General features: G+C 40.7%; 40 protein-coding genes. 28 read left to right on the top strand and 12 right to left on the bottom strand.

The features are described from left to right. Positions 1 to 399: 399 nt before the first annotated feature. Positions 400 to 1,185, bottom strand: a complete 786-nt coding sequence (locus ACFINL_RS06410; RefSeq protein WP_375611659.1) for a tetratricopeptide repeat protein — start codon at positions 1,183 to 1,185, stop codon at positions 400 to 402. A gap of 157 nt (positions 1,186 to 1,342) precedes the next feature. Next, positions 1,343 to 1,468 (bottom strand): type B 50S ribosomal protein L36, encoded by a 126-nt coding sequence (gene ykgO, locus ACFINL_RS06405; protein WP_004863016.1) that lies wholly within the window; start codon positions 1,466 to 1,468, stop codon positions 1,343 to 1,345. A gap of 447 nt (positions 1,469 to 1,915) precedes the next feature. Here ykgO and ACFINL_RS06400 point away from each other — a divergent pair, with 447 nt between their 5' ends. Continuing rightward, positions 1,916 to 2,161, top strand: a complete 246-nt coding sequence (locus tag ACFINL_RS06400) for a hypothetical protein (RefSeq protein WP_375651107.1) — start codon at positions 1,916 to 1,918, stop codon at positions 2,159 to 2,161. A 243-nt stretch (positions 2,162 to 2,404) separates the two neighbouring features. Here ACFINL_RS06400 and ACFINL_RS06395 read toward each other — a convergent pair whose 3' ends face one another. After that, positions 2,405 to 2,578 carry a hypothetical protein gene (locus tag ACFINL_RS06395; protein WP_375651104.1) on the bottom strand — a complete coding sequence of 58 codons (174 nt, stop codon included), beginning with the start codon at positions 2,576 to 2,578 and terminating at the stop codon, positions 2,405 to 2,407. Beyond that, a complete protein-coding gene (locus ACFINL_RS06390) occupies positions 2,571 to 2,945 on the bottom strand; it encodes a hypothetical protein (RefSeq protein ID WP_375651100.1) in 375 nt (124 codons plus the stop codon). Before ACFINL_RS06390 ends, ACFINL_RS06395 begins: the two co-directional genes overlap by 8 nt. A gap of 837 nt (positions 2,946 to 3,782) precedes the next feature. Here ACFINL_RS06390 and ACFINL_RS06385 point away from each other — a divergent pair. Then, on the top strand, positions 3,783 to 3,986 hold the full coding sequence (locus tag ACFINL_RS06385; protein ID WP_375611662.1) for a hypothetical protein: 204 nt from the start codon (positions 3,783 to 3,785) through the stop codon (positions 3,984 to 3,986). Positions 3,987 to 4,206: 220 nt separating this feature from the next. On the opposite strand, the gene ACFINL_RS06380 is transcribed toward ACFINL_RS06385, so the two are convergent. Continuing rightward, positions 4,207 to 5,427, bottom strand: a complete 1,221-nt coding sequence (locus ACFINL_RS06380; RefSeq protein ID WP_375651096.1) for a 5-(carboxyamino)imidazole ribonucleotide synthase — start codon at positions 5,425 to 5,427, stop codon at positions 4,207 to 4,209. Between the two features lies 1 nt (position 5,428). Further along, positions 5,429 to 5,926, bottom strand: a complete 498-nt coding sequence (gene purE, locus ACFINL_RS06375; protein WP_375610656.1) for a 5-(carboxyamino)imidazole ribonucleotide mutase — start codon at positions 5,924 to 5,926, stop codon at positions 5,429 to 5,431. A gap of 819 nt (positions 5,927 to 6,745) precedes the next feature. On the opposite strand from purE, the gene ACFINL_RS06370 reads away from it, so the two are divergent. Both ACFINL_RS06370 and ACFINL_RS06365 read left to right on the top strand, forming a co-directional pair. Then, entirely contained in the window at positions 6,746 to 6,898 is a 153-nt protein-coding gene (locus ACFINL_RS06370; RefSeq protein ID WP_273790835.1) for a DUF5993 family protein, read from the top strand. Between the two features lie 10 nt (positions 6,899 to 6,908). Then, complete coding sequence (locus tag ACFINL_RS06365) at positions 6,909 to 7,490, top strand: disulfide bond formation protein B (protein WP_375610657.1); 582 nt, start codon at positions 6,909 to 6,911, stop codon at positions 7,488 to 7,490. A 1,911-nt stretch (positions 7,491 to 9,401) separates the two neighbouring features. On the opposite strand, the gene ACFINL_RS06360 is transcribed toward ACFINL_RS06365, so the two are convergent. Continuing rightward, complete coding sequence (locus tag ACFINL_RS06360; protein WP_375651165.1) at positions 9,402 to 9,767, bottom strand: helix-turn-helix domain-containing protein; 366 nt, start codon at positions 9,765 to 9,767, stop codon at positions 9,402 to 9,404. Positions 9,768 to 10,618: 851 nt separating this feature from the next. On the opposite strand from ACFINL_RS06360, the gene ACFINL_RS06355 reads away from it, so the two are divergent. From ACFINL_RS06355 to ACFINL_RS06335, 5 genes are all read left to right on the top strand, one after another. Then, positions 10,619 to 10,816, top strand: coding sequence for a hypothetical protein (locus ACFINL_RS06355; protein WP_375611668.1), 198 nt, complete (start codon positions 10,619 to 10,621; stop codon positions 10,814 to 10,816). Between the two features lie 768 nt (positions 10,817 to 11,584). After that, the gene (gene infA, locus ACFINL_RS06350; protein WP_004857577.1) at positions 11,585 to 11,803 is read left to right on the top strand and encodes a translation initiation factor IF-1; all 219 of its coding nucleotides are present in this window, start codon (positions 11,585 to 11,587) and stop codon (positions 11,801 to 11,803) included. Between the two features lie 242 nt (positions 11,804 to 12,045). Beyond that, the gene (locus tag ACFINL_RS06345; RefSeq protein ID WP_375611669.1) at positions 12,046 to 12,759 is read left to right on the top strand and encodes a Maf family nucleotide pyrophosphatase; all 714 of its coding nucleotides are present in this window, start codon (positions 12,046 to 12,048) and stop codon (positions 12,757 to 12,759) included. Between the two features lie 21 nt (positions 12,760 to 12,780). Next, a complete protein-coding gene (gene yacG, locus ACFINL_RS06340; RefSeq protein WP_375611670.1) occupies positions 12,781 to 13,065 on the top strand; it encodes a DNA gyrase inhibitor YacG in 285 nt (94 codons plus the stop codon). A gap of 476 nt (positions 13,066 to 13,541) precedes the next feature. Next, entirely contained in the window at positions 13,542 to 14,750 is a 1,209-nt protein-coding gene (locus tag ACFINL_RS06335; protein WP_375651163.1) for an MFS transporter, read from the top strand. A gap of 427 nt (positions 14,751 to 15,177) precedes the next feature. On the opposite strand, the gene ACFINL_RS06330 is transcribed toward ACFINL_RS06335, so the two are convergent. After that, entirely contained in the window at positions 15,178 to 15,549 is a 372-nt protein-coding gene (locus ACFINL_RS06330; protein WP_375611671.1) for a helix-turn-helix domain-containing protein, read from the bottom strand. Positions 15,550 to 16,518: 969 nt separating this feature from the next. Between ACFINL_RS06330 and ACFINL_RS06325 the strand changes: the two genes are divergently transcribed. After that, positions 16,519 to 16,656, top strand: a complete 138-nt coding sequence (locus tag ACFINL_RS06325; protein WP_375638510.1) for a hypothetical protein — start codon at positions 16,519 to 16,521, stop codon at positions 16,654 to 16,656. A gap of 273 nt (positions 16,657 to 16,929) precedes the next feature. Here the strand turns inward: ACFINL_RS06325 and ACFINL_RS06320 are convergent, their stop codons facing one another. Beyond that, a complete protein-coding gene (locus tag ACFINL_RS06320; protein ID WP_375611672.1) occupies positions 16,930 to 17,961 on the bottom strand; it encodes a DUF3472 domain-containing protein in 1,032 nt (343 codons plus the stop codon). A gap of 456 nt (positions 17,962 to 18,417) precedes the next feature. Here ACFINL_RS06320 and clpB point away from each other — a divergent pair, with 456 nt between their 5' ends. Continuing rightward, the gene (gene clpB / locus ACFINL_RS06315; protein ID WP_375651093.1) at positions 18,418 to 20,997 is read left to right on the top strand and encodes an ATP-dependent chaperone ClpB; all 2,580 of its coding nucleotides are present in this window, start codon (positions 18,418 to 18,420) and stop codon (positions 20,995 to 20,997) included. 404 nt (positions 20,998 to 21,401) lie between these two features. Here clpB and ACFINL_RS06310 read toward each other — a convergent pair whose 3' ends face one another. Together ACFINL_RS06310 and ACFINL_RS06305 are read right to left on the bottom strand one after the other, a co-directional pair. Then, positions 21,402 to 21,773 carry a helix-turn-helix domain-containing protein gene (locus ACFINL_RS06310; RefSeq protein ID WP_375630209.1) on the bottom strand — a complete coding sequence of 124 codons (372 nt, stop codon included), beginning with the start codon at positions 21,771 to 21,773 and terminating at the stop codon, positions 21,402 to 21,404. 368 nt (positions 21,774 to 22,141) lie between these two features. Further along, on the bottom strand, positions 22,142 to 22,513 hold the full coding sequence (locus tag ACFINL_RS06305) for a helix-turn-helix domain-containing protein (protein ID WP_375651091.1): 372 nt from the start codon (positions 22,511 to 22,513) through the stop codon (positions 22,142 to 22,144). A 1,202-nt stretch (positions 22,514 to 23,715) separates the two neighbouring features. Between ACFINL_RS06305 and ACFINL_RS06300 the strand changes: the two genes are divergently transcribed. Continuing rightward, positions 23,716 to 24,951, top strand: a complete 1,236-nt coding sequence (locus tag ACFINL_RS06300) for an MFS transporter (protein ID WP_375611697.1) — start codon at positions 23,716 to 23,718, stop codon at positions 24,949 to 24,951. Between the two features lie 643 nt (positions 24,952 to 25,594). After that, complete coding sequence (locus ACFINL_RS06295; RefSeq protein WP_375610669.1) at positions 25,595 to 25,990, top strand: hypothetical protein; 396 nt, start codon at positions 25,595 to 25,597, stop codon at positions 25,988 to 25,990. A 1,804-nt stretch (positions 25,991 to 27,794) separates the two neighbouring features. On the opposite strand, the gene ACFINL_RS06290 is transcribed toward ACFINL_RS06295, so the two are convergent. Next, on the bottom strand, positions 27,795 to 28,163 hold the full coding sequence (locus ACFINL_RS06290) for a helix-turn-helix domain-containing protein (RefSeq protein WP_375651088.1): 369 nt from the start codon (positions 28,161 to 28,163) through the stop codon (positions 27,795 to 27,797). Between the two features lie 792 nt (positions 28,164 to 28,955). On the opposite strand from ACFINL_RS06290, the gene ACFINL_RS06285 reads away from it, so the two are divergent. The 15 genes from ACFINL_RS06285 (at position 28,956) to ACFINL_RS06215 (ending at position 42,645) form a co-directional block, all read left to right on the top strand. Then, positions 28,956 to 29,285 (top strand): hypothetical protein, encoded by a 330-nt coding sequence (locus tag ACFINL_RS06285; protein ID WP_375611698.1) that lies wholly within the window; start codon positions 28,956 to 28,958, stop codon positions 29,283 to 29,285. Between the two features lie 631 nt (positions 29,286 to 29,916). Further along, positions 29,917 to 30,048 carry a hypothetical protein gene (locus ACFINL_RS06280; protein ID WP_375611677.1) on the top strand — a complete coding sequence of 44 codons (132 nt, stop codon included), beginning with the start codon at positions 29,917 to 29,919 and terminating at the stop codon, positions 30,046 to 30,048. Next, positions 30,029 to 30,244: a hypothetical protein gene (locus ACFINL_RS06275; RefSeq protein ID WP_375651084.1), complete on the top strand. Its 216-nt coding sequence runs from the start codon at positions 30,029 to 30,031 to the stop codon at positions 30,242 to 30,244. The genes ACFINL_RS06280 and ACFINL_RS06275 overlap by 20 nt, the downstream gene beginning before the upstream one ends. 658 nt (positions 30,245 to 30,902) lie before the next feature. Then, positions 30,903 to 32,264: a PBSX family phage terminase large subunit gene (locus tag ACFINL_RS06270; protein ID WP_375638503.1), complete on the top strand. Its 1,362-nt coding sequence runs from the start codon at positions 30,903 to 30,905 to the stop codon at positions 32,262 to 32,264. Continuing rightward, entirely contained in the window at positions 32,249 to 34,099 is a 1,851-nt protein-coding gene (locus ACFINL_RS06265) for a portal protein (RefSeq protein ID WP_375651080.1), read from the top strand. The genes ACFINL_RS06270 and ACFINL_RS06265 overlap by 16 nt, the downstream gene beginning before the upstream one ends. Before the next feature lie 223 nt (positions 34,100 to 34,322). Next, positions 34,323 to 34,499 carry a hypothetical protein gene (locus ACFINL_RS06260; protein ID WP_375651076.1) on the top strand — a complete coding sequence of 59 codons (177 nt, stop codon included), beginning with the start codon at positions 34,323 to 34,325 and terminating at the stop codon, positions 34,497 to 34,499. A gap of 178 nt (positions 34,500 to 34,677) precedes the next feature. Continuing rightward, positions 34,678 to 35,451 carry a hypothetical protein gene (locus tag ACFINL_RS06255; protein ID WP_375651073.1) on the top strand — a complete coding sequence of 258 codons (774 nt, stop codon included), beginning with the start codon at positions 34,678 to 34,680 and terminating at the stop codon, positions 35,449 to 35,451. Positions 35,452 to 35,797: 346 nt separating this feature from the next. Next, positions 35,798 to 36,916 (top strand): N4-gp56 family major capsid protein, encoded by a 1,119-nt coding sequence (locus ACFINL_RS06250; protein ID WP_273791303.1) that lies wholly within the window; start codon positions 35,798 to 35,800, stop codon positions 36,914 to 36,916. An 83-nt stretch (positions 36,917 to 36,999) separates the two neighbouring features. Continuing rightward, entirely contained in the window at positions 37,000 to 37,695 is a 696-nt protein-coding gene (locus ACFINL_RS06245) for a hypothetical protein (RefSeq protein WP_375647476.1), read from the top strand. A gap of 22 nt (positions 37,696 to 37,717) precedes the next feature. Beyond that, positions 37,718 to 37,861, top strand: a complete 144-nt coding sequence (locus ACFINL_RS06240; protein WP_375647471.1) for a hypothetical protein — start codon at positions 37,718 to 37,720, stop codon at positions 37,859 to 37,861. A gap of 168 nt (positions 37,862 to 38,029) precedes the next feature. After that, on the top strand, positions 38,030 to 38,164 hold the full coding sequence (locus tag ACFINL_RS06235) for a hypothetical protein (RefSeq protein ID WP_375637711.1): 135 nt from the start codon (positions 38,030 to 38,032) through the stop codon (positions 38,162 to 38,164). Between the two features lie 79 nt (positions 38,165 to 38,243). Further along, complete coding sequence (locus ACFINL_RS06230; RefSeq protein WP_375647466.1) at positions 38,244 to 39,707, top strand: hypothetical protein; 1,464 nt, start codon at positions 38,244 to 38,246, stop codon at positions 39,705 to 39,707. A 348-nt stretch (positions 39,708 to 40,055) separates the two neighbouring features. After that, complete coding sequence (locus ACFINL_RS06225; RefSeq protein ID WP_375651070.1) at positions 40,056 to 40,508, top strand: hypothetical protein; 453 nt, start codon at positions 40,056 to 40,058, stop codon at positions 40,506 to 40,508. Continuing rightward, positions 40,505 to 41,644 (top strand): tail fiber domain-containing protein, encoded by a 1,140-nt coding sequence (locus tag ACFINL_RS06220; protein ID WP_375651066.1) that lies wholly within the window; start codon positions 40,505 to 40,507, stop codon positions 41,642 to 41,644. Before ACFINL_RS06225 ends, ACFINL_RS06220 begins: the two co-directional genes overlap by 4 nt. Continuing rightward, the gene (locus ACFINL_RS06215; RefSeq protein ID WP_375651062.1) at positions 41,641 to 42,645 is read left to right on the top strand and encodes a phage tail protein; all 1,005 of its coding nucleotides are present in this window, start codon (positions 41,641 to 41,643) and stop codon (positions 42,643 to 42,645) included. Before ACFINL_RS06220 ends, ACFINL_RS06215 begins: the two co-directional genes overlap by 4 nt. The last annotated feature ends 1,366 nt before the right edge of the window (positions 42,646 to 44,011 follow it).

Raw genomic sequence — 44,011 nt, 5'->3', positions numbered from 1 at the left:
GTGATGGTGTGGTTATAAGCAGGGGCAGTTTATTGAGTGGAATGTGAAGCCGGCTTGCGTCTTATCTAGGTTTGAAAAGATGCCGTAAAGTGTCTTGTTCTTGAATGGTTTCAAAGAGCTTGGGGTGATTGTTCGTCTAACAGAGCTTGCACGCGCTTTTGAATCCTGCGCATTTGTGGAGTGTAATCCAAAGCTGTTTCATCAATCTTAAGAGCCAAGTTTTGAACGCTCTGTTGCTTCCATGGTAATGGCTAAGTTTCAAAAAAAGGCACTGTGAATTGTGTGGGGGGTGATGGTGTGGTTATAAGCAGGGGCAGTTTATTGAGTGGAATGTGAAGCCGGCTTGCGTCTTATCTAGGTTTGAAAGCATGCTGTAAAGTGTCTTGTTCTTGAATGGTTTTAAAGAGCTTGGGGTGATTGTTCGTCTAACAGAGCTTGCACGCGCTTTTGAATCCTGCGCATTTGTGGATAGTAATCCAATGCTGTTTCATAAGCTTTAAGAGCAAGTTTTGGACGCTCCGTTGCTTCCATGACAACGCCAAGTTCAAAAAAAGCACTATAATTGCGCGGCTCAAGTTCAAGAGCATGGTTGAGATCAAGCAGGGCAAGTTTGAAATCGTTCAGTTGAATGTGAATCCAAGCGCGTCTTATCCAAGCTTCAGAATGAGTAGGTAAAAGTGCAAGAGCATTGTCAATATAATCAAGCGCAAGTCCATAATCGTCGCTGTTGAGTGCATTTTCGGCCCATGACATTAAAAGATCAATCGTCTCACTCCCCGATTGGGACCATAAATGTTGAAGTTGTTGACTGATCTTTTTCGCTTTAGCAACATCAGCACAATATTTCAACTCTTTGAGTAAACGTGAAATTTCTGCTTCTTTGCGCTGCTTAACTCTGTCAACATGGGAAAGCTGCTCTTTGTCAAGATCTTCAAGAATAACCGCCGAGGAATCAGAATCGGAGGGCGTTGAGGAAGGGGGAGGAGAATTGGGAATAAGATCATCTAACGGTAAAAGCGATTGTGGAGAAGGCCGATCTTCAGGAAGAGAAGGAGGATTTTGCCCATAGCTCGAGGGAACAAAACAAAAAACGCCAACAAAAAAAAGAAAAAACGCGCGCTGAAAAATACAGAAAAAACGCAGCTGAAAAAATCGAAAGGCTTTTAAAAAAATAGAAGAATCCATAAAAACAAGCCCCCAAAAGATAAATCACCAAATATTATCAAATACTAGACTTGTAATCAACGGACTTATAACCAAAAAAACGCAATAAAATTTTTTTAAGCCTACAATTAAAGTAGGCATAAAAACATTGATCCTAAAGAAATTAGTCCTAAAAGAATTAGCCCTGACGTGCTCTAAAACGTGGGTTCGTTTTATTAAGAATATAAACACGACCCTTACGACGCACCAAACGATTGTTACGGTGGCGCTCTTTTAGTGCTTTAAGCGAATTTTTAATTTTCATCATATTCACCGTTTAAATAGTTTACGTAACACAATACTATAATACAATATTAAAACACGAAAATACAATATTACAACCCCAATAGACTGCTTACTCTATGAGCATTGCATTGCGATATCGTACTTGCATGATAACATCACACGATACACCTTTTCACTGTGATCACAAAAAGAAAAGCGCACTCTTAAGGTACGCATTAACCACTTCATTAGCACAACGATAAGTGAAAATTGCAAAAAAGTAGGAGAGATTTAACAAGAAGTCTTATTCTTGTCAAGGGTATATCCCTTACAAATTCCTTAGGGTGTGTTAATGGTTGCCTTGAAGGTAAAAATTTTCTCGTAAAAAAAGGACACAAAAAAGCACAAAGAGTGGAAAAAAGTAAAAGCCTTTTCAGCTTTAAACAAATAAGCTCTGTTAGGGAGTGTTGAAAGATCAGGAGCGCTGTTGAGCCGTTGGATTGTTGAAGTGGTGTGGGTTTTTGTCGTTAAGGGCAAGGTGTGGCTTCTTAAAACGCAAGGGGCTTGTTTGTGGGGGCTCGTGAAGCCCTATCAGGTGCATGCGCCGGCTGAAATGCTTGAAGTGGGGGGAAGAGGGGACGCCGTTGGATTGTTGAAGTGGTGTGGGTTTTTGTCGTTAAGGGCAAGGTGTGGCTTCTTAAAACGCAAGATGCTTGTTTGTGGGGGCTCGTGAAGCCCTATCAGGTGCATGCGCCGGCTGAAATGCTTGAAGTGGGGGAAGAGGGGGAGCCGTTGGAATTGTTTCTTGTATTGGCTGTACGCACATAATATCATGCCTATAGTTTCAAACGTCCCCTTATGAAAAATCTCATACCCTCAATATGGGTCATCAATAACTGGTAATCACATTAAATACGTCTAGAAATATGAAAATAAGGATTATGGTATTTTAATACCACGTTTTTCACGACTTTTTTTATTTATTAATTTCTTTATTACATTTTTGAATTGCTAAGTTTAGTCCTGTAAGCGCTTTACGGTACAGTTTTCGATATTTAATGGTAGAATAAACAAGCCAAACGGATAATGTTATTATTGCACAACCGCCAAGGATCCCTAGAATGCGCCCTAATATTATAGCTTCAGTCATTTTCTCTCCTTATTGTATTTTGATTAGCAACCGCTTCGTCTAGTTGTTTCATTACTTTTTTCAGTTTCTTCTTTACTATGATCCGTAGCACCAAAGAGATTGGTATCGAACCGTACAGAATTAATGCGCATATCAGCCCGATTGCAGTTGCTACATTCATCTGAGGTTTATCCGCACTGCCTAATATTGAGAGGAAAATGTATAAACAGACGCTTATAAAGATTATGAATATAAATTCTCCCAGTGAAACAACACCAGCCTTTAATGTTTCCTTAACTTCTTTTTGGATATCGAGGACTAAGTCCCATTGAGAAGATGTATCATTTTGTTCTTTTGGTGATGCATTTGATAGGTTTGGTTTTGTCATGTTGATATTCGTTTGTTTCTTGAAGGTTTTGTCTTTTGATAAAGCGAATAACTCAGTTTCTCAGACTATTTTTATGAAATGAAAAAAGATTTCTGTACTTGTTATAATTATAATACGAATGACTTGCTACGTCTGTAGCGCATCTTCCCTTTATTATTATGAGGCATGTACAATTTTTCGTGCCGCTGTATAAAAGATTCGTTTTGTGAGTACAATTATATTTTATCACTAAACTATAGGCGAAGAGGCATTTAATATGAAGTGTTCATATTGGCTAGAATTTACTTAAGAGAAGCTTGATTATTGACAGATCGGCACAGGAATCTTCGTCCTTGAGCGCGGTTAGGCGCGCAAATTTGAATAATGTAACTTTATAGGGGAAAGAACGAAGGCGATAGACATAACGGAGGTGACAAATATTACAAATGTTAAAGTGAGTGATATTTTAAGCGGCTGGTGTTTTAGCGTGTAAGCTAAATTTACGGTTTTCTTTCAGTGTGGAGTGTATGTACATCTGCTCTTTTAAGCCTTATCGCGAAATGAAATAAGGAGAGACGCTTCAAGCCCTAGAAAATACAACACAGGTAATATCGCCTTATGAGGGGAGAGAGGATATTGCTATGATGGATAAGCTTAGTACTGTAATTATATCTTTGACATGAAACTCAAGGGGTGGTGCGGAGCGGCGCTTGGCACTTTTGTGAAAGAATGAACACAAGAAGGGAGACTAGAGGCAATGAGAACGCATTGTTAGAATGCTCTCTATAGGCCGCAAGAGGTAAGTTTATCCTCTAAAGGTTGGAATTAAAAGGCTTAAAGATTGGCATTAAAAGAAAAATGAAGGGGCTGCGTATGTTATGGGGGAATATTTATGCTGTGGGAGGTGGAGGGGTAGTGAAGTTGGGGGCTGGTGGATTATTTTTAGCCGGGGGGATATTTTTGAGAAAAGGAAGGGGAGAAGAGCTAGGGGGTGGAGTTGAAGGGTTGGGAGCGCTTGTTGTACTGCTTGGATATTGGTGTGGAGTGAAGCTTTGTTTTTGAGGGCGGATGAGATGTTCGTGTAGGATGAAGCGGTTTGGAGGGGGAAGAGGTGATGTTTTTAAGAGAGAAGGAGCTTGTAGGAGGGCTTCACGCCCTTTCAGGGGAGAATTAAAAGGTTAGGGGCGCTTTTGAAGCCGATGGATATCGGTGTGGGGGGAGAGGTTGTTTTTTCAGTTCATTTGGGGGAAAAGTGTGAAAAAGTATTTGTATATATGTGGGCTTAAGATTTGTTGGCTGGTCCCAGTAATTGGATGATATGCCCCATTTTTCGGTTGGGGTGAACAGTGCTTTTGCCATATAAATGGATCGAGGTGCGCTCTTGTGTGAGGAAATATTTTAACGTGCTAAAATTGTTACCAATAAGATTGGTCATTTGGCAATCGCTATGGCGATAGGGACTGCCTAAGGGAAGTCCGCAAATAGCACGGATATGCTGTTCAAATTGTGAAGTTATGCATGCCTTTTGTGTCCAATGACCAGAATTATGGACACGCGGTGCTAATTCATTCACTAAAAGATGACCATTCGTTAAGACAAAAAGTTCAATACAAAGAACACCAACATAATCGAGGGCATCCATGACTGTTACACTGATTTCTTGAGCTGCTTTTTGCACGTCAAGTGGAATATGTGATGGAACAAAGGATTTATGAAGAATTCCATTTTTGTGTTGATTTTCAGGGCAGTCATAAAAAATATGTTCTCCTTGTTTTGTACGTGCCGAAAGAACCGAAATTTCCGATAAAAAAGGGACTATTTCTTCTAAAATACAAGGCTGTTCCTGAAAAGTCCTTAAGGCTTCGTCAAGGGTTTGTTCATCTGGGTGATCAAGCTTGATCTGGTTTTTTCCGTCATAACCAAAACGACGCGTCTTTAAAAGACCACGTCCGCCTAAGGTATCAAGAGCGGAAAGAAGAGAAGAAGAATTGTCAACAGCGTGCCATAACGCGGTGCCAATCCCTTGATCACGCAAAAATTGCTTCTCAAAAAGTCGATCTTGCGTGATCTCTAATGCTTTGGAAGAAGGATAAACAGGCTTACTCTTTTCTACATATTGAACCGTTTGAAGCGAAAGATTTTCAAATTCATAGCTGACAACATCACACTGAGAAATAAAATGATCTAAAGCTGATATATCGTCATAGGAGGAAACAATATGGTTGTTTGCTGTTTGAGCGGCTGGGCAATCGGCTTCAGGGCAAAAAATAACGGTTCGAAATCCTAATTCTGCGGCCGCTATGGCGAGCATCCGCGCTAATTGTCCCCCCCCGATTAAACCAATGACGCTGCCTGGAGGTAACATGGTGAAGGGAGTGGTGTTGGACGAGGTGGTGTTGGAGGGAGTGGTGTTGGAGGGAGTGGTGTTGGAGGGAGTGGTGTTGGAGGGAGTGGTGTTGGAGGGGGTGGCGTTGGATGAGGGGGGGGTGGAAAACGGTGCCATTTTAAACCTCCGTTACAGGCGTTTGGGCGACATTGGCTGTTTGTTGTTGACGCCAATCTTCTAATCGTTGGGCGAGATCATGGTCATAAACGGCCATAACGGCTGCGGCTAAAAGGGCTGCATTAATTGCGCCTGCTTTGCCAATTGCTAATGTGCCGACGGGTATCCCTGCTGGCATTTGTACGATTGAAAGCAAAGAATCTTGACCAGAAAGAGAGTGAGAATGCACTGGAACGCCAAAAACAGGAAGAGGAGTAAGGGCTGCTAACATACCTGGAAGATGCGCTGCCCCCCCCGCACCGGCAATTAAAACTTTAAACCCTGCTTCTTTTGCTTCTTTGGCAAATTGATAAAGGCGTTCAGGAGTTCGGTGTGCTGAGACAATATGCGAACTATGAGAAATACCAAGATTCGTCAAAATATCTGCACTATGGCACATCGTTTGCCAATCCGATTGGCTCCCCATTAAAATCGCCACATCACATGATTTTTTCATCATTCTCTATCCTTTTCAAAGGTTCAATGCGATTCTTTATCATTATTTTTTTAAAGTTTTATATTCTTTTTGCAAAGCCAATTGATGACAGAGAAACAGTTATTTTTCAAATAAGGCGGAAAGCTAAAAATTTAAAGGGGATCTCGAGAGATGAAAAACTAAAGTATTGAAGGCATGAAGCACTTCTTGTGAGGGGGAGGGCAATGTCACGGGGTGGCATGGGACCCATGAGGCTGTTGAGCTTGCGGCATTGTCTTTTATTTAAGATAAGAGGGAAAACTGTATTGGGGAAAAGCCATTGATTATAAGTTTTTTTTAAAAAATGTCTTATTTTTTATTTGCTAAAATAAACAAGATCACCATATGATATAAAATCTGTTGCAATTTGAAACATTGCTTATGAGAAAAAGAGATTTTTATGTCAAAAATGTGTTGCAAAATGAGGATATTCTTTTGAGAAAAAAAGAGATGTATATCTCTCGATTTCAAAGCCTATTTATTTTGTTGTTCAAGTGATTCTTTTGTGAGTGGGGGATATAATCTTTATAGGGGATATAATCTTTATAATTGTCGATATATCTTTAACAATGGCAGATATAAGGGGAAGCGAATAATCAACGCTTTTGTGCTTTTAACGCTTTTGTTGAGATGTGCTTCTGAGCGATTATATCGTTTTTTCACTTAAATATAATGGCAATATCAATCGCGAGTGACGAATTGTGAATAATAAATCCATGGTCTCTTTTTTGCCCAATTTTGTAATATGGTGAACGCTGAAATAAATAAGAGTTAAACAACGGATGTAAAGGAGATTTAAAAGCTATGTTTCTTCCATTTTTAATCGCTTTAGGTACTGCAGTAACGACTATGTGTGGTAAAAAAAATATAAGTTATGCTTTGTGGGCAATTTTATTCGTTGTCATTCTTCTCACTTTCAATCATCACGCAACTTCTACTTTAAATTTATCTTTTTGAGAGAATAGCCATGGAACATGTTGAACAAAAAAATCCTCACTTCGTCATCTTTATGAATACGCTAGGACTCTTTGGGTTATCTATTGTCTTGGTGGTGGCTTTTTATTATCAATTGGTAAAGTTTGAGTTACCTTGTCCCCTTTGTTTGCTGCAGCGCGTTGGATTGATGCTGGCAGGTTGTGGGTTCTTACTCAATATTCACCATAAGGTGAAAAATACCCATTATGGTATGGTTATTCTTGGTTGTATGGTAACCAGTGCTGTGGCAGCACGGCAAGTGTTTTTGCATATCACACCCGATGATTTAGGATATGGTTCAACGTTCTTTGGATTGCATTTTTATACTTGGGCTTTCATTATTTCTGTCCTTTGTATCTTTGCTGTCTCATTTGTCATGATTTTAGGCGAATTGGCACACAAGTTCAAAGAATTTTCTCCTTTTCCAGCCTTGAGTAAAACGGCAAGTTTCTTATTTGTGTTTTTGATTGCGGCAAATTTGATTTCTACCATACTGGAATGTGGTGGTGGGCAATGTGCCGATGATCCTGTAAGGTATGAATTGTTATCAAATTGGTTCCCTTCACAGTCTTGAAATTTTTTAATAATCCCTCATCATAATTTTTATTGTTAAAGAGGCGGAAATATTTAAGAATCCGCTTCTTTTTTATTTATTGGGAAGACATTTCAGCAAGATTGTTCGATAATCTGATCTTTTATACCAACGCTGGCTTTTATGAGCGCTGGCGATTGATATTTTTTTAGCGAAGGCTTGTACTGTGAACCTTTTATGCTGTCTTTTGAGAGAGATGAAGGGATTGATTGGCTTGGAGGCGTTTGTAGAAGAAGCCCCGGACTTTTGAGCCGCGTAGGTTAAGAAGCCTCGTTTTTTAAAGGTGTATTAACGATAAAAATTTTTTGTTCTTGATTTTTCTTAACATTGTGTTAAATAGAGTTTTGTATTCATTTTGGTGCTTCTAAAGCGTTTTTATTGCTTCTAGAGGGATTAATTTAAAATTTTGAAAGTTATGTGAATAATTTTCTGGAGAGGTTTGTTTATTAGAGGCAAACCTTTTTTTTTATCTAAGTTTTAGATGTTTTCTTTCAGTGTGAAGCTTTTTTTAGAAAAAGGTAAGCGGCTTGATGATGACTCTCTTATTTATTAATATATTGATTTATAATAATAAATAACCATTTTTTTACCGTGAAGCGCGTTGCTGAATATAATAAAATTCCTCATCACCAGTTCTCTCATATTAAATCAATTAAAATTACTTGGCTTATACATCATAAGTGAGTGGGCCATGTGGGTCAAAACTGTACAAGAAAGGCATGCCTTTAATGAAGTGTCTCTTGAACCGAAGGCTGTCTGCAACATTGGGAGCTGGCAGAGTTTTTGTGATGATGCCGGCTTGTTCTTCTATAAGCGTAAACTTGTTTTTCCATAAGCGTAAAGATAGGGGAGGGCTGAAAGGATTTTATACACTTCATGGGAGCTTTACCATTCCTTTACGGGTAGCGTTTTGCAAAATGGGTGTGATGAGCGTTGAGAGATCTTTCTTTAAAACAAGCGTGTGAATATGCAACACAAGCCTATTCCTTTTGGTGCGTTTTGTATTACGAAAAAAATTGATTTATAAGAAGGAGTTATCGTTGTGGATGTTGAACGAGAAAAACGAAAAGCTTCTCTCATTTCAAACTTTCTTATAGTCAATTAATTAAATGTGCTCTTCTACGTTACAAAAAAGCACTGGGTGTAAATAAAAATTCTTTTAAAAGTCGTAAAATGCTTCTTATGCACTCTTTTGATCGCTAGAATTTGTCGAAAAATTTTATGCTGCTCAATACGATAATAGGGCGGTTTATATCTATGATTTAAGTGAAAATAGGGGGAGTTAGATGAAAAGGGAGGTGAGATTTTAATGACAGTTGTTGAAAACGTTATTGTGTAATGCATTTTTTACAGATTTTCTGCTTTCTGTAAATATGTAAAAGCGTAAAAACGGAAATGTGCAAAAAAGGAAGCTGGGACTTTATGCGTGGTGTATGATTTTATCATGGCATGGAATGTGGAGAGAAGATTGGGGTGTGGGGATGAAGAGTTTTATGAAGGGGGGAAGCTTGGATGAAGAGGCGGGTGTGTTGACGAGAGAGGAGAGAGGGTGTGGGGAAAGTTGTTTTTGAAGTGGGATTGACCGGTGCTTTGCGTGATCTTACTTTAGGGTGGTGAAGGGGCAAGAATATTTTAAAATAGGACGTATCTGTCGCGTTTGATGCAACATTATCCTTTGTGGTGTCGTGATCTGAAATCAGCAGGGGAATTGGCTAGAGTAAGAAGCTGTATTGTTGACAAACCTATGTTTACAAAGTGGTGCGGGGGGGAATTTGAAAGTTTCATTTGGCTGCTTTCTGTAAATGTGGAGAAGCATCAAAACGTTGATCCGTAAAATAAAAACGTATATCCGTAAAATGATGCGGAGGATTTATGCTTTGTGTGCTCTTTTGCTTAATCAGAAATCAACCATAAGATTGCTTTTTGTTTTTTCGGCTGGAGCTCTCTAAAATTTTTCAAAAGGGAATGTTCTTTTTCGCTGTATGTTTCTTGATCATAGTGTGCGGTATGTGTTGAAAGATTTTCTTTTGTGGCAATGTCTGCATAAAAAAAGCTTATGGGAACTTCCAGTTTTTGGGCGATTTTGAGTAAACACCCTGCGCTTACACGATTGAAGCCTTTTTCATATTTTTGGATTTGTTGGAAACTGACACCTAAATAGTTTCCTAATTCTTTTTGGGAAAGTCCCATGGCAATTCTTCTTTGACGAATTCTTTTGCCTATCAGAATGTCGATAAAATTTGGATTTTTGGTTTGCACTTCAAGCCCCCCTCCGGTTGCGAGCGCCCTCGCATTGGTATTCCGGGAGTCAAAATACTGAGCTCTAGTCAGTTTTTTTGCTTTTAGTGCGGAAACGCACCTGGACATGGCAAAAACTCCCGGAATTCCGGGACACCCACAAGAGTGGGCTCATTTTACGCTAGAGCTTAGGGTTTTTGAATCCCTCTTGATCGCTGCGTAGACGATCAAAATATCTTTTAAGTGATAAAGTAATTTCAGAAGATTGGCAAATGAAAATAGTTTTTATTTATAAACTTTATTTTTTAATGAGAGGCTTTCCGCCTCTCAAACTCTCCGGAACGCTCACCAAAATCATGAGATCAGACCCGCGTTTAATGAGGGGACTAACAATCCTAGGTTCTTAAGGTCAAGGAGACCATTACATGGCGCCTAACGGCGTCCTTGACCCCCAGAACTTAACGGCTTGTTTTGTCCCTCTCACGCGGCTCCGAAATCATGATTAGAAGGGGAGCTTATAGGGGGAGTGATATCAGGCATATCAATTTATCAAGGTGTTTTTAGAGTGTATGATGAGTATTTTAGGCTGGATTTTTTTGTCGCGTTTGATGAAATAATCTCGTTTGAGGGGTGATCTGAAGTGCTTGGGGGAGATTGGCTAGGCAAGAAGCTGGGGTAATACTATTGTTTATAGAGTGGTGCGGTGTGGAAGTTTCATTTGGCTATATTCTGTAAATATGTAAAAGCGTAAAAACGGAAATATGTAAAAAAGGAAGCTGGGACTTTATGTGGGGTGTATGCTTTTGGCATGGCATGGAATGTGGTGAGATAAATGGGGGAAAGAGTTTTTGTGAATGGAGTGGTAAGCTGGGATGAAGCGGAGGGAGATTGAAGGGAGAAGAGAGTGTGGGGGCGGAATAGGAATGAACAGACTAGAGGGGGGTAAGAGGCGGTGGTGCGAAGGGATGCGTAAAGGATGGTGTGAAGGAGATAGCGCTTTGTTTTTATGGTACTTGATGAAGTGGTGTCATTTGAGGGGGGCTGAAGTCCGTGAATGTGGGGTGATCTGAAGTGCTTGGGGAGATTGGCTAGGCAAGAAGCTGGGGTAATACTATTGTTTATAGAGTGGTGCGGTGTGGAAGTTTCATTTGGCTTTATTCGGTAAATACGTAAAAGCGTGAAAACGGAAATGTGTAAAAAAGGAAAAGGCTTTATGTCGTTAGAGGCGTTGTGGTTAATGATACGCAATGTATAGGGATCGTGTTTTCGAAGGTAGGAAGAACAACATAAATGGAAAGAGTGGCTTAGAGGAAGCGTGTGAAGAGAGAGAAAATGGGGAAGGCTGTATGGGAAATGCGTAGAGTATGAAGTGTGGGGCAGTGAAGCATGTTGTGAATGGTGTGTGAAGAATGGAGAAGGTTTTTGAGAAAAGGAAGGGCTTCTGGCGTGGGGGGAGTGGTGTTTATCTGAAGGGCACATGTTTAAGGTGTGGAAGGTGAGGAAAAGTTGGAGAGAGGATGATTGTGAGTAAGTTGTGGAGGGATTAGTCAGAGGTGTTGGGAAAATGCTTTAGGGGAAAAAATTAGCGTAATTTCTTGTCACACTGAAACCAAAATCATCATAAAAATTGAAGGAAATTAGCGGGTAAAATTGGTGGAAAAAAAGTTTTGATTCTTAAGGTGTGGGATGACGTTTTTTGAGAACATGAGAGAGTAAACTTGAAAAACCTTTCCCTTTTTGTGGAATTTTTATTCACAAACTTAAGAAAATAGGATATGAACGCTGGAAATAACGCGCAGCTTAACAAAATATGTGCACTGTAAAGGAAATGTTTGTTTATGTCAAAAGAAGAAGTTTTAGAATTTTCTGGTATCGTTACTGAACTCTTACCTAACGCGATGTTTCGTGTGAAACTGGAAAATGATCATGAAATTATTGCTCATACCGCTGGTAGAATGCGGAAAAATCGTATACGGGTGTTGGCCGGTGATAAAATCATGGTGGAAATGACACCTTATGATTTGACAAAAGGGCGTATTACATATCGCTATAAGTAGCCTCGTGGGTGGCTTGCACTTTTTTCTAAAAGCTATCATATTATTTCTATTATTTTTTAACAGTTTTTTAGTTTGCTTTTCATGAGTGAAAAAAGGGGAGTGTTTGAAGAGCCTTGAAAAACTGTAAAATCGATGCGGAAAAAGGATAAGGAGATCAATAGCGCTTAAAAGGGAGGCTAAAGGGGCGCTTAAAAGGGGGTGCTTAAGGGGGTGAGAGGGAAGTCAATTGTGAAGGGGTGGAAATGAGAAATATAAGAGAGTGGGGGGAAAAACGTTTGGCAGATACTCTTACAGAAGAAATTCATTTGGTGCTTGCCTCCGCTTCGCCAAGGCGTTTAGCGCTCTTGGCACAAATAGGGATTGATCCCCAGCAGGTTTATGCAAGCGATATTGATGAAACGCCAAAATTAAAAGAACATCCTGCAAACCTTGCCAAACGTTTGGCAAAAGAAAAAGCACTGAAAGCCCAAAAAATTTTGCGCTGGTACAGTCAGAATGGTCAAGACGAGTTGCAGAATGGTCAAGAAAAATTACCTGGACAGAAAATGATTATCTTGGCGGCTGATACGGTGGTGGCTGTTGGGCGGACCATTTTCCCCAAACCAGAAAGCGAGGATGAGGCTTATGAATGTTTACGATACCTTTCTGGGCGTTCGCATAAGGTCTATGGTGCCATTTGTGCGCTCAATGAACGTGGAAAAATAACCGTAAAATTGGTTGAAAGTCGTGTTCGCTTTAGACGCTTAACCTCTGCCATGATGAAGGCTTACCTTGCTTCAGGAGAATGGCAAGGGAAAGCAGGTGGCTACGCTATCCAAGGAAAAGCAGGGGCTTTTGTTGTCCATATCACGGGTTCTTATTCTAATGTTGTGGGATTGCCTTTGGCTGAAACAGCCGATCTCTTGACCGCTTATCACTATCCACTTTTCACTCACTGGGCTGAACAAACGCATTAGAAAAACTCTAAGGTAAGATCAATGCAAGGTGAAAAGCAACAAAAAGAGAAAAGCAAAAATGAAAAAAAAGCAACAGAAGAAAAGTTAATGAAGAAGCCAATGACAAAGGTGTGCCAAGAACAAAAAGAGCTAAATTTGCAAAAAGAGACCCGTCCTCCGCATCCTTGTCCTATTTGTGGTCAGATGTCACAAAAATCTTCTTATCCTTTTTGTTCCACACGGTGCCGAGCTATTGATCTTAATCGTTGGCTTTCAGGCTCTTATATTTTACCACCCCCACCACAAGTAAGTGATGAAGAAGAATAAAGAGTTCTCTTGAGAAAGAACGCTAAAGCGTTTTTTTGTGTGGAAACTGAAGGGGAGGCGCGCGGGATTATCGTAAATGTATTTAAGAGCTGGATTAACGGCTTGCTTATTATCGTCATTCGCAAAGACGCAGATTAAGTTCAATCAACGATGGAAGTTTTAATACATATCTAAGACTTATCTCCAGAGGTTTTGTTTACCATGGATAATTATAAATTGCTTTGTTGCATGAAGGTCGATGGAGCTTTGTTGCGTGAAAGTTGTTGGTGCCTTTAGGGTGTGAGAGAAAAATTGGTCATCTAATCAGTATTGCTAACGAAAAAAGAGGGGCGCGTGTTTTGGTGCAAAGAGACGGGGCAGTAAAAAATCGCTTGTTAGTGCTTTGTTGCGTGAAAGTTGTTGGTGCCTTTAGGGTGTGAGGAAAAATTGATCATCTAATCAGTATTGCTAACGAAAAAGAAGGGGTGCGTGTTTTGGTGCAAAGAGACGGGGCAGTAAAAAATCGCTTGTTGGTGCTTTTGCTGGGTAATGGCGTGGTGTCATTTGGCGGTTGGATTGATTATATCGTGATTTTGACCGTATCTGTGTTCACGTGGAAAGCTGATCAATATGACGTCGCTTTTATTGGAGCGGCAACATTATTACCTGGTATCGTTCTGTCTAAGCCAATTGGAATGTTGGTAAGTCACCGTTCTATGATCCATTGGTTGCGGGCGTCACTGCTGTTACGGGCACTCTGTACTGTCGGTTTATTGATGGCGACGAGTCTGCAAGGATTTATTATACTGGCAGTTATTCGAGCGACATTCAACAGTCTCGCCATGCCTGCAATTTCCGTTCTCAGTGCAAATTCGGTGCCTGAAAACGGACGGACTCGTTACTATTCTGTGCTTAACATGATCAATAGCGCGGCAAAGATGATAGGACCTGCTTTGGGGAGTGCTCTGTCTGTACTTTTATCAGATACCTATACTTTATTGTTTTCTGGATTTTTGACATTGCTAGGCTTTATGGTGTTTTGTTGTCTTGGTGCACAACCTGTCTCGTCACTCATGATAAAAACAGCGAATACCATAAAATCAAAGCAGAGGCTTTATGGGACAACTTGGTATGCCTATGTGGCGGTGATGTTTGTGTATTTTGCCATGATCTTTATGGTGAATAATCAGTTGCCGGTTATTCTTAGTGCAATGAAAATGAATAAACAGGCTCTTGGGATGCTGGTATCGGCTTCGGCAATCGGTAATTTTCTCTATGGATTTTGGCGTGTGAAACAATCAAAGCATAAACCCCTTACAGGCAAAATATCAGAGTTGTTAATGCCGGCAATGTCAACAATGATTGGTTTTGTCATGATCTCAGTGTGCTTTTTTTACTTTGATTTACTCCGTATTGAGACTTTGTTGCTCTGTTTTTTCCTTATTGGAATGGTTAGCGCTTACTTTTCCATATCTTCTAATGTTTATCTGGTAAGCAATTTCAATGAACAGATTGGATTGGCTTCCGGATGGGTGCAGTCTATACAAAATTTAGCTATGTTGGTGGCGCCGTTTGTTGGAGCGTTTGTTTTAGGTCACACTTCGGCTGGAAAATTGTTCCTTCTTTCTGGATTGAGTGGATTATTCTGTTTATTGGCTATCAGGATATTGCTGAACCGTTCTTTGTTAATTGTTCGATCTCAATGATTGGCTCATCAATAAAACAAATGTTTTAAATCATTTTTCTGAGATTTAGAGGACGTGGAGATAATCCAACATAGAGCAGCTTTTTTGACGTTATAGGTTTAATCTTTGATTTTTACTTAAACGCTCATATGTTTTTTTCGGGGCTTTGCCTTCTTGATACGGTTCCACTGTCTCGTAAACGCAATAGGGGGCATGGTTTTGAGCGACAATGTCATTTTTGTTTAACTCCGCTTTGCTACAAATAGTCAAACTTAAAAACTCAGCTGCCAATCCTTAATCATCTTGACTTGAAGCAATAATGGAAACAGAAAACGAGGAGCTATAGTGTGAATTATCTTATATGCCGTAAAATATCATTCTTGGAGGTATGGTGATATCAGGTATGGGAAACTTTAGGCAGGGGGTATGGTAATTGTTGTGCTTTTGCTTAATCAGAAATCAACCACAAGATTGCTTTTTGTTTTTTTGGTTGGAGGTCTCTAAAATTTTTCAAAAGAGTGTGTTCTTTTTCGCTGTATGTTTCTTGATCACGGTGTGGGGTATTTTCTTTTGTTGAGAGATCTTCTTTTGTGGCAATGTCTGCATAAAAAAAGCTTATAGGAACTTCCAGTTTTTGAGCGATTTCCAGTAAACATTTGGCACTTACACGATTTAAGCCTTTTTCGTATTTTTGGATTTGTTGGAAACTGACACCTAAATGGCTTCCTAATTCTTTTTGGGAAAGCCCTATTGAAATGCGTCTGTGACGGATTCTTTTGCCTATCAGAATGTCGATAAAATGTGGATTTTTAGTTGGCACTTCAAGCCCCCCTCCGGTTGCGAGCGCCCTCGCATTGGTATTCCGGGAGTCTGAAAACACTGACTTGACTCAGCTTTTTGCTTTTAGTGCGGAAACGCACCTGGACATAACAAAAACTCCCGGAATTCTAAGGATATTCGCAAAAGTGGGCTCAATTGTACGTTAGGGTTTAGGGCTTTTAGTTCCCTGTTGATCGCTGCGTAGACGATCAAACTTACGATATTTATTCATAAGGCAGTTTCAGAAGGTTGGCAAGAAAAATGAAAAATTTTCTATTCTGTTATACCGTAAAACGGCGCTATTTGAAGGAGGAGTGAAGAGCTTGAATATTCAGGGTAGGGCTTGATTTGTTGAGCCTGATGAAGTGCTGTCGTTTGAGGAGGGTAGTCTGAAGACTGTAAGGGGACTAGGCAAAAAGCTGGGTTCGTTTTCAGAACAGTGTTTACAGAGCGGTGCGGGGTGGTGATGTGGAAATTTTATTTGGCTGACTTCTGTAATAACGTAAAAGCGTGAAAACGTATATTCGTAAAATAATGCGGAGGATTTGTACTGTGTGTATGCTTTTACCATGGCGTGGAATGTGGTCAGAAAACTAGGGGACGCATTTGTGAATGGAGCGGGGAAAGCTGGGATGAAAAGGGGTCTTAAATGCATTTTCTGGAGAAGAGTATGTGGAGAATATTTGGAGGAAGGGCTTATTTGTCTTGTCTGATGAAACAGCATTTTTTGATATGTGGGATAGCCATATGAAATAATCAGCAGGGGAATCTAATAGACAAGAAAATCAGATTTTTGCAGAGCAGTGTTTACAGAGCAGTGCGTGGGGTGAATCTTTCGTTGGCTGTTTTCTGTAATGATGTAAAAGCGTAAAAATGTGAATCTGTAAAAGTGAAGAGGAGGATTTATGGATTTATGCATTGTGCGTGTTTTGGGGGCACGTTGGGTTTTTGCATGGATGGGGTGAGATAAATGGGGAGAGAACGAGCTTGTGAATCGAGGAGGGAAGCTGGAATGAAGAGTGCTGTAAGTCGTAAATGTTTGATGGGAGAGAAAAAGGAGTGCGTGGAATGGGAGAGTGCCTATGGACAAGGGGGAGGGTGTGGATAAGAGGCGGGGGTAGTTCAGAGGGATGCGTGAAGGGATGGTGTGAGGGTGATAGAAGAGGGAGGTGAGGATTTTATTAAAGGGTGTTGTGGTTTTGAAAGGGGGTGAGAATGGAGAAAATGCGCTGGAAAGTATGATGATGAGGTGAGCTAAAGGGATGAGAGCAGGGCTCGAAAAAATAACTGGGAAAGGGAGCCGTGGTGGGGAAATGAAAAAAACTTCCTCACCCCCATTTATTTTTAAAGGGGAGTGAGGGGCTTATCAAGAAGAAAAAAGTTAGTTTCTTTTCATAATTTTCCAAGTTTTTCCATCAGACATATACATAATCTTTTGACCCGTGGTTATCTTTTGTGTGCCGTGAGTGGTGTGAAGCGTAGAACTGAAAGCCGCTAGATGATCTATAAAGATTGATTTCCACTTAAATGAAGCAGGAGATGGAAAAAAGATATTGGGTGCCCAAGAACGATCTTTTGAACGAATAACGACAAGCTCTTTTTGTTTCAAAACGTTAGAAATTGTTTCTGCAGACAGATCTTTCCCATTGGAAATGGGGACTTCTGGTTTAGCTGTAGGCGAGGCTAAACCTCCAAAGTTGCTTATACTTGTCATACAAAAAGTGAACGTACATGATGTTTGGATGAGGTCAGAATCTCGACACTTTCCTTGATTAGAAACTTTCAGACTCCCTTCGTGTAGCTTGTTTTGTTTTAAGCCATTAGGATCAAAAAAAATCGAACTTTGCGGACTTAAATCATAACAGGAGGAAAGATGTCTCTTCCAACGAGAATGGTCTTCAACAAAACTTGAAGATTTACGGAGTTTGCCAAATGTATTTGGTACTTCTATGGTCCCAATATTCACTTTTTTACCCGTTGTAAAATCGACTACTTTCGCTGTAACTAGATTCTCATTTTTTTCAACATATAATCGATATCTGCGTCCCATCTCCCATGGAAAGTTAATTTCACATCGTACTCCTGAACCTTCCTGAGTAAAATGCTTACATTTATCACCCTTCCATCCCGTTGCATTCCAGATAGAAAAATGAATGGTACGGCTGCTCCTGTTGAAAAAACCAATTTGTCCACTTTTTCCGTTTTGGAATTCAAATTTATTTCCCCAGAAATAGATGGAGTTAGGCCCACCATCGTAATTTACTTGCTGGGTGAACACAAATAGATCAAATAATGCATTTTCAGGCCATTCATGCTCTATTGTAATAACTTTGCCGGCAAAAACGGCATAGCTTGGTTTACTTATTAGAAGGAATAAAAGTATTAAAATAACCTTTTTTACAGTATGGTACATACTCAAATCCTCTATCTTAATAAAAATAGTGTAACTTTATAAGTATTAAAGCACATATTCAATGTTTTGTTAAGTAAAATTAGAGAAAATACTTTAATGTTTACTCTAAACTATATGCTGTAAAGACTACTTTGTTTAAAGTGTTTTTGCATGCTCCTTTTCTGCTGTTCAAATTTAAGTTTTAATGGTGGAATTTAGGGGTGATGGTTTAAAAGGGGGAGTGATGATGGGGGTATAAGAAAAGTTGCGGTTTTTATTTAAATGATAGCGTATTTTTTTTCTCCCTCTTGCTATGAGGCTTGTAGAAACCCATATTCTTTTTAGCACTATGGTTCTTCTTCTTGCTGCTTTTTTCGCGGTGTTTTTTAGAGGCTGGAAAATCCTTTCTGGATGTTTCTTTTGTGGAATATTGGAGAGGTTAAAGTGTGGTGATGGCTTGAGATTTAAGGAAAAAAAATGAACTTGGAAAAATATAGCGAACGCGTGCAGGGTTTTTTACAATCAGCACAAAATAGCGCTCTTGCTTCTGATCATCAGCAGTTTTTGCCGGAGCATTTCCTGAAAGTGTTGTTAGACGATTCTCAAGGATTGGCTGCATCGCTTATCCAAAACGCTGGTGGTGATCTTACTCTTATTCAAAAGGCGCTAAAAGAAGCACTTGATGCTTTGCCTAAAGTGCAGGGGGGAAATGGACAGCTCTATCTTTCGCAGCCATTGGCAAAAGTTTTCGCACTGGCTGAGGATATTGCGAAAAAAGCCGGTGATCAGTTTGTGACCGTGGAGCGCATGTTGCAAGCGCTGATCATGGAAAAGACCGCAAAAACAGCCGATATTTTAACAAGTGGAGGATTGACCCCGCAAGCGCTTAATCGGGCAATTAATGCGCTGCGGAAAGGAAAAACAGCAACAAGCCCCCATGCTGAAGGACAATATGATGCCTTGCAAAAATATGCCCGGGATCTCACAAAAGATGCCCGTGAAGGAAAACTCGACCCTGTGATTGGGCGGGAAGAGGAAATCCGCCGCACTATTCAGGTGCTTTCACGGCGGACCAAAAATAATCCCGTGTTGATTGGTGAGCCTGGGGTGGGGAAAACAGCTATTGTGGAAGGGTTGGCATTGCGCATTGTTAATGGCGATGTACCTGAAACTTTGCGGGATAAACAGCTTCATGCGTTGGATATGGGAGCGCTTATCGCTGGTGCAAAATATCGTGGAGAATTCGAAGAGCGCCTTAAAGCGGTGCTGGCAGAGGTGCAAGCCGAAAATGGACAGATCATTTTGTTTATTGATGAATTGCACAATCTTGTTGGCGCTGGAAAATCTGATGGTCCTATGGATGCTTCTAACTTGTTAAAGCCTGCTCTTGCACGCGGAGAACTCCATTGTGTGGGCGCTACTACGCTCGATGAATATCGAAAATATGTCGAAAAAGATGCTGCTCTTGCACGCCGCTTCCAACCTGTCTTTGTACCTGAACCCTCTTTGGAAGATACTATTTCTATCTTGCGCGGTATTAAAGAAAAATATGAACAACATCACAAAGTGCGCTTGGCTGATAGTGCTTTGATTGCGGCGGCGCGTTTGTCTAACCGCTATATTACAGATCGTTTCTTGCCGGATAAAGCTATTGACCTTATCGATGAAGCGGCGGCGCGTTTGCGCATGCAGGTCGATTCAAAGCCGGAAGAACTCGATGCTGTTGATCGGCGTATTTTACAGTTGAAGATCGAACGGGAAGCTTTGAAAACAGATGTCGAGCCAACAGCAAAAGAACGGTTGGAAAATGTGCAGGAGGAACTCAAAACATTGGAACAACAGTCCGCTGAGATGACAAGTGCTTGGCAGGCTGAGAAACAAAAATTAGGGCATGCTGCTGATTTGAAAAAACAACTCGAAGAAGCCCGTAATGCTTTGGCTATTGCACAACGTGATGGACAATTCCAACGCGCTGGAGAGCTTGCTTATAGTGTCATTCCTGAACTCGAAAAACAATTGAGTATCGCGGAAAATGATGACCAACAAAATCATCTCGTTGAAGAGACGGTTACTGCTGAACATGTGGCGCGGATTGTTTCACGCTGGACCGGTATTCCTGTTGATCGAATGCTGGAGGCAGAACGTGAGGCGCTGTTGCGGATGGAAGATGAAATTAGCAAACGGGTGATTGGGCAGGGAGAGGCTGTTCAAGCTGTTTCTCGTGCTGTACGCCGCGCGCGTGCAGGGCTGCAAGATCCCAATCGTCCGCTGGGGTCTTTCATGTTTTTGGGTCCTACTGGTGTGGGGAAAACCGAATTAACCAAAGCTCTTGCCGCTTTTCTCTTTCAAGACCCAAATGCCATGTTGCGCATCGATATGTCGGAATATATGGAAAAGCATGCCGGGGCGCGGCTGATTGGGGCACCTCCTGGATATGTTGGATATGAAGAGGGTGGGGTGCTGACTGAAGCTGTACGTAGAAGACCTTACCAGGTCATTCTGTTTGACGAAATTGAAAAAGCACATCCGGATATCTTTAATCTCTTGCTACAAGTGCTCGATGAAGGGCGCTTGACTGATAGTCAAGGACGTACCGTTGATTTTCGCAATACCTTGCTGATTATGACTTCTAATCTTGGTGCTGAATTTTTAACCGCTTTGCCTGAAGGGCAAACCGTTGAGCAGGCAAAAAATGATGTTATGAATGTCGTTAAAGCGGCTTTCCGTCCTGAATTTTTAAACCGTATTGATGAGATTATTCTCTTTCAAAGGCTGCAACGTCACGATATGGAAGCGATCGTCGATATTCAGATAGAACATTTGCAAAATTTGCTCAATGAACGCAAAATAACTTTGCAAATCGAGCCAGAGGTGAGAAAGTTTCTTGCCGATAAGGGCTATGATCCCCTTTATGGTGCGCGTCCCCTTAAACGGATTATTCAAAAAGAAATTCAAGATCCATTGGCGGAAAACATCTTATTTGGAAAAATTCACGATGAGACGACGGTGAAAATTACAAAACAAGGAGATCGGTTGGAATTTTTGCCTGAAGATTAAGTTTGGAAAAATTCATGGTATAAAGGGCGGTGATAATCCTATTATGTGATAAACACCGCTCTTTGAAGGGTGCTGATTTAGAAAAATTCACGATGAGACAGCGGTATTTTATTGCAAAGCAAAGGGAGTGGCTGGTGTTTTTGCATGTTAAATCAGCGTTTTCGAATATCGTAGGATTCTTTTACTTCTGTTTGTCGTGAAAACTATTTTCTTGCAATTTTATAAGTGAAGTCACAAGCGGGATTGCTTTATTGCTTTGTGCGTAAAAACGTTAGAGAGAAATGCCGTTTATCCGCCGTAAAACATTGCTCTTTGAAGGGGGATGGGGAGCTGATCTGAATTTGACTTAAGGATGTTTCGTTGTTTGATATATTAACAAATAATGTTGATCGTTGTGCTGTTGCTTAATCAGAAATTAGCCACAAGATTGCTTTTTGTTTTTTCGGCTGGAGTTCTCTAAAGTTTTTTAAAAGGGTGTGTTCTTTTTCGCTATAGGTTTCTTGATTGTGGTGTAAGAGGGTTTCTTTTGTTGAAAGATCTTCTTTTGTGGCAATGTCTGCATAAAAAAAGTTCATAGGAACTTCTAGTTTTTGAGCGATTTCCAGTAAACATTTTGCGCTTACACGATTGAAGCCTTTTTCGTATTTTTGGATTTGTTGGAAACTTACGCCTAAATGGCTTCCTAATTCTTTTTGGGAAAGCCCTATTGAAATGCGTCTATGACGGATTCTTTTGCCTATCAAAATGTCGATAAAATGTGGATTTCTAGTTGGCACTTCAAGCCCCCCTCCGGTTGCGAGCGCCCTCGCATTGGTATTCCGGGAGTTAAAGGTACTGAATCCGAGTCAGCTTTTTGCTTTTAGTGCCAAAGCACCTGGACATAGCAAAATCTCCCGGAATCCCGGGACACCCGCAAAGCGGGTTCATTTTTACGCTCGGATTTAGGACCTTTAATCCCTCTTGATCGGTGCGTAGACGATCAAAATTACACTTTAAGTGATAAAGTAATTTCAGAAAATTGGCAAGAAAAATCAAGAATTTTCTATTCTATTATGCCCTAAAACATTGCTCTTTGAAGGGGAGCTGGTTTGAATTTGACTTAAGGGGGATATGAATGGAATAATGTTGATCGTTGTGCTGTTGCTTAATCAGAGATTAGCCACAAGATTGCTTTTTGTTTTTTCGCTTCGAGTTCTCTAAAGTTTTTTAAAAGGGTGTGTTCTTTTTCGCTATAGGTTTCTTGATTGTGGTGTAAGAGGGTTTCTTTTGTTGAAAGATCTTCTTTTGTGGCAATGTCTGCATAAAAAAAGTTCATAGGAACTTCTAGTTTTTGAGCGATTTCCAGTAAACATTTTGCGCTTACACGATTGAAGCCTTTTTCGTATTTTTGGATTTGTTGGAAACTTACGCCTAAATGGCTTCCTAATTCTTTTTGGGAAAGCCCTATTGAAATGCGTCTATGACGGATTCTTTTGCCTATCAAAATGTCGATAAAATGTGGATTTCTAGTTGGCACTTCAAGCCCCCCTCCGGTTGCGAGCGCCCTCGCATTAGTATTCCGGGAGCCTGAAAGCACTGACCTCGAATCAGCATTTTGCTTTTAGTGCTCATCGCACCTGGACATAGCAAAATCTCCCGGAATCCCGGGACACCCACAAAAGTGGGTTCATTCTTATGTATCGAGGTTTCGGGCTTTCAGTTCCCTATTGATCGTCGCGTATACGACCAAACTCACCCTTTAAGTAATAAAGTAGTTTCAGAAAATTGGCAAGAGAAATCAATATGCTATAAAACGGCGTTATTTGGAGGGGGGATGATATCAAGTATATCAATTTCCACATTTAGGTGTTTTTTAGAGTGTGTGGTGAATATTTTTGGCTGGGCTTATCTTGTCTGGTCTGATGAAACATTTTCTTTTGAGGGGCGGGTCTGAAGACTGTAAGGGTACTAGGCAAAAAGCTGGATTCGTTTATAGACTATTGTTTATAGAGCTGTGCGGGGTGGTGAACTTTTCGTTGGCTTTGTTCTGTAAAGATGTAAAAGCGTAAAAATGTGAATCTGTAAAAGTGAAGTGGGGGGATTTGTGGATTATATATTGTGCGTGTTTTTGGTCACTTTGGGCTTTTGGGGGCGTGGAATGTGGTAGCGAGGATTGGGGGGAAGTGTTTTCGTGAATGGAGGGGGAAGCTGGGAGGAAGAGGGGTGTTCAGTTGTTAAGTGTGTGACGGGAGAGAAAAAGGGGGAATGGAGGATGAAGAGAGTGCGCATGGATAAGAGGAGAGTGTGGGTAAGGCGGGTGTTGCAAAGAGATGCGTGAAGGATGGCGAGGAGATAGGGCTTGATTTATTGAACCTGATGAAGTGTTGTCGTTTGAGGCGTGGGTGGGTGTAAGCTTTATTTTGTGGGGAAAGCTGCTTTTTGACGTGGGATTGTAGATTAGTGCTGGTTGGGAATTTTCATTCTTTGAAACGTGGGGCGGAGGTCAATGTACTAATATAGCAGATTGTGATCTCATAATTTTTACATTCTTTCTTTTTTAAAGATATTACTTGATATTAGAGTAAATGCTTATATCAAGAGGAGTATTTCTTTAAAAATTTTCACTTAACTTATTAAGCGATTTATTAGAATAAAAGACTCTTCTGAAGTTCATATCACCAATTGTATCGAAGGAAGTGTAACTTTAAGTGTAGAAAAGTTTAATATCGGATGGTTGATATGAATTTGTTTTTAAAAAAGAGTCCATTAGCTCTTTTTTGCTCTCTCTTTATTTCCAAAGTTGGTGATTATGCTTATGAAGTTGTTTTTATTTTACTGGTCTTAGAATTAACAGATAACACCTTTTTTACAGGTCTTGTGTATTTTTTTCGATTTATCCCTTTTCTCTTTTTTGGCCCTATAGGAGGTTGGTTAGCGGATAATTTTTCTTTGAAGAAAAATATGATCTTAAGTGAAGTTGTGAGATTATTAGCTTCATTGTTTGTTTTTATAACTTATATAACAGGTACGGCACATATCATTGTTCTTATTTTTGCAGCAATATGTACAACGATAGGAAGAAGTATTTTCCAACCAAGTTTTCAAGCTGCTATTCCCAGAATGTTTTCAATAAAAGATCTTACAAAGGCCAATAGCATTGCTCAAATTATCATGGAAACGGCAGCCGTCATTGGCCCTTTGGTTTGTTCCATACTGCTTTTTTTAGCAAATAAATCGGCAGTACTCATTTTTGATTTTTTTACCTATTTTATATCTATTATCATGTTATTTAATCTCATGAATTTAAATTCAAGCGAGAATAAATCATTCAATTTTATAAAAATTTATCGAGAAACAGCTTCATATCTTAAATATATTTCTACAGAACATAATAATTTATTTATTACGCTCGTTGGCTCGTCGTTTGCTATTCTCTTTACGGGTGCAATTTTAAGATTTTTAATTCCAGCTTTTGTTCTCTCTATAGGGGGAGAGGAAAGCTTTGTGAGTTATATTTTTTCTCTCATGGCTGTTGGAACTATTGTTGGTGGTTTGTTATATAGTAAAATTATATTAAATATTACTTCGTTGAAGCTCATGATATTTTGGCTTCTTTATGGGGTTATTCTGTTTGTTATGCCCTTAGCTGCAGAAATTTATTTAAAATTCCTTCTCGTGTTAGCATTTGTTCTAGGATTTATTGGTGCCTTTGTGGATATTGGTTTAGTCTCAGCTATTCAATTATATTCTCGTCGTGAAGATTTTGGTAAGAGTTTTGGAACCTTTTCAACTTTAGCAAACTCTGCGGAAGCAATGTCTGGCTTTATTGCTGGACTTTTGGCACTCGTGGGATTGTTAAGCTCTTTTTTAGCTATGTCCGCATTAATTATTTCCACCGGAATTATTGGCGTTGTAAAAATTAAGAAAAATAAAGAGTTAACACCTCTTAACACGACAGTCGATGACGACCATTGATATATTTGATATCTCCATGCCGTTTCTTTTTTCTAAAGACGGTTCGCTCATTATCTTATTCATGAGGTAAAAACACCGCTCTTTGAAGGGGGTGATCTGAAACGAATGAGTGGTCAGTGGTGGAAATTTGCTAGGCAAGCATTTGAATTCTTTACAGACCGTTGTTTATAGAGTGGTACGGGGTGGATGAAGCTTTCCTTGGCTTTGTTCTGTAAATGTGGAGAAGCGTAAAAATGTGAATCTGTAAAAGTGAAGCGGAGGATTTATGGGGTCATATATTGTGCGTGTTTTTTGTCATGATATGGAGGGGTGAGAAGGATTGGGGGAAGTGTCTTCGTGAATGGAGGGGAAATGAAGGGTGCTATGCGTTGGTTTATGTAATGCAACACACCATGAAAGTAAGTATACATATACTATATGCTTTACATGTGTTTTTTCGTACTTTTAACATATATATTTTGTGTCTTAAACATAAGCTTTGAGTACTATGAGAGATGGTGGTCGTTTTTTAAACAAGCGAGAAAGTGATTAACTAATGCTTGATAGTAAAGCAGTATGTTGTTAAGGCTATTCTTTGAAAGGAGGCTCTTATTTCTGGTGTAGGAGCTTCTCAGAAGAGAATGCAATTAATAGGGGAGTTAAGATGTCAAAATATTTATTTCCGTTACCGCTTGTATTGGTGGCTGGTTGTGCATCTATCAGTAATTATTCATCAAGTTATGTCAGTCCAAATATTACGAAAGATGATGTAAAATTAATTGCTAACGATTTTGTTCGTAATCTTAAAAAACCTTTACCGCCCGCTACAACAACACTTATTGTGAAAAAAAATAAAACAGAAGACAACTTTACTCCTGTATTTATTGATCTCTTGCGACGGAATGGATATAACGTGATCTATACAGATCAACCAAACAAACAGCAAAATGGTGTAATCTTGACTTATCAAATAACGCCAATAAAGACAGGTATCATGTCTATGGTTTCTTATGATGAGGTTGGAGTAACGCGTTATTATATCCGCACTTATAATCGATGAAACCCCTTTGCCGGTTTGTCTCAAAAAAGTAGATAATGAAGAAATGTGTTTCAGGGGAAGTGTTGGGATTGAATTAATCAATAAAAATTTGCAGATATGAAAATTGCATATTCAGATGACAATTATTCGTCGTCTCGGTTACAATTTCAGTGTTGTAACGAAGAAAGATGTCGTTTTATCTGTTTGCAATTCTTCATGTTCTATCTCAGTTATATAGCGCTTTTATCGTTTCTGTCTTATAGAAAATTACTTTCTGTTCTACGGCTCTATATGCCAATCTAATAGTCAGATCTAAACAATCAAATTCATATGAACTCTTTACAGAAATCTGTTGTTTGAGATTGTTGGAAAGGTGTTTTGTTTTTATCAAATTGTCGCGTGGTGGTTTGGGAGTTTCCTTTGGCTGCATTCTGTAAAGATGTAAAAGCGTAAAAATGTGAATCTGTAAAATGAAGCGGAGGATTTGTGCTTTGTGAGAGCTTTTATTATGGCATGGAATGTGGTGCGAGGATTGGGGGATGTATTTGTGAATGGAGCGGGGAACGCTGGGATGAAGAGTGCTGTTAAGTTGTGAGTGTGTGATGGGAGAGAAAAAGGGGGAATGGAGGATGAAGAGAGTGTGCGCATGGATAGGGGGGAGAGTGTGGGTAAGGCGTTGGTGCAAAGAGATGCGTGAAGGATGGCGATTTTTAAGGAGATAGGGCTTGATTTGTCAAGCCTGACGAAGTGCTGTCGTTTGAGGAGGGCGTCTGAAGACTGTAAGGGGGGTACTAGGCAAAAAGCTGGGTTGGTTTATAGACTATTGTTTATAGAGTGGTGCGGGGTGGTGAACCTTTCCTTGGCTGCGTTCTGTAATGATGTAAAAGCGTAAAAATGTGAATCTGTAAAAGTGAAGTGGGGGGATTTGTGGATTATATATTGTGCGTGTTTTTGGTCACTTTGGGCTTTTGGGGGCGTGGAATGTGGTGCGAGAATTGGGGGGAAGTGTCTTCGTGAATGGAGGAGAAAGTTGGGATGAAGAGTGCTGTTGAAGTGCGTTTTCTGGAGAAGAGTGTGTGGGGAATGGCTGTGAACAGATTGCAGAGCTGATGTGTAAAGAGATGTGAAGAGAGAAAAATCGTGGTGGGCGTTTATATTCTATGCGGAGCTTAACAATTATAGTTGCATCTATATTTGTATGGGGGATATCCGTGAAATGGGTGTGAGAAGCATTGAGAGGTGTTTTTTTTAATAAGTGGGTGAATGAGCAATACAATGAAAGCCTATTTAGAGGGGAAATCCTATTTAGAGGGAATTCTATTTAGAGGGAATTCTATTTAGGGGGAATTCTATTTAGGGGGAATTCTATTTAGGCGGAAGCCCATTTAGAGGGATGCCTATTTAGGGGAAATCCTATTTTAGCTCTTGTTGTTTTAGACATTGTGTTTTGTATGAGGGGCATTTTGCAGGAAAGGTGTTTTGAGGGATGTGGCTCCCTTAAAGAAAAACACAAAAATATCAAAAGAAAAATATAAAAACTTGACAAGGTAAATGTAAAAAGGTATCATAATGATACAATCGGAATTGTGCGTTTAAATCAGAAGAGATCTCTTGATAAAATTCTGTGAGAGGGGTGGGGATGTTTTTCCAAGGTTTTGGTGTTTTTATCCTATTTTGAAGTTTGATCCTATGATGTCGTAAACCGGTGCCGTAAACCGTTTTTTGAGATGTGGTGATATCAGTCAGGCAAGGCTTTAGGTAGAGGGGGATATTGGCAACGGATGTCGATTGATGCGCTTTTGCCTAATCAGAAATTAACCACTGTCTAATCAGAAATTAACCACAAAATTGCTTTTTGTTTTTTCGGCTGGAGCTCTCTAAAGTTTTTTAAAAGGGCGTATTCTTTTTCGCTGGTGGTATCTTGATCGTGGTGTAAGGCATGTTCTTTTGTGGGAATATCTGCTGTTAAAAGGTCCGCATAAAAAAAGTTCATAGGAACCTCTAGTTTTTTAGCAATTTCGAGCAAACACCCCGCGCTTACACGATTTAAACCTTTTTCATATTTTTGGATTTGTTGGAAACTGACACCTAAATGGCTTCCTAATTCCTTTTGAGAAAGTCCCATTGAAATTCTTCTATGACGGATCTTTTTACCTATTGAAATGTCGTTGAAATGTGAATTTTTAGTTTGCACTTCAAGCTCCCCTCCGGTTGCGAGCGCCCTCGCATGAGTATTCCGGGAGTTTGAAAGCACTGAGCTCAGTCAGCCTTTTGCTTTTAGTGCTGACAAGCACTTGGACATAGCAAAAGCTCCCGGAATTCCGGGATACCCGCAAAGCGGGATAAATTTATGTACTGAGCGTTCGGGCTTTCAAATCCCTATTTGACCGTTGCGTGGACGATCAAAAACACAGAACTATCAATAAAGTAGTTTCAGGAGATTGGCAAGAAAAATTAAAATGTTTGCTGTACGGTTATACTGTAAAATAGGGATGTTTGGGGGCGGTAATCTGATGTTAGTAGGGGAATTTATTGGGTAAGAGGTTGGATTATAGTTTAAAACCGGTGCGGGGTGGAAGCTTTATTTAGCAGAGGAAAATTTGCTTTTTGAAGTCGAATTGTAGATCAGAGTTTATCTGGCGTGTTTGATGAAACACCATTCTTTGAAATGTGGGATAGCCATATGAAATAATCAGCAGGGGAATCTGATAGACGAGAAATCAGCTTGTTGACAGACCCGTGTTTACAGAACGGTGCGGGGTAGTAATTTGAGCGTTTCGTTTGGCTTTTTTCTGTAAAGATGGAAAAGCGTAAAAACGTGTATCTGTAAAATTATGCGGAGGATTTGGGCTTTATGTGGGTTCTTGTCTTTTAGGGTGTGGTCTCATTTTTTATTGTTGATGGCTTGTTAAATTTTGTTGCTGATTTTCATGTCATTTTTTGTGTTTGAAGTATTGGTTTTTCTTTAGTTGGAAGGAACATGATGATGGTAGATGAACATTGTCTTCCCTTACGTCGAAAAGGGCGGAAAAAAACAACTTTGAATAAAACAACAAAGCGATTTAATGAAGCTCTTTTGACAGCCGCTGAGCAGGCTGGATATCACTATGGTGAGGATGGGCTGGTGTCTTATCTTCAGTATCATGCGTTGAATAATCCTGTTCCTTTTTTTTCGCTGCTGGCAAAAGTCTTGCCTCTTCAGGTTACGGGAGAAGCAGGGGGAGATGTTAAAACAGTTTCGCGTATTGAGATTGTACCAGTGAAGCCCAAAAATACTGAACCGAAGAAGCTTGATCCTTTGGTCACTGAGGCTTGAAGTTATGAGAAAATATTGGGTTGGGCATATGATGTTTAAGGGATATTGTCTTTGAACGGGAATGCTAGGTGTTTGTCTGAAAGCTTATGATTGAAATTGCGTTGAGGGGTGTGTGCTTTAGGCGTGTGAGCTGTGAAGTTGTTGGGCTTTGGTGGGGGATGCATGAGGACGTGGACTGGAGGAGACTTCGGTGCATATGGTGTTTTTGGGGGTATATGGTGTCTGGGGTGGTCTGTGTGAAGCGGGCAAGATGCTTTTATGGCGATGTGTGAGGGGCGCGATACCTGAAAGATGTTGGGGAGTGCTTGATGATATTTGCTGTTTTGGATTTCTGGTGAAGGTTTGGTCTTTTCTCGTTATTGAAATGGGGGAGATGTTAAAACAGTTTCGCGTATTGAGATTGTATCAGTGAAGCCCAAAAATAGCGAACCGAAGAAGCTTGATCCTTTGGTCACTGAGGCTTGAAGTTACGAGAAAATATTGGGTTTTGGCACATGATGTTTAAGGGATATTGTCTTTGAACGGGGATGCTAGATGTTTGTCTGAAAGCTTATGATTGAAATTGCGGTGAGGGGCTGAGTGCTTTAGGCATGTGAGCTGTGAAGTTGTTAAGCTTTGGTTGGGGGGATGCATGAGGACGTGGACTGGAGGAGACTTCGGTGCATATGGTGTTTTTTGGGGGTACATGGCGTCTGGGGTGGTCTGTTTGAAGAGGGGCCGGCAAGATGCTTTTATGGCGATGCGTGAGGGGCGCGATACCTGAAAGATGTTGGGGAGTGCTTGATGATATTTGCTGTTTTGGACCTCTGGTGAAGGTTTGGTCTTTTCTCGTTATTGAAGGTGTGGAGATATCAAAAACAGTTTCGCGTATCGAGATTGTACTAGTGAATGCAAAAAATAGTGAACCGGAGAAGCATGATACCTCGATAACTGAGGCTTGTGATATTGAAAAATGTTAGGCTGAGGTGGGTGATGTGGGGTGATGTCTTGCAAGGGGGCTGCTTTGGTGATTACCTATCTTGAGGGGATTGAAGCGGAGGCTATCATGCTTGTAGGCGCTCGTGATACTGGGAAGGGGCTTTGGTGAATGATGCCGTAAGGGCCCGTGTGCTGGAGGGTTTGGTGCAGGGTATTTGTGTGGTGGATATGGAACAGTGTTTTGATGGGTGAGGGGCATGAAACTTGAGAGAAATGTTATGCTTGCGGGATGCATGTGTTTTGGTGGGGTATCTTGGGGGATAAAGTGTGAGGATTGGTGATGCTTGAGAGGCATGGTCTTGGAGGATGTTGGGCTTTGGATATGCCTGAGAGCCATGTGCTGAGGCTATGATTTGGTTGGGGGATGCCGTGCTTGTGGTTGGGGGATGACAGGCGCGGTGTTTGAGGGGGTGGGGCTTTTGTGCCTTGGGGGCTTGGGGCGCATAGGTGGGGTCAAGGGGATCTCATGCAAAAAAGTGAAATTTATTGAATATGTGTGATGAAGAAAAGATAAAGCGCTGCTTTTGAGAAGGGCGTTTTTCGTTCAATTGCTCTTTTCGTTCAATTGCTCTGGGATCATTAAACTTGGGATAAGCAAAAGGGTGCAGCGCAATTATTGCTAAAGTATGAAAATTTATAATGACAACTGTTCAGAAAATTTCTCAAAAAATTGAGCAGAAAACGGCTCAAGTGGCTCTTATTCCAAAGCTTATTCCTGTTTTTACTGGAAAAGCAGATGTGCGAGCCGCTTGGGGAGGACGGGGTTCTGGAAAAACACGTTCTTTTGCTTTGATGTCGGCTGTGGTGGGATATCGCCATGGAATGGCTGGAGAACGCGGGATTATTCTTTGTGCAAGGCAATTTCAAAATTCTCTTAATGAAAGTTCTTTGGAGGAAATTAAACGCGCTATCGAGTCTTATCCTTTTTTACAAGACTATTATGAAATCGGCGATAAATATATTAAGTCAAAAGATGGACGGATTGTCTATGTGTTTGCTGGGCTTGATCGCAATATCGCAAGTATTAAATCAATGGGACGCGTTTTCCTTTGTTGGGTCGATGAAGCCGAGCCCGTGACAGAAACTGCTTGGCAAACACTTATTCCAACTTTGCGCGAAGAAGGAAAAGATTGGAATGCAGAATTATGGGTCACATGGAACCCATGCCATGAAAATGCAGCCGTGGAAAAACGTTTCCGAAATGTCGATAATCCTCATATCAAAGGGGTGGAAATCAATTGGCGTGATAATCCGCAATTTCCTGAAAAACTCAATCGTGATCGAATGGACGATTTGCAGCAAAGACCAGAGCAGTATAACCATATTTGGGAAGGCGAATATCTCCAAGCTGTCCAAGGGGCTTATTATCAGAAATGCCTGCTGGAAGCCGAAATGGAAGGGCGGATTACCACTGTTCCACGGGATCCTTTGATGCAGGTGAGAATCTTTTGGGATATCGGGGGAACAGGAGCAAAGGCCGATGCTACCGCATTGTGGGTGGCGCAATTTGTTGGACGTGAAATCCGAGTGCTCGATTATTATGAAGCCCAAGGACAACCTCTCTCAGAGCATGTGGGCTGGGTTTTTCAAAGGGGATATGAAAAGGCTCTTATGGTTTTGCCTCATGATGGCGCAACAAAAGATCGTGTCTATAATGTGAGTTTTGAAAGTGCCCTTCAACAAGCCGGTTTTCAAACCAAAATAATTCCTAACCAAGGAACAGGCGCTGTGAAAATGCGTATCGAAGCCGTAAGGCGGTTGTTTCCTGCACTATGGTTTAATCGTGAAACGACATGTGCGGGCAGAAAAGCGCTTGCTTGGTATCATGAAAAGCGCGACGAACAGCGCAATATCGGACTAGGGGCTGAACATGATTGGGCTAGCCATGGGGCCGATGCCTTTGGACTGATGTGTGTGGCTTATGAACAACCAAATGCTAAAGCGCGAAAAAAACCTTATCGCTCGTTTCACCATTCTCAAACTTCATGGATGGCTTTTTAATGAATAGTTCTACAGATTCTTCTTTTAATCAAATCGAAACGCTTGAAAATCAAGCTCTCTTTAAAAAACTCGTGGGTTGGTATCAGGATGATATTGATCATGTCGAAAAATGGCGAAAAAATGCCCAGGAAGATTACGATTTTTATAATGGACGGCAATGGAATGAGCAAGACTTGGCTGTCTTGCACGAACAAAACAGACCGGTGATGACTTTTAACCGTATTGCGCCTTTAATTAATGCCGTGATTGGGGCTGAGCGCAATAATAAAAGGCAAGTGCAATTTATTCCACGACAAGAAGGGGCTGCCTTTGCAAACCAGATTCTGACAGGAGCAGCCGAATGGTTTCGCGATGAAGCCGACGGGGAATACGAAGATTCCGATGCTTTTCAAGATGCAATTATTTGCGGAATGGGCTGGACAGATACACGCCTTGATTATGAACAAGATCCCCAAGGAAAACCAATCATTGCGCGGTTGGATCCTATGAAAATGGTGTGGGATGCAAGTGCTGTTAAGTCTAATCTCATTGATGCTCAACGCTTATGGTATATCGATGAAAAACCTCTTGCCGTAGCGCAGGAAATGTTTCCAAATGTTCATTGGAGTGATCTTCATGCGGATTGGGTGAAACATCAGAGCTTTTTACAGCCAACCAGCAATGGGATGACACAAAGTTATCAGTCCGAGAGGGGGTATCAAGGAGAAGAGGGGAGCGGCTATCAACGTCCTAAAATGGTGACATTGGCAGAATGTCGCTGGTTTGAACGCGAGGTGGTTTATAAAGTCCTTGAGCCTCAAAGTGGAAGGTTTGTCGATTATTCAGAGCAGGATTTCCAAAATTTAAGCAAAACCTTTCCTCATGTTCAAGCAACAAGGTTGAACAGAAAAATTGTCAAACGGGCATTTTTAGGTAGAAAGCTGCTTGAAGCGCCTGATAAGCCCTTGGTTCCACCCAATCAATTGGGATGGGAGTGTATTACCGGTACTTTTGATAAGTTAAGTCGGCAATTTTACGGAATTGTGCGCCCTACAAAAGATCCGCAACGGTGGGCAAACAAATATTTTAGTCAAGTAATGCACTTGCTCAATAGCCAATCAAAAGGCGGCATTATGGCAGAACGCGATGCTTTTGATGATGATCGACAAGCCGTCGAGAGTTGGGCTAGAGCTGATAGTATTACTTGGTTGAAAAGTGGGGCTGTGTCTGGCGGAAGAATCCAACCTAAACCCGTGGCGCAATTTCCGCAAGGTTTTTTTCAATTGTTTAATGAAGCAAAGAGTGCTCTCGAACAGGTGACGGGGTTGTCTTCTGAATTTATTGGGACGCGAGCTGTCAATCAGCCTGGCATTCTTGAACAACAACGGCGACAATCGTCACTTAATCTTTTGGCTTCCTTTTTTGATGGGTTGCGTCGATATCGGCAACGACAGGGAAAAATTATTCTCTATCTTATTCAAAATTATCTCTCCGATGGGCGGTTGGTGCGTATTGCTGGTGATGAAAATGCCCAGTATGTGCCGCTGACACGCGAAATGGTGACAAGCTTGGAATATGATATTGTCGTGGATGATGCGCCAACAAGTCTTAATGAAAAAGAGCGTACTTTTGCACTGATCATGCAATTGCTTCCTTTGATGCAAAATTTTACAACGCCTGAGATTATGCTCGATCTTTTACGCTATTCGCCTTTACCGGCTTCACTTATTCATAAAATTGCGATAAAGGCGCAAAACTCTTTTCAAGAAGAGCAAAATGCTTCAGCGCAGATGGGGGGTAATGTGGGAACAGAGCAGATAATGCAGATGTTGCAGACAGTAAAGGCTCAACAATAGGACGCTTTGTCATGCGCGACTTCTGATAAATTCCATCTACCAGAAATTGCTTATCGATACAATTTCCATAGCGTAATGTCGTCTTCCTTTATCTTCGAAGAGCTGTTTTATGAGACTATCCCTGTTGGGGGAAAACAGGAGAACGAGGGAGTCTTGCCGTTATGTGGGGTGAACTTGGTGGGGCATGGTGGGCGCAGAATGAGCTTATCGATTTCCATAGTGCATGGGCTTCCTTTTCCCAAAAGAACTGTTTTATAGGGCTGGATTGTTGGGAAAAGTAGGGTGGAGAGGGAGTCTTGCCGTTATGTGGGGTGAACTTGGTGGGGCATGGTGGGGCAGAATGGGCTTATCGATTTTTGTAGTGCATGGGCTCCCTTTTCTTAAAAGAACTGTTTTGTAGGGCAGTGTTGTTGGGAAAAGTAGGGTGGAGAGGGAGGCTTGCTGTCATGTGGGGTGGAGAGCATTGGGGAGAATGCTGGTGCTAAATGATGAGAGAGCATTGAGGGGATAAGTGCTTATGGGGCTGTTTTATCTGAAAAATTTGATTTTATTGTTTAAAAAAAGAAAAGGCTAATGTCATGGATCAAGAACACTTAACGCCGGCAGAACAAAATCAATTAAAACAAGATTTTCTGGTCTCAACACAAGAGGGAGAAGATGGTGAAATTGCAAGAGAAGAAAAAACTCTTGAAGATAATTTCCAAGGGCAAGTGCATCAACAACAGTCCTCTTCGCAAAAGGCTGGAAAAGAGGTTCAAGGGGGAGAAGATGTTCCACCAGATCCACAAAAAGACTTTATAGGCTATATGCAATGGTTGGGAAAAACACTCCAAAAACAAGGGCTTTTACATGAAAAACAACAGCCTTCTCTTGCTCGCGAAGCAGAACAGTTGCATGCATTTTTTCAGCAGTCTGTTGCCAGTGTTAAACAAAAGCATCATGATTTTGATCAAGCAGCTGATTTTATTTATGAAACGCGGGCTAAACAGTTGGCAGCTTGTGCTTCGCTCTATCCTGAGATGGCAGATCCCCAAAATATTGATGCGATAATTGGTGATGAGTTGAAGCAGATCTTGCGCGATTGTGCGCAAAAAAATCAAAATCCGGCTGAAGTGATTTACTCTATTGCACAAAAAATTGGCTACACAAATGTTCCCAATAACATGGGTGAAAATTTACAGGAAAGACACAATTCTGCACGTACTCTTGCTGCTTATAACGGCTTGACGCCAAATGGGCCGATTTCTTTGGATATGCTTGATAAAATGTCAGAAGCAGAGTTTAGCGCTTGGGTTGCTGATCCTAAAAATAAAGCCGCTTTTAATCGTTTAATGGGGGGAAGAGAATTTTAAAAACAAGAATGTGGCAGGTGTTTTTTGCGGGAATGTTAAGAGGCTTTTGGCGCAGAAGAATGCGGGGGAGTGTTTTTTGCGGGAACGTTAAGAGGCTTTTGGCGCAGAAGAATGCGGGGGAGTGTTTTTTGCGGGAACGTTAAGAGACTTTTGGCGCAGAAGAATGCGGGGGGATTTCTCACAGCACGGATGTGGTGAGGAGAGCTCTTATAAGGGGGAGGCAGACGCTAACAGAAATTAGATAAAACTCACAAACAACCTATTCACCATTTGAAATGAAATGTGGTGTTTTAACAACCGGCGCTTTGCCGGGTTTTTTATGTCAATAAAACTTTTAGAGGACAAAATGACTGTAACTTATATCGGACTTAATGACCCAATGGCAGTGCGCACATGGTCTAAATTACTAAACCAAGAAGTCTCAAAAGCACTTCCAATTGCACCGTTGATTGGAAATGATTCAAACAGTATCGTACAATTAAAAGATGAAACCACGAAAGCAAGTGGGGATGCTATTAGCTTTAATTTGCGTGTGCAGTTGCTAGGCGATGGGGTGAGCGAAGGGCAGACATTGGAAGGCAATGAAGAAGCTTTACAGTTTCTCAATGATCGCTTGGCAATTAATGAACTCGTTCATGCCGTGCGTGTCAAAAATGAGGGAACGATTGATCAACAACGAATTCTCCATGATTTGCGCACCGAGGCAAAAAATGGTTTGGTTGATTGGTATGCAGATCGTCTGAGTATGATGTTCTTCATTCAAGTTTGCGGGTATACCGCAAAAACAATTAACTTTGAAGGACGCACGATTACCCTTAAACCAGTTCATTATGGGTTTAATGCGCCAACGGCACCAACCAATAAACGTGTGGTACGTCCTAATGATAAAGCAAAAGATGAGGACTTAAAAGAAGACGATGTTTTTGATCTCAGCTTGATTGATAAAGCAGTTGAACGGGCTAAATTGGCAAATCCTAAAATTAGACCTGTGCGGATCGATGGGGAAAATGTTTATGTGCTTTATCTTCATCCAACCCAAGTGACACAATTGCGAACCAATACTGATGCGGGGCAATGGCTCGACATTACTAAGGCAATCTATAGTGGAAGTCGTATCAAAAATCCGCTCTATGATGGGTCTTTGGGCATGTATAATGGTGTGGTTTTGCGCGAAGCTGAACATATTACCGAAGGGGTCGAAGCTGGAACCGCTAACAAAGCTGTACCAAATGTGCGGCGGGCTGTTCTGCTTGGTGCGCAGAGTGCTGTGATTGCTTTTGGTAAAGATCGAGGGGCGACACGCTATAAATTGGTGGAGGAACTCTTCGACTATGAAAGAGAATTCGGGGTTGCGGCAAAAACCATTATTGGGATGAAAAAAACTTGCTTTACCTTGCCAGGAAGTACGCAAGGGGCTCAGGATTTTGGCACTATCGTCATCCCAACTTATGGAGCACCCGCTTAAAGCGAACGCTTGCTCTCTTCCCCCAACAAGAGGGATCTGTTGGGGGAAAAATTTAAAATGCTTCCAGAAACAAGGACAGGCTTATGACCACTTTATCCACTGATCCCCAAAATCTAAACCTTACACATTCAGACCATTCTAAAACTTTTGCTTATATGGTCGCGCTTATTCAAGATGAAATTGACGATACAACAGCGGAATATTCCCTGCAAATTCAAGATTCAATTTTTACGGCTTTGCGTTTGTGTGAACGCGAACCCTTTTTCTTTAATGAAAAAAGAGAAAGGACGTTTAAAACACAAAGTGGTAAAACATGGTATGGGCAAGAAGAAGGGGTTTTTATTGAAGCAGAAAAGAGTTTGGAGGGCGTCTTTTTAGTAACAAAGAGTGCAACACCAACAAAGTTGTTCTTTAAGCCCTTGGAAGTGTTGCATCAACAATATGGTATGCATCCTGCGCTAGGAACGCCATTCTTTTATACCTACCTTGATCAAAAAATAGGACTCTTTCCAACACCAGAACATCTGGAAACTGTACAGCTTTCTTATGCTCCTGTTCATTTTGCCGATGAACAGCTGAAAGAGGATGATAACCCTTGGTTGATTTATGCTTTTGATCTTATTAAAGCACGAGCAAAATATGAACTTTATAAAAATATCCTTAAAGATCCTGAATATGCCGCCGTTTCTTTCAGAGATTTTCAAGAACAGCTTCAAGCTTTGCGCATTGAAACATCGCGCCGAAAAGGTTCTTCAAAGATTCGCCCAATGCGTTTTTAAAAGACTTTTTTCCAAATCGTTTATGGCTGGCGTTGAAGGTTGGTTTGGCACTGGTGGCTGGTTTGTCACTTATGGCTGGATACACGCGTTGGGTGTTGATGGTGAAGGGCTGGTGGATGGCGTTGGGGTGGCCATTATTGATGGTATCGTTTTTTTGGTGCGTTAAACAACTTGAGGTTGTTTATTTTGTTGAATTTTATGCCTTTAGAGTTTTAAGAGCTTTTGTGGTTTTTTATCCATAAACCTTTGTATTTTGAATGGCACTGAGCTTTTCAAAGATTTTATGGGGGGCTCTTGATGGCTCTTTCCCCCGTCATTGTGGGGGGTGATGTGATTGCGGGCAGTTGATTTTGGTTTGGCGCTGGTGGATGGCGTTGGGGTGGCCATTATTGATGGTATCGTTTTTTTTGGTGCGTTAAACAATCTAAGGTTGTTTATTTTGTTGAATTTTATGCCTTTAGAGTTTTAAGGGCTTTTGTGGTTTTTTATCAATAAGCCTTGGTGTTTTGAATGGCACTGGGCTCTTCAAAGATTTTATGGGGGTCTTGATGGCTTTTTTCCCAATCGCTGATTATCGACCCGATGTGGCGGATATCAATGGAATTTTTACCGATGAACTTGTTAATGTGCTCCCGGCGGATGGCTCCTATATCCCTATGCCAAGTTTTGAACCTTTATCAGAGCCTTGTCCGGAGCCAATCTTAGGCACTCTTGCGGTTAAAACAAAAAATGGGGTTTCTATTATTGTCGGGACAAGAGATAAAATCTACTTGCTTGATAATACAACAATGAACTGGAAAGATATTAGCCAAAAAGGAAAACCTTATCTGGCTAATGTTGATGCTCCGTGGTCTTTTGCTTTGTTTGGTGATTTTATCATTGCTGTGAATGCCAATGATAAACCACAAGTGATTGATATTAATCATGATAAAACATTTAGAAATTTAGGAGGAAATCCACCACAGGCAGGGATTGTTCGAATCTGGGGAGATTTCGTTTGTTTGATGAAATTAACCGAAAATCCAAGACGGGTTCATTGGTCTGGATTAAATGATGCTGAATTTTGGACCGTGGGAAAAAAAAGTTGTGATTATCAAGATTTTCCTGATGGCGGATTCGTCCAAGGGGCAACGGAGACAACAAATCCAATTATCTTTATGCGTTCTGCAATCTATGCTGGTTCTTTTATTCCTGGCTCTAAGATTATTTTTAGTTTCCAAAAAATCCACGATAAACGAGGCGCAAAAAATGCTGAATCAATTGTTTGTAGAGGCGATTTAGCATTCTTTGCCGATGAGGGCGGGTTTTATCAAATAACAAATGAGGGACAGATTATACCCATTGGGTTCGAAAAAGTCGATCGAACGATGACCGCAAAATCAAGGAAGGATAATCTGTACACTCTGTCTGCTGCTATCGATGGGGTGTATAATCGTGTTTATTGGATGGTTGATTCTGATGAGAACCTTCATAAACGTATCTTGCTCATTTATGATTGGGGATTGCAAAAATGGACAAAAGCTCTCGTCGATATCAAAATGATATTGCCTATTTTCTTAGCAGGAACAACCCTAGAAGGTCTTGATTTTGTGACTAAGAATATTGACGATTTGTCCTTTTCTCTCGATAGTAAAGCTTGGAAAAATGAATCGCCTATTCTGGGGGCATTTGATCAACAGGGGAGACTGGGTTCGTTTTCTGGGGGTCCTATGGCTTGTGTCGTGACATCACAAGAAATGGGGCAGACAAATGGCATGATAACACGGGTGAAAAATATTATGCCTCAAGTCAATAGTGGAAAGTTTTATTTGTCTGTGGGAATGCGCTTTCGACAATCTCTTGAAGAGGAAACTGTTTGGTTGCCAGAAAAACAGCCCTCTTATAATACTGGACAAATTCACTGTCGTGCAAGGGCACGGTTTTATCGCTTTAAATTGCGTATTCCTGAAGGGGTGAATTGGACTCATGTCACTGGATTTGATGTGGAATTGACGCGGGCCGGCATGCGATAGGCATGCCCTTTTGTAATACCATGCGATAGGCTCAAGCCTCTATTATTAAAGAACAAATGCCCCATAGGCTTCCCAAACCTTTATAAACAAAGGCACAATGCGATAAGCTGTGTCTTTATAATATGAAGAACAAGGTGGTGCGTTATGTTTCATGCTTTTCTGCGATAAAGGAAAATAGGCTGCACCATGGTTTATTTTTATAAAGAAAAAAGTTCCCTCTTTGTTGTGACAAAGGGATGATGGGGCTTTTTTTCTTTTATTGTGCGGGGGGCATGGAATGCGTGAAGTATGCATGGGGATGCGTATTGCTCAAATGAGGGAAATGACAAAGCTAAAAGAGCTAAAATTATGATGCTTGAGAGTCAAGGTTTATATTCTGCTCATCTGACAGAGCAGTGGCCATGGGGAAAAATAGCTCCCTATCAAGAGGCACTCAATGCTGCATTGAAAAAATATGCGCAGCGCTTTCCGGATGATGTTTGTCTGGAAAAAATTGCTGAAGAAATCGCTACAGGACAAGCACAATTGTGGCTGGTCTTAAAAAATAAAATCCAATTTAGTGCTTTTGCAATTACCAAAGTTGAAATAACCCATACGGGAAAAAAATGCGTCGTTCTCTCAGATCTTGCGGGAGAGGGAGGGCTGAAATTGGTCAAGTTGATTGATGAAGTCGAAAAATGGGCGCGAACAATCAATGCGGACGAAATGCACATGTTTGGAAGAACTGGATGGGCGAAAAAGCTCGCTCATCACGGATATTCTCGTAATCTTATTCAATATAGAAAGGTTCTGGGTTCATGAGTAGAAAAAAAACACCTCAAGTGCAGACAACAACACAAACAAATGCACCACCCGCTTGGGCTGCTGATATTCTTAAACAAGCCAGTGCTAACGCGCTTGGACTTTATAATAAAGGAATTGGCGGAAACGTTTATCAGGGAGAGAGAGTTGCCGGTCTTAGCGATATGACAAAAAATGCGCTAACTGGTTTACAACAAGCAGCTGGGCTCTATAATAATCCAACGGTAACGCAATGGTTGAATGCACCAACCAACAGCGCTACAAATCTTTCCGGTATGGCTAAGGGAAGCTGGATTGGAAGCAATAGCAAATTTAATACTGCATTGCAAAATGCTCTGAATAAAACATCCGATGCAATTAATCAATCGATGTCGGGAGCAGGACGTTATGGTTCTGGGGCTCATACTGGTGTGCTGGCCGATGAGTTAGGCGCCTTGGCAACAAATGCTGCGGTACAGCAATATAATCAAGATATTAATAATATGATGAACGCGAACCAGATGATTGATCGCTCTCAGAATGATCAAGTTAATGCGGCAAATAGCTATTATCAAGGACAGAGTAACGTGCAAAGCAATGCTTTGAAAGGGGGTATGATTCAAGATATAAACCGCCAAAATGTCTTAGATGCTGAACGCCAAAAATGGTCAGAAAAAGATAATCAAGATTGGAACCGATTGCAAAGCTTGTTACAGGTAGGAACACAGGCTGCTGGAAATTACGGAACGACTTCAGGAAAATCCACGACAATGCCTTCTGTGACAAAAGATCCATTGCGTGATGCGCAGCAAGTACTTGGATTGGTCGGAGGAATTTTAGGGCTTTGTGATGTGAGAGCAAAAGAAAATATTATCCCTGTGGGGCAGAAAAAGGGATATCCACTTTATACCTTTAATTATAAGGGAAATCCACAACGTTATCAGGGCGTTATGGCGCAAGACGTGTTGCGTGTGAACCCTGAAGCTGTTTATGTCAATGCGAAAACAAAGTTATTGCATGTTGATTATGACAAAATAGGCCTGAAAATGGAAAAAATGAAAATGGAGAAAATGCCGGCATCTAAAAATAAAATTGCGGCTTTCTTTTCTTCATTTTTTGCTCGTTTTCCCTTTTTGAAAAAAGAGTATCTTCTATGAGCTCGATTTATGATTGGTCAATTGTTGCATCAGAAAATGCTTATGTCGACGAGAATATAAACTGGGCAGAAGGGCAACCGCCAAGCACAGTCAATGATAGTGCTCGCGCTATGATGCAACGCATCAAAGAATATTTGTTGGATAATGGGGGCGGGATTGAAACACAGTTTACTGTCGATGTGGAAAATGAGAGAACGTCACTTCGTTTGGCAACAAAGTCTTTTTTTGAGACTTATATGGATGGCATTGTTGTGCGCTTTAAAGCACAAGGCGTCAACAGAGGAATAACAAATATTTCTTTAAATCAATTGCCGCCAAGACCAACTTATATGGCAACGCCAGAGGGTATTATGCCTTTAAAGGGCGGGGAAATTCAAAAAGGGGGGCTTTATGAAGTCGTCTATACGCGTGATATTGCCGGAAAAAATGCTGATGGCTGGTTTTTAACCAATCCTACTATAAAACTTCCTGAAATTCCGCCCTTTCCTCCTTTGCCTGAAACTTTTTCTTCTGGATTTATCGGGACTTTTGCTACAGAAAAAATACCCTCTGGATGGTTACTGTGTGATGGTAAAGAATATTCGCGAAGGAACTATGCTAATCTCTTTGCTGTTCTGGGAGAAACATGGGGAAAAGGAAACGGGAGAACAACATTCAATGTTCCCGATTTGCGTGGAATGTTTTTACGGGGGCTCGATAGTGGAAAAGAAATTGATAAAGGACGTCGCTTGGGAAGCCGACAAGAAGAGTCTTTTCAATCCCATACCCATGAGGGAAAAACAGATTCAACAGGTAACCACCAGCATAGTTATCCAATGATTGAAGAGGTAGTTTGGGATATGAATCACGGTGAATATTATAGAAATCTGGCTCAAATTTACAATAAAAATTTGTTGACAGGTCCTGCGGGAGAGCATGAACATAAGGTCTTGTTGCAAAAAACAGGGGGAGATGAAACACGTCCTGTCAATGTGGCGGTGGTTTATGCTGTCAAAGCCTGAGAATGAAAGCTGTGTGAGAGAAAGATAAAAATGCTTGCAAAATGTTTGTTATGAAAAAAAGTCTTATTGAATATAAAGTCTTATAGAATATATTGTGCAGAAAGTTTTGAGGCGCTTTAGAAAAAAAACTCAACTCTCTTTATTCTTTTATTTTTTGTGCTGCCTTTGTTGGATGCCTAAAGGTGAGTTTACCTATTGTTCTTTAGAGGATCAAGACAGTGATTATTAAAGGTAGGGAAAGAACAAAAAAAATTTCTTTATTCATGGCGTTTTTTGCTGAGGAATAAAGATTTTATCCCAAATGCCTCTCTCTTGTGGTATCGTGATCCATTGTTTCAAGTGCTGGGTTTAAACCGCTGCTGTGCGATGACAAAAAGCCCCTAGATAATTTTATCCTATTATAGCGTAAATACCGTCATTAAAACACTATTATTGAAGCTGGTGATATCAGTAAGATAGCTTAAAGTATTTAATACATTAGCAACTGTTCTGGGGAGGATTTGCTTGGTTAAGTATTATGCAAGTGAATCATATAAATAATGAGCAGATATGGAGCTCCTTCAGAGGAGTTGGATTGTTTACAAACCGATGTGGGGCTAAAACCTTTGTCCTTTGAGGGTGGTGGAAAGAGGTCAACGGATATGTTTATTTAAAGCGAGAAAAAGCAAAATGGAGCACTCCCTTTTTTGGCAAAGCGTGTAGGAAAAAAGCCACTCTTTGTTTTCAAAATGGGTGCACTGTTGGCAAGAGCAGCAGGTTGGCGATGCGTTGTAGTACATGGTGAGGCATTGAACTCTCTGAGATGGCATTTTGTGCTTATCAGGAAACTTCTTGAAACGGGATGAGAGTGATACGAGAAAAATCTATAAGACAATAGTTTGTTCCGTTGTGTTGTAAAATACCATTGTTTGAGATGTGGTTAAAATTTTATGCATGGGGTGTTTTTCATCTGTGCGTATTCCTAACGCAGCATTTTTTTGTAGAATAACTCTGGACAGGGGATACATTACAAGGATGCATTTGAAGGGGGAAGCCAAGTCAAATCTGTTAGATAAGAAGCCAGATTGTTTACAAACCATTGTTTATTGATTGGCATTATTTAAAGACCGGTGTGGGCTTTGTCATTTTGGGAAAGGTTGATACAGCATGCAAGGTGACATGCATTTCTCTTTGGTTTTAGGTGGTAAAATCATCATTTTAGGTGGAAAACAGAGTATAATCTAAAAAAATACCTTGTAAAAATTTTCGATGAGGAATTTTTTTCAAAAGCTTTTCATATGGTTGTCTGAGGTTGTCTGAGGTTGTCTGAGGTTGTCTGAGGTTGTCTGAGGTTGTCTGAGGTTGTCTGAGGTTGTCTGAGGTTGTC

The sequence above is a fragment of the Bartonella sp. AA78NXGY genome (assembly GCF_042197005.1).
GTDB lineage: Bacteria > Pseudomonadota > Alphaproteobacteria > Rhizobiales > Rhizobiaceae > Bartonella.
This window is presented reverse-complemented; position numbering and strand designations above follow the sequence as displayed.

Bases quoted from the DNA above. Each gene is read 5' to 3' on its own strand.
- ACFINL_RS06410 (WP_375611659.1), bottom strand. From the start codon at position 1,185: ATGGATTCTTCTATTTTTTTAAAAGCCTTTCGATTTTTTCAGCTGCGT.
- ykgO (WP_004863016.1), bottom strand. From the start codon at position 1,468: ATGAAAATTAAAAATTCGCTTAAAGCACTAAAAGAGCGCCACCGTAAC.
- ACFINL_RS06395 (WP_375651104.1), bottom strand. From the start codon at position 2,578: ATGACTGAAGCTATAATATTAGGGCGCATTCTAGGGATCCTTGGCGGT.
- ACFINL_RS06390 (WP_375651100.1), bottom strand. From the start codon at position 2,945: ATGACAAAACCAAACCTATCAAATGCATCACCAAAAGAACAAAATGAT.
- ACFINL_RS06385 (WP_375611662.1), top strand. From the start codon at position 3,783: ATGAAGGGGCTGCGTATGTTATGGGGGAATATTTATGCTGTGGGAGGT.
- ACFINL_RS06380 (WP_375651096.1), bottom strand. From the start codon at position 5,427: ATGGCACCGTTTTCCACCCCCCCCTCATCCAACGCCACCCCCTCCAAC.
- purE (WP_375610656.1), bottom strand. From the start codon at position 5,926: ATGATGAAAAAATCATGTGATGTGGCGATTTTAATGGGGAGCCAATCG.
- ACFINL_RS06370 (WP_273790835.1), top strand. From the start codon at position 6,746: ATGTTTCTTCCATTTTTAATCGCTTTAGGTACTGCAGTAACGACTATG.
- ACFINL_RS06365 (WP_375610657.1), top strand. From the start codon at position 6,909: ATGGAACATGTTGAACAAAAAAATCCTCACTTCGTCATCTTTATGAAT.
- ACFINL_RS06355 (WP_375611668.1), top strand. From the start codon at position 10,619: ATGAAGCGGAGGGAGATTGAAGGGAGAAGAGAGTGTGGGGGCGGAATA.
- infA (WP_004857577.1), top strand. From the start codon at position 11,585: ATGTCAAAAGAAGAAGTTTTAGAATTTTCTGGTATCGTTACTGAACTC.
- ACFINL_RS06345 (WP_375611669.1), top strand. From the start codon at position 12,046: ATGAGAAATATAAGAGAGTGGGGGGAAAAACGTTTGGCAGATACTCTT.
- yacG (WP_375611670.1), top strand. From the start codon at position 12,781: ATGCAAGGTGAAAAGCAACAAAAAGAGAAAAGCAAAAATGAAAAAAAA.
- ACFINL_RS06325 (WP_375638510.1), top strand. From the start codon at position 16,519: ATGGGGAGAGAACGAGCTTGTGAATCGAGGAGGGAAGCTGGAATGAAG.
- ACFINL_RS06320 (WP_375611672.1), bottom strand. From the start codon at position 17,961: ATGTACCATACTGTAAAAAAGGTTATTTTAATACTTTTATTCCTTCTA.
- clpB (WP_375651093.1), top strand. From the start codon at position 18,418: ATGAACTTGGAAAAATATAGCGAACGCGTGCAGGGTTTTTTACAATCA.
- ACFINL_RS06300 (WP_375611697.1), top strand. From the start codon at position 23,716: ATGAATTTGTTTTTAAAAAAGAGTCCATTAGCTCTTTTTTGCTCTCTC.
- ACFINL_RS06295 (WP_375610669.1), top strand. From the start codon at position 25,595: ATGTCAAAATATTTATTTCCGTTACCGCTTGTATTGGTGGCTGGTTGT.
- ACFINL_RS06285 (WP_375611698.1), top strand. From the start codon at position 28,956: ATGGTAGATGAACATTGTCTTCCCTTACGTCGAAAAGGGCGGAAAAAA.
- ACFINL_RS06280 (WP_375611677.1), top strand. From the start codon at position 29,917: ATGAGGACGTGGACTGGAGGAGACTTCGGTGCATATGGTGTTTTTTGG.
- ACFINL_RS06270 (WP_375638503.1), top strand. From the start codon at position 30,903: ATGACAACTGTTCAGAAAATTTCTCAAAAAATTGAGCAGAAAACGGCT.
- ACFINL_RS06265 (WP_375651080.1), top strand. From the start codon at position 32,249: ATGGATGGCTTTTTAATGAATAGTTCTACAGATTCTTCTTTTAATCAA.
- ACFINL_RS06260 (WP_375651076.1), top strand. From the start codon at position 34,323: ATGGGCTTCCTTTTCCCAAAAGAACTGTTTTATAGGGCTGGATTGTTG.
- ACFINL_RS06255 (WP_375651073.1), top strand. From the start codon at position 34,678: ATGGATCAAGAACACTTAACGCCGGCAGAACAAAATCAATTAAAACAA.
- ACFINL_RS06250 (WP_273791303.1), top strand. From the start codon at position 35,798: ATGACTGTAACTTATATCGGACTTAATGACCCAATGGCAGTGCGCACA.
- ACFINL_RS06245 (WP_375647476.1), top strand. From the start codon at position 37,000: ATGACCACTTTATCCACTGATCCCCAAAATCTAAACCTTACACATTCA.
- ACFINL_RS06240 (WP_375647471.1), top strand. From the start codon at position 37,718: ATGGCTGGCGTTGAAGGTTGGTTTGGCACTGGTGGCTGGTTTGTCACT.
- ACFINL_RS06230 (WP_375647466.1), top strand. From the start codon at position 38,244: ATGGCTTTTTTCCCAATCGCTGATTATCGACCCGATGTGGCGGATATC.
- ACFINL_RS06225 (WP_375651070.1), top strand. From the start codon at position 40,056: ATGATGCTTGAGAGTCAAGGTTTATATTCTGCTCATCTGACAGAGCAG.
- ACFINL_RS06220 (WP_375651066.1), top strand. From the start codon at position 40,505: ATGAGTAGAAAAAAAACACCTCAAGTGCAGACAACAACACAAACAAAT.
- ACFINL_RS06215 (WP_375651062.1), top strand. From the start codon at position 41,641: ATGAGCTCGATTTATGATTGGTCAATTGTTGCATCAGAAAATGCTTAT.